Below are 50,774 nucleotides of genomic sequence, written 5' to 3'. Positions count from 1 at the left end.
ACTTTGAATGTGGCAAAAGAATTAACGGCTTGTACTCTGCCGTATAAAGGGATACCGTTGAATTTGCAGTCAGAAATGCGTATTGGAGGTGTTGAAGTGTTTTCCGAGTCGTTGTTTCGGATTGTATTTTGCGATTCATGGATATAAGGTCTGACTTCCCATGATTCTTCGCAATATACGGTTAGGTCTGGGTCTTTATCGACGAATTGGATTGAGAAATTGTAAAAGCCATAACTTTTATCGACAATTTTCCAACGTCCGCAGGAATAGGGGGTATCTCCGAAATATTTATATTTAGAAGTAGTTACGTATAGGTCATAGTTGTCCGATTTTCCGACAAGTTTAACTTTAAAGTCGGCGTCTTTTTCGACAATTCTGACACATCCGTAGAGGCTGATATCTTTATACCGGCAGATTTCGAATGAATTATCCTGTGCATATAGGAACGGTAGATTTTTATCCCATCCTTTTTGGGTACCTTGGGGTTCTTGGAACTGAACTTTATATTTGGTTTTTTTTTGCGTAAAATTAGCCTCTCTTTGTATGTTTACGAGTACGTTTTGGCCCTCTTTGACAAACTGTACGGTGGAGACGGGATTTTTATCAACGATGTTCCAGTATTTACTCAAAGCGGAGAGTATTTCTTTTTGGGTATAGGTGGAGTCTGGAGTATTGACTTTGACTTTGATTTCTCCGTCTTTCTCGACGATTTTAATGCGGGGAAATTTTCCTTTGTCGAAGGTGGTTTTGATGGGTTTACCGGCAGAACAGAATAGTAATATGGCGATCAGATAGAGAGTGGTTTTCATAGTAAAAGAATGAATAAAATGTGTTATGTTGTAAATATATAGAAAATGTTTCGATTAAATAGTCAGGTAATTATAGAAAAAGAGTATGGCGCCTGGTATATCTTTAACAGGATTGCCGGTTGTTGTCTGGAAACGGATACGTCTTCTCTTACAAGTACGTGTACGGTGAAGCTTCCCCGTAAGATCAAATGGGGAGGTGCCCGCATTCCTATTGCCTGGGGCGTTGAAAGGGATTAGTGATGATGATTATGTGCTTTATCGTGAGAAGTATTAATTTTCCCCTGGATTTGAATCGACAAATTTAATGGAGAAATCCTGGAAGTTATCGACGTATTCAATGGTAAAATCGACGGCACCTTCGTTTACGAATTGCCATTCACCGCAACTGTATGGCAGTTCCGATACCTGTTTGACTCTAAAGTCATAGAAATTATCACTGATACGAACTTTGAATGTGGCAAAAGAATTGACGACTTGTACTCTGCCGTATAAAGGGATACCGTTGAATTTACAGTCAGAAATGCGTATTGGAAGTGTTGATGTGTTTTCCGTGTCATTGTTTTGGAGGGTATTTTGCGATTCAGAGATATAAGGTCTGACTTCCCAAGACTCTTCGCAATATACGGTGAAATCGGGGTCTTTATCGACGAATTGAATTGAAAAGTTGTAACCACCATATGATTCATCGACAATTTTCCAACGTCCGCAGGAATAGGGGATATCTCCAAAGTATTTATATTGAGAGGTAGTAACGTATAGGTCATAATTGTCTGATTTTCCAACAAGTTTGACTTTAAAGTCAGCGTTTTTTTCCACAATTCTGACACATCCGTAGAGAGCGATATCTTTATACTGGCAGATTTCAAATGAATTATTTTGGGCGTATAAAAAAGATAGATTTTCTCCCCATCCGCTCTGGAGGCTTTGAGGTTCTTGGAATTGAACTTTATATTTGGGATTTTTAGGAGTAAAATCGTTTTCCCTTTGTATGTCGACTAATACGTTTTGATCTCTTTCGACAAATTGTACTGTGCTGGTAGGATTTTTATCAACGATGTTCCAGTATTTACCCAAAGCGTAGAGTATTTCCTTTTGTGTATAGGAGGAATCGGGAGTACTGACTTTGACTTTGATTTCTCCGTCTTTCTCGACGATTTTAATGCGGGGAAATTTTCCTTTGTCGAAGGTGGTTTTGATGGGTTTGCTGGCCGAGCAGAGCAGTAATATGGCGATCAGATACAGAGTGGTTTTCATAGCAAAAGAATGAATAAAATGTATTATGTTGTAAATATATAGAAAATGTTTCGATTAAATAGTCAGGTAATTATAGAAAAAGAGAAGGGCGCCCGGTATATCTTCAACGGGATTGCCGGTTGTCGTCTGGAAACGGATATGTCTTCTCTTACAAGTACGTGTACGGTAAAGCTTTCCCGTAAAGTCAAATGGGAAGGCGACCGCATTCCTATTGCCCGGGGCGACGATATAACCGTTCGTCTGGGATATGATGAAAATTTAACGGTCCGTTTTGTGGGTAAAGTAACAATAGTCGGCATACATGCTCCTTTGGAATTGGAGTGTGAGGATTGGATGTGTAAATTAAAAAAAGAACCGGTTAAGAATATTTCCGGTAAACAGATGTTGTTAAGCGATTTATTGGGCTTATTGCCGTTATCCGGTTTCGACATTCGTTGGGAAGTGTATAAAGACAAAGATTTGGAATATTTTCGTTGGAATGGAGAGAATGCCTCAATATCTGATTTGTTAGGCAAATTAAAAGATGAGCATCAGATAACCAGTTTTTTTCGTTTGGTGGATGATGTTCCGATATTGTATTGCGGAGAAGGACTATCGGATCCGTTGAATAAACAGACGTGGGAATTTAAATGGGGGCTAAACCTGATCAAGGATGAGACAAAACTGATAGTCGAGGATGGGAAGGAGTATTTTACGGGCAGCTTTATAACCTTCGGCATACCAGAGGTAACGGCCGGAGATTGGATTTTTTCCAGGTTGGAGAAGCTCCCGGAGCCTTTTATCGGGTGAAAAAGTCACGACCGATTTCACCGTGGCGGAAGAACACAACAGCGGCTACCGCCAAAAAATCGAACTGGGTGACAAACTTTAACCTTAAATTTACACACTGGGACGGACTCATTGTGTAATATTTGTATGTCAAGCTGTTTTCTTTCAGTTATTTATCATTATGAGGTTGTCTAACAGATCAAAATATTAGACAGCCTCTGTTTTTTGCTTTTTATATTTCTTTTGATGAATTTTTATCCCAGTCACACTGATAAATCACATTACCCATAAAGTAAGATACAGGTCTTGCCGAATTGTTATTGTAAATCAAAGAGTTTAGAGGTTGGTTGTGGATTTTTCTTTTGTATATAGGTGGAATTGGGATTACTAACCTTGACTTTGATTTCTCCGTTTTTATCGACGATTTTAATACGGGGAAATTTTCCTTTGTCGAAGGTGGTTTTGATGGGTTTACCGGCCGAAGGATTAACGGACGGGGACATTGTTATTTTAAAGGAAGCATAATTATGGAAGCTGTAGAAGTACCCGATATATTGATTTATAAAAACGGAGAGTTATACAGTTTGCGCGACCAGAAGATTGTAAAAGGCGGACAGTCTGAAACATTCGGAACGGGAAGTGGAATTGTAAAAAACGATAAGTTATATATTCTTCAGGCACCAGTAAAACCCGAGAACCGGATTGATCTGGTGTATGATGGGACGGTTGGAGTATTGCAATTTATTCCCCGATTACCTGTCTGGTCGAGTGTTGTGGTCGAGGCCGAATGGTTACCGGGAAATTTGCCGGTTCGTATAGAGTTGATGCCGAACGGAACAACTGTGACAATACCGGTAGGGGATAAAGTCGGTCATACGTTGAAAAATGTTCGTATTACTTCCGTAAACAGGATTATCGGAAATACGGAAGATTTGTTTTATCATTATTCGATAGACGGAAGTATCATTATTCCGAATGAAGAATACCCGGGTTTGTTATTTTATGCGCCTTTGGATCCGGTAAATGAAACCCGGAACCTGATCAATGAAACACCGACTCAAACGGTTAATAATGTGACTTTCTCTGAGGATGGTGCCTATTTTCATACAACCACATCCCCAACCAACTATAACTATATAGAATACGATTTTAGTTGGGACCTTCAGCGAGATTTTACTTTTTATTGCCGTATAAAGCCGATGACCAATAATGAAGATGACTATATTTCCAGAGGGGTGATGATATTGGGAGATCCGGGAGCATTTTTTATATTAGCCAGTGAGGATGATAATGCTTTTGCTAACGGCCGTCCGGTTTTCGGATACGGGCATTTCCGTTATTATAAGGGCTATGCAGTCGGTAATAGTATATTACAAAGAAATCAATGGTATGAATTGGTTGGAGTGCACGACTATACAAATAAAAAAGTGAGATTGTATATTGACAAAGTTCTGCAAACCTATCGGGAAGATGTAATTCCGGAGGAAGGTTTCGCCTATGATGCATCAAGAATGCGTTTATTGATCGGCGGCAATGGAGGCGGAATAAATAACGATAATTTTATCGGTTATGTCAAAGAGGTAAAGATTTTTGACAAGGCATTGAGTCAGGAAGAGATCAATGAGTTGTGACAGGGTGTGAAAACAAAACCGGCTCTCCAAAGCCGGTTTTGTTTTAAGAAATTATTTAAAATCTTCGGCTTTCAGGCCGGTGTTGATTTTGATGTCTTTGACTTTGACTTCGATCGGCATGCCTTGCATGCTTGTTTTGGATGCGTAGGGCTGTACAAGTCCGTATGCAGTCGGCCGGTAGTCTTCGAAAGTCACTTCGTTGGTCACACCGTTTTGGGTGCCTACGGATTTTACTTTCAAACCGTTTTCTACGTCGTAGAAGCTGTATGTAACGGCACTCCCCATATTTACTTTCAGTTTGTATGCATCACGTCCGTTTACCTGTTCGATACCTTCGAGGGTTGGGGTGATACCGAGGCGGGTATATTCGGCTTCGAGAACCGGATAGGCTTGTTCTTTTATCTCTGCTGTCTGGCTTCCCTCCAATGTCTGACTACCGCCGGGACCGCTGATCTGGGCCTTTTCTCCGTCGAAAAGAATTTTCTGCATCGTATTACCGCCCATGCTCATTTCCATCAGGAACATCGGTTTGTCGGCGTTTACAAGTTGTTTGTTGACGATATTGATCACCATACCCTGGATTGCGATTTCAGATTCTACGGTCATGTCTTTGATGCCTTTTACTTTGTCGTTTCCACCCAAAGCTTTCAGGTAAGCGGCAACGATTTTTTCCGGGGTGACATCGGCAGCTACTTTCGGACCTTCTTTTACCGGTTTACCTTCGCTGTCCAGTTCCAGGACTTCGCCGTTACTGGCCAATTTGGCTATTTGGGGTTTCATGCTTCTGTCGGTCACAACCAGGATATAAGCATTTTCCGGGTGGAAGTATTTTTTTGCAGCAGCAATGATTTCCTCTTTGGTTACTTTGTCCAGGCGTTGCAGGAAGGTGGTGAAATAGTCTTTCGGTAATTGGTAACGCTCAATCGAGTAGGCAAAGTCTGCAATGGTCTGGGGATTTTCCAGGCTTCTGGAGAATTGGCCGGCCCAGGTCTTTTTTACCCGGTAGATGTCTTCATCGCTAAAATCGGCGTTGTCCATGTTCTGCATTTCTTTTAATATCTCGACTACAGCGCTGTCTGCCGTATTGGTTTTTACTTCGGCATACGCCGTGAATGTTCCGGCTCCGGGAAGTTGGCTGGAACCTACGGATGAATAGGAGCCATAGGTATAGCCTTTGTCTTCACGTAAATTTTTCAATAATTTGGCCTGAAAATCACCGCCACCCAGAATCTGGTTGGCAATATTGAGGGCCAATTGATCCGGCATGCCGATTTTGTAATCGATCGGGTAAGTTACTTGTATACTGGCCTGTGTTGCGGCATCTTTATTTGAGAATACAACTTGCCGTCCTTGCGGTTGTTTCGGCGCAGTATATTGGTGTTTCGGGGCTTTATCGCCTTTCCATTTACCGAGATATTTTTCTGTCAGGGTTTTGGCATCTTTTAAAGTGATATCGCCTACGATAACCAGAATAGCATTGCTCGGGTGAATATAAGTTTGGTAGTAGTTTTTACAATCTTCAACCGTGATATTGTTTACGGTTTCTTCAGTGATAACGTCACCGTAAGGATGTTCCGGTCCCCAAAGGGTCACGCTTTTGATGTTTTGTATAATGCTGCCGGGATCGGCTTTGCTGGTCTGTAAACCGGATTTGGTTTGCAGGATGATTTTGTCGAATTCTTCCTGTGGGAAGGAGGGATTCATCGTCACATCGGCCAGGATTTCCATCAGTTGGTCTTTGAATTTTGACAATCCGCTGACACCGACATAACTGGAAGAGGTTCCCAGGTGTGCACCTAAGAAATCAACTTCTTCACTCAATTGCTTGGCATTTCTTTTTTGGGTCGCTTTTTTCCACAACTCACCGGCAATCTGGGTGTAACTGGATTTGTCGCCTTCTACCAGCGGATCGACAATAAAATTCAGACTGAAATTGATTTTTGGGATTTTATTGTTTTCCACGACCAGCACTTTCAGACCGTTTTTCAGTGTGAAACTCTGGTATTCCCCGATGTTTACTTTCGGAGCCGGTCCCGATGCGGGAGCTTTGCTTCTATCGATTTGGGAGAAGCCTACTGTTGTAAAGCATAAAGCTAACAGAAGTAAAAAATATCTTTTCATTGGTTCGAATTTTTACTGTTAAATTAAATTTTATTCAGTACGTATGCCTGATTTATTTTTTAGGTAAATAATATAATACCAATCTGTTATCTTTGGTAAAATATTTTTGGGCAGCTTTTTGCAGGTCTTCTTTGGTAATAGATCTGAACTTGGCCAGTTCTTCGTTTATTTCGTTGGTATTTTTGAAATATGTGTATGCTTGAGCCAGGTTGTATGCCCGGTCTTCGATGGTAGCATTGGAGCTGACCAGTTGGTTTTCGATTTGGTTTTGCAATTTCTGGAATTCCTTGTCGGAAATCGGTTCTTTTTGCAGTTTATCGATTTCCTTGTCAATTTCGTTTTCCAACTGACTTAATTCTACATTCATGTTCGGGAGGGCTAAAACGATAGACAATCCGGGTTGTTCCAGCGGAAGAGGCATGGCAGCCAGTTCCATCGCCATTTGCTTGTCGTTTACAATCGTCGAATACAAACGGGAACTTTGTCCCTGTGCCAATAAAGTGTTTAACATGTTTACAGCATACATATCGTTGGAAGTGATACCCGGGATATGATAAGCCATAATCAGGGCCGGCATCTGAATGTTATCGTAGGCTGTATCCCGGACTTCCGCTGTTTTTTTCGGTTCAACGATTGTCGGTTGTACAACCGGAGCTCCGCTGGGGATATCGTTGAAATAGTCATGTACGAGTTTTTTAGCTTCTGCCATGTTGAAATCGCCGACAATAGTCAATACCGCATTGTTGGGTACATAAAATGTATTGTGGAAGTCGATGAAATCCTGATCGGATGCATTACGGATGTGTTCTTCTTTTCCCAATACATCGTGATTGTAGGGATGAACGGTGTATGCTTTTTTCAGGGTTTCCGTCAATAAACGCCCGTAAGGACGATTGTCCCGGGATTGTCCCATTTCCTGGCAAACAACGTCTTTCTGGGTTTTGATGCCGATTGATTCGATGGTCGGGTGCAGCATCCGTTCGGATTCCAGCCATAATCCCAGGGCCAGTTCGTTGGAAGGCAACAGTTCGTAATAGTAGGTACGGTCGAAAAATGTGTTTGCATTCAGGTTACCGCCTACTTTGGTAACATATTTATCGAATTCATGACGTTTGATGTTTTTGGTTCCTTCAAACATCAGGTGTTCGAAAAAATGAGCAAATCCCGTCAGTTCCGGATTTTCATTTTTAGAACCGACATGGTACATAACCGATACAATGATGTTCGGGGTTGTATGGTCTTCCTGAAGGATGACATGCAAACCGTTATCCAGTTTGTATTCGACAAAGTCGATTTTGCCGGATTCTGCCCAAGCTAATACAGGCAGGCAGAAGGCAAGAGCAATTAATAATTTTTTCATAAGTTAAGTTATTAAAGTGAATTTGAAAATAATTAATTATCATTTATCCATGTTGGGGGATGTTTTATCTTCGTCCGGATGGTATTCGAGTATATCTCCGGGTTGGCACTCCAGAACACGACACACGGCTTCCAGGGTTGAAAAACGGATCGCTTTGGCTTTCCCGGTTTTCAGAATGGAAAGATTGGCCGGCGTAATGTCCACTTTCTCGGATAACTCGTTGAGTGACATTTTGCGACGAGCCATCATAACATCTATATTTACCACAATAGCCATAGTTATATCGTTAATTCTTGGTCTTCGGCAATATCGTGTCCAATGGAGAAAATTTCTGCAATGATCAAAACGATGACGCCCATAAATATATCCCGGAAACTGAAAATATTTTCGGATAACTGCCATTTGGTTCCTTTCAGAAGTTCCGTTAAAGTTTGGATTTCCAGGTAGCGCCCGAGATCGGATAACAAAGAGGCTACAATCAGGAGGATACCGATTGCCCGCATAAAACCGATGTTATCCCGGGTAAAAATATTGCCGGAACGAATACTTTTTCTCAATAAAATAAGCATAATCAGCACAATAATCAATATTGCCAGATAGCAGAGCATCCCGAAAATACTGATAAGCATACTGCTGATCGTAGGGCCCGCAAAGGCTTTCGCGCCGCTGATGCGGATGTCTACTGCGGTCGTTCGGGCATCCAGGCTGACACTGCTGTCTTGCCGGATAAACGTTTCGTATACCCCGATGTTTCTTTGTAACGGAACGTCCGAGATAAGATTATACCTTTGTTTGACCCGTGTACTTTCAATACCTTCTTTAAAACCTTCTTTGAAATCCTTGATAAAGGAACTGGAAAAAAAGGCAGCAATAATGACTCCGAAAAAAAGGAGATATAGGATGTTGACCCGTAATGTTATTTTTTGTTTTCTGGTCATTTATCTGTGTATTGTTTTATTTTGACAAGCAAATGTAGGATTAATTTTTAAAGAAACAATATATATTTATCGAAAATCGATAATTTTTTATTTTAAACCAAAAATTTCAATGAATTTATAGCTGATGTTTATGTTAAAATTCTGACCTGTATTATATCGGATTTGATTTTTGCTTTTAAATCGCAGACGTACGGACCGGCGTTTGAGAAGGTTTTTAATTTGCAATGGATTTATTTTTAATCGTACATCCTAAATCAAAAATAAATGTGGGGAAATCGGGAGAATACATTAACTTTGTAAGCCTGAATTTCAGGAACGCTTGTAACTTTATAATTTGGATGAAACGAATCCGGTTGCGGATCGGTTTCTCAAATTATTTGGAATTTATATGTTTGTTTATTTTTGATTTACGCTTTCTGATTTACGCTTTCTCTTTTGGGCGGAGCCGGATTGTGGGGGTAATCTGAAATCGTCAATCTGAAATCTGTAATTTTAAAAGACTTGTTTTGTGGTGGAAATATTAATGAAATAAGATATGAAAAGAGCATTATTAATGATTTTGGACGGTTGGGGCATCGGTAAGCATGATAAATCGGACGCTATTTTTTCGACCCCGACACCTTTTGTTGATGAATTAATGAAAGAATATCCTCATTCCCGTTTGTTTACGAGTGGGGAAAATGTGGGTTTGCCTGACGGACAGATGGGAAATTCGGAGGTCGGTCACCTGAATATCGGTGCCGGACGTGTCGTTATGCAGGATTTGGTGCGTATCAATAAGGCCTGTAAAGAGAATTCAATTTTGCAGAATCCGGAGATTGTAAAAGCTTTTACCTATGCCCGTGACAATAAGAAGCAGGTGCATTTTATGGGGTTGGTTTCAGACGGAGGGGTACACAGTTCGTTGGATCATTTGAAGAAATTGTGTGATATTTCGAAAGAATACGGCATCGAAAAGACTTTTGTGCATTGCTTTATGGATGGACGGGATACTGATCCGCGCAGCGGACTCGGATTTATCCGGGATTTAAAAGAGCATATGTCACATTCGGCCGGGCGCATTGCTTCCGTAATCGGACGCTATTATGCCATGGACCGTGATAATCGTTGGGAACGTGTGAAGGAAGCTTATGATATGCTGGTATATGGAACCGGTTTTGAGACGCAGCATGTAGAGACTGCCATTAAAAAATCGTATGACGAAGGTATTACGGATGAGTTTATCAAGCCGATTGTGCATGTAACCAGCGATGGAAGACCTGTAGGTTTAATTCAACCCGGAGATATGGTAATATTCTTTAATTATCGCAATGACCGGGCCAAAGAATTGACTATTGCTTTGACGCAAAGGGATATTCCGGAGTATCAGATGAGGACAATGCCGTTGTATTACTGTTGCATGACTCCTTATGATGCGACTTTCCAGGGACTTCATATTTTGTTTGATAAAGAGAATGTGGAGAATACTCTTGGAGAGGTGATCAGTAAAGCGGGTTTGAAACAATTGCGTATTGCGGAGACAGAAAAATACGCTCATGTGACATTCTTTTTCAATGGTGGACGTGAAGCCCAATTTGAAGGCGAAAGCCGGATATTGGTACCTTCGCCTAAGGTTGCAACTTATGATTTATTACCCGAAATGTCAGCTCCGGAGGTTGCCGATAAATTGGTGGAGCAATTGAATCTGAAATCTGCTGATTTTGTGTGTCTGAATTTTGCTAACGGAGATATGGTCGGACATACCGGTATATATGAAGCTATACAAAAGGCGGTGGAAACGGTTGATGCTTGTGTGAAAAAAGTGGTGACTGCCGCTAAGGCTAACGGTTATGACGTATTGATTATTGCGGATCACGGTAATGCTGATAATGCTGTGAATCCGGATGGAACTCCGAATACGGCTCATTCTTTGAATCCGGTTCCCTGTATTTGGGTCACCGATCAGAAAGACGGCGCATTGCGTGAAGGAGTTTTGGCGGATGTGGCTCCGACCATATTGCAAATTATGGGCGTTGCACAGCCTGCCGATATGACGGGGAAAAGCCTGATTAAATAAGCGTTTTTCGATTTTTGATTTCCGATTTTAGATTGAAATAAAAACGTTCGTAAAGCCGGATAGAAAGATAGGAACAAACTTTTAAGATACACAAGGCAGAGGGAAAGACAATTTTTGATTGACGATTAAAAATGAATCGTTTTTCCGAATAATTTGTAATTGGAATGTTCTGTAATTTGAGATTATGCTTCAGATTGGAGAGGTTATTGTGAGTTTCGATATACTCGAGAAAAAATTCTGTTGTGACCTGGCGGCTTGCAAAGGGGCTTGTTGTGTGGAGGGAGATGCCGGTGCGCCTTTGGAGAGCGGAGAAACCGAACGGATTGAGGAAAATTATGAGGCCGTTCGTGCTTATATGAAGCCGGAGGGAGTGGAAGCCGTTTTACAACAGGGATTTTCTGTGCTTGATCGGGAAGGTGACCGGGTGACGCCTCTGATTGACGGTCGGGAGTGTGCCTATGCAATTGAAGAAAACGGGTGTTGCTGGTGTGCAATCGAGAAAGCCTGGAGTGAAGGGAGAAGCACTTTCCGCAAACCCATATCCTGTCATCTGTATCCGATTCGTGTAGCCAGGTATGCCGGTTTTGAGGCCTTGAACTATCACAAATGGAAAATATGTACGGCAGCCCGGGTAAAGGGATATCAGGAAGGTATTCCGCTCTATCGTTTTCTGAAAGAGCCGTTGATCGTCCGCTATGGGGAAGAATGGTATGAGCAATTGGAATATGCTGCTAAAGAATATGAAGCCGGACGGCTGGTGGAGAGACCTTAGATTTTAAATCGGGATAAAAAACGTTCGTAAAGTCAGATAATAAGGTGGGATACAAATTTTTAAAATGCAGGGTTGAAGAGAACTTTTGACTTACGATTTTTGATTTACGCTTGAAATACAAAGTTGGTGAATTAAAATAATTCTTCTGAAAATTTGCAGAAAAGGAAATAGTCACTATCTTTGCAGCGCAAAAGCAAAACGGTGGATGTAGCTCAGTCGGTTAGAGCGTCGGATTGTGGTTCCGAAGGTCGTCGGTTCGAGCCCGATCTTCCACCCGCAAAGCAGTTGAGAAATCAACTGCTTTTTTATATAAAAACAGTCAGCATATCGATAATGCTGACTGTTTTTTTATCCTTTTCTTTGTTCGGTTAATTGTTGTTCGATGTGTTCCAGCTTGTCTTCATTCAGCGGATAAAAGAAGATAAAGCCGACCGATAAGAGGGTACCTACAGCCGGCAGTATGCTTAACATGAGTCGTAAGCCTGTGAGAACTTCCGGACTTTGTTCGACGTTGGCCTGGAAGCCGAATGCGGCCAAAAGCCACCCGGTCACAGCACCGCCTAATGTCCACCCGAATTTCTGAGACATGGAAGAAGACGAAAAGATAAGGCCGGTGGCCCGTCTGCCGGTGCGTAATTCTGAATAATCAGCGATATCGGCGTACATACTCCACAAAAGAGGAAAAATACTGCCGGCACACATACTGATCAGGATTTGTAAGGTCATGATCAGGATGATATCTCCTTTACCGACGAAATAAAATACGATACTGAATACGGTTGCCAATACCATGGCGTATAAATAGGTATTCTTTTTACCGATACGGTTAGAAATCGGAGTGACCAGCAATATGCCCAGAATGTTGGCTGCCTGACCCAATACGAAATAGAGGGTCGTTAACGATAACTGCCCCACTGTCGTGGTGGTATCCGAGCTGACATAGTATTTGAAATAATAGATTGCTCCTCCATCGCGGATGGAATTAAAGATTAAAGCACAGATGCCGGAGGCAAGCAATATCCACCAGGGTTTGTTGTGAAGTAAATCTTTAAAATCTTCTTTGAGGCTGTTTTTCTCTTCCCGGATGGGTTTTACCCTTTCCCGGGTCCATGAAAAGGTACACAGGAAAAAAAGTATCGCAATAACGGCGAATATACATACTGCGGCTGTCCAGCCGGATCGGATGTCGGGCAGAGAGGAGCTGTGGTGGCTGAAATAGCCGACTAAGGGTTCGATCAGGAGAAGAGCCAGAATGCTTCCGCCAAAGGCAAAGATCATCCGGTAGGAAGACAATTCTGTTCTGGTTTTGGGATCATTTGAAATAACTCCCAGTAATGAAGCATAAGGAACATTAATCAGGGAATAAATCATCATCATTGCCCCATAGGTGACGTAAGCATAAATTATTTTTCCCGTGGAACTGAAATCCGGCGTAAAAAAAGTCAGGATTCCAAGTACTCCGAAAGGAATAGCGGTCCATAAAATATAGGGACGGAATTTTCCGAATCGGCTTTTGGTACGGTCGGCCATGATACCGACCAAAGGATCAATAAGGGAATCCCAGATACGTGTGATCAGAAACATGGTGCCGACGACTGCTGCATTTAAGCCGAATATATCGGTATAAAAGAACAGCAGATACATGCCGAACAGTTTCCAGAACATGGAAGAGGCTGCATCGCCTAAACCATATCCTACTTTTTCCCGAAATGAGACTGTCGTGTTGTTGTGCATATTTGTGTTTATTTGAAATCGTTCCAACGATCGGTTCGGAATGGATAGGCCGGTAAGCCCATCGTATTGTATAAGTTTACTTGTATGACGTTTCTGAAACCATAGCGTACAGCTTGGGGAGCCGGGACTTTGGAAGAAAAAACTTTTACTTCGTAAGCACCGCATATACTGGCTTCGGCCGGATAAAAGATACGGTCTGCTCCGGCGACTTCGAATCCGCGAATGGATTGTGCCAGAGGGGTGAGTTCCGACTCTGACCGGAACCGGACGTAAACCGTATTTTTTTCAAATCTGGCCGTATCGAACATGGGACCACAGGCATCGTGCCCCCCTATTCCATAAGTGCGAGCCAGGGCTAACAGGGCCAGGCGCTGTCCGACCAGGTCTTTCCGGGGAGGATGAATCATACAGGAGTCGCCGATATCGGAGGTTCCCACCATACCGGAATACGGAATTAATTGCAGGGCTTGCAATTGGGCTTCTACAACCAAGGGACATAAGATCGGATTCGTATGATTTTCGAATTGATGTTCCGGAATGTCATAATCGAAGGGTGCAATTTGAACGTAGTAAAAAGGCATCCGGTCGTTTCCCCACAATTGTCTCCAGCTCGATACCATTTCGGCCATGTTAGCGGCGTATTTGTCGTGATGTCCTTTATTGGATTCGCCTTGATACCAGATAAAACCTTTGGCCGTAAAGCGGGTGATCGGAGCGATCATACCGTTGTAAAGTACGGAGGTTTTATCGAAATAAACGGCTGTCGAATCCGTTGCCAGTATATTTTTATCGATTTTTAGGGCAGAGCTCCGGGGCATCCAGGTCTCAATCCGGGTCCCTCCCCAATCGCTTTCAATCATACCGATAGGGATATCCAGTACATCCGACAGATTTTTGGCAAAGAAATAACCGACGGCACTGAAATCTGCCGCACTGGACATGGAAGAGGTTTGCCATTGACCTTTACAATCTGTTTGCGGGACATCGCTGGGCGTGCGCTCGACGGTGAATAAACGCAGCTTTGGGTAACGGCAAGCCTCTAATATGGTTTCCGTCGAACGATATACCGGTTGAGCCGGAAAACCTTTTAACGGCATTTGCATATTAGATTGTCCGGAGCATACCCATACGTCCCCGAGTAAAATATTATCCAGGCGCAGGCGGTCGCCGTCGTCGAAAATGATGTGGTAAGGACCTCCGGCTACGGTGGTCCGGACCTCGGCATGCCAATCGCCTTCGGTATTTGCTTTTACCGTGTAAACTGCGTTATTCCACGAAGTTGTGATCCTGACCTTTCGGCCAGGATCAGTTGACCCCCATAGATTGATAATCGTGTTCTGCTGTAGAACCATATGGTTCCCCAATATATCGGGAAGTTTAACTTTCGCCGATGTTTCTATGCATCCTAAGGCAAATGCGAATATCAGGAATAATCTTATTTTCATCGTGGTTTTAATTAATCGGTAACGTTCATCATAGCTGTACCGCCTTTCTTTTTCTTATGGGCTCTGTACAGCAAGGTGTATTCCGAGTTGTATTCCGGATAATTTTCGACTTCCAGGATGAGTTTGAAACGGTCGCCTGACATATGCGGAAGTTTATACCGGGCTGTCGGTCCGGCTAAATTCGTGTTGTTTTTAATGAGTCCGGTATGCCATTTCAGGATGACGATGCGTTCGTTGCCGGTGTCCAGGTGCACGATGACCTTCCGGTCGTCCATATCTTCGAATTTATCGTTCAGCATCCAAATCTCAGCAAAGAAGCACTCTTCTTCCTGCCATACCAGTTTACTTAGCCGGGCGCTACTGCAAACCGGACGGCAGGATTGTCCTACCGCATAATAGGCCGGTTTGGGGACGGCAGGATAAACAAGCAGGGAGTTGTTGGCTGCGGATGGCCAAGGCTCGTTGTAACACCAGTTGAGAGCCATTGCACAATAGGGTTTTTGACGGCGTGCTTCTTCGAAGATGGCTTTATAACCTTCGCATTGAAGCAATTGACTTTGTTCGATCAATTCGTCCAGGGATTTCGGTTTTCCGAAATATTTTTCCAGGATGTCCTCGCATAGCCAGGTTTGTCCGTGCCAGGCTCCGTATGCGTGATGTTCTTCCCAGGCACTGTTGGGACGTGGTGGCCATAACTCGTCGGCCGGAATAATTTCTTCCAGTACCTGGCGTGATGAGATTCCCGGTATGCCGAATTCCGTATAAGCTGTGTTATGACTTTGGTTCATAGTTTGGAATACTTCTTTTCCTTCATCGTAGAAGACATAATGCCCGTGAGCCATTCCCATTACCGGGGAGGTCGGATTAAACGGCACCAATGGATCGTATTCCAGACACAAACTGTTCAATAACCGGAGTGGAAGAGACTGGTCCGTCATGCCTGACCAATTGTTGAAAAGTTCGTTCCCTCCGCACCATAAGCAGATGGAAGCATGTTTGCGAAGTCGCTTCAGTATGGAAGTCGCTTCCTGTTTCAAAACACTTAAATAGTGCGGGTCATCGGGGTAATTGTTGCAGGCCAGCGGAAATTCCTGCCATACCATGATTCCTTTTTCGTCACACAATTCATAAAAAGCTTCTTTGTTGATAATACCTCCGCCCCATATCCGGAAGATATTGAAGTTGGCTTCTACCGCTTTATCGATGAGGTGGGCGTAACGTTCCATCGTGATTGTTCCCGGAAATATTTCCGGATTAACCCAGTTGGAACCTTTCGCGAAGATTCGTCGCCCGTTGATTTCGAATTGAGCGGGGGATACACTCCGGCTTTTGGGAAATTCTTTCGGTTCGCTCCAACTGCCTTCATTCATGACTAATTGAATACGCCGGAATCCGATTTTCTGTGTAATCCGTTGTTGTAGCTTGCCTTCCGGACCGATAAGTTCGAAAACGGATTGATATAAATAAGGTTCTCCGTGATCGTGCGGCCACCATAATGCCGGATTTTCCAATGTCATTTCGGGCAAAGACAGGGTCGGTGTTAATTTACCTGCCGATTCCAGGCAAGTTTGTTCATTTTGATCTACCAGATGCCATTTGTAAAAATAACCGGTTACATTTTTCCCTTCGATCTCGGGGGTGATATATACTTTTGTCAGGTCTTCCGAAAGCCGGTAGTTCAGGTTTATATCGCGAATATAGTTACAAGGCCTTATTTCCAGATACGTGTCGTCCCAGATGCCCAGCGGTATGAGGCGCGGGTGCCAGTCCCACAGGTAGCTGACAGCCGGTTTTACAACATGGGAGGCCTGTGTCCGGTCTGCAGGAGCCCGGTGTTTTTTAGGGGCTGGGAAAACGATGATTTTTAATTCGTTATCCGGTTCCAGATAGGGGGTCAGGTCAATATCCGTGGGCGAGAACATACCTTCCTGAGCATGAATTAAATAATCATTCAGGTAAATCTCAAACTGGTAATCGATGCCTTTGGATATAAAATAAAGTTTTTCTCCGGTAGATAAAGCCGGTTTTGCGAATTCGGTTTTATAGGTATAATACAGGTCTTCTGTCCAATTCAGTTTTTTGTAGTTGTCTGCGAAATAAAGCGCCGGGTAATTTTCAGCCCGGGCAATATCCAGTTGAACGGCACCTGGCACTGTAGCCGGAATGTATTTATCCGGCGTTCCGTCCTTTTGCTCCATATACCCAACGGTCCAGGTGAGCGATATCATTTTCTCCATCACATTCAGTTTTTTACATTGATTATTTTTGACCTGCGATTTAAATTCAATTATTCCGGGTTACAGGTGCATGTTTCAGTTTAAAGTCAGAATCGCTCTGTAACTGTTTGTGTATTTAAATCAAAATCTGTCATTAATAGGTCATTTATTTTTGATTTACGCTTTTCGATTTACGCTTTCTCTTTTCTTGTAGCGAAGGATTGGGGTATAATCTAAAATCGTCAATCTAAAATCTGCAATTAAAACGTTCAATTATTCTTTTCCGGATATTCCGTACACAACAGATATTCAGCCGGGCAATCCTCTTCGATGGCCGGGAAGCGGCCTATGGGCTCAAAAAAACGGTTGTCATTGGCGTCGTCGTTGACGGTAGATACTTCGCCTACCATACAGTCGCCGCCTTCGGCCCAGAATGTATGATACATATAAGGTTCGAAGCAAATACTCTGGCCATTTTCCAGACAAACCGTTCCACCGCCCGGAACCCTTGTTTTTACTCCGTCGATTTTGACAAAGCAGTCTTCATTTGTCCTTTCTTCCTGAAGGTCGGCTTTCCATAAACGGATGCAGAGTTTTCCGCCGCCTCTGTTGATGATATCTTCCATTTTTTTCCAATGGAAATGGATAGGTGTGATTTGTTTTTCCCGGACCAGCATGATTTTCTCACAGTAGGGTTTGTTGTCGTATTTGAGATTACCGTTCCGGATGGTCACCAGGGTAAGGCCTTCTTCCGCAAAACGACCTTTGCCGAAATCAGTAATGTCCCATCCCAGGCCGTTTTGACGGATTTCATCACATTCTTCACCTTTACTTTGCCATTCTGCCGTGGACCAGCGTGCCCATACGGGTAAATAGAAATGATTGGATTCGAAAAATTGAATGGCTTCACGGATATATCGGTTTATTTCACTTCTTTTCATGATTTGTATAATTTAAATGTATAAAATGTTCTAATTCGCTTAAACAGGGGGCTCCGCCGGTACTGGTTGCGCTTCTGAGATTAAACCGGGCGGAGGTATTGGCGAAAATCACGGCATCCCGTAAGGATTGGTTTTCGTGTAATGCGTATAGCATACCCGCACAAAAAGCATCTCCTGCGCCAACCGGGGATATGATGTCTTTTTTGTCTACCGGAATAGAAGGAATATAACAGGTTTCCCCTTGTTTACGAGCTGCATATCCGCCTTCCGGGAAATGGACGGCACATACCTTGTTTACCCCCAGTGCAAGGAGTTGGCCGACCGTCGATTTTACCGATTCCAATGAGATTTTACCTTTCTCGTCTCTCAATTGGGTATGGCAACAGGCTCCGGCTTCCACTTCATTGATTATCAGATAATCGATATAAGGAAGACAGGGAAGCATAATTTCACGGAATCGGTCGCTTTCTTCGGACACCACATCTACAGAGGTTTCGTATCCCTTTTTCTGTAATTCGTGTAATACCCGGGCGGCTTTGATACCGTATTCACTGTCTTTTTTATCCAATTCGTCGAGCAGTAGTAAATATCCCAGATGAAATATACGTGCCGGTACATTTATCGGAGAGAGATGCTCCCGGCCGAGACAGGCATTGGCCCCCCGGAAATGGAAAAAAGTGCGGCTTGCATTACCTCCTGTTTCCGACATGACATCTGTATAAGAAGTCGGTACGTGTTCCAGACGATACATGTATCTGGAATCGATTCCGTAACGTGTAATCTCATTCATTACAAAATCTCCGTTCGCATCTGTTCCGATACAGCCTCCGGCATACAGAGGCATATCGGTGGATAGACGGGCTAAATCGACCAGTACGTTATGAGCACATCCGCCGAGGCCGATTTCGATTTTATCGATTGTGACCAGATTGCCGCTCACCGGATACTTGTCAATAAATTTTACGGTATCGACCAGCCAGGAACCGGCAGAAATGATCCCTTTTCTCGAATGTTCAGGCTTTTCCATTGCTTTCGAATAATAACATGTGTTCAATAACAGCTTCTTTGGAGGCTTCCACCATCTGATATTTCATATCGATATAGTTGGGATTGGAGACTGTTTTAAAATATTTCTCCAACTTATTGGTGACAGCGATCTGGATAGCTGTGGCTACATTAATTTTACAAATTCCGTTGTGTATGCAGGATTTAAAATCTTCGAAACTGGTACCGCTACCTCCGTGTAATACCAAAGGTAGTCTGTTGCGATTGTTGATTTCCTGCAGGCGTTCTATGTTTAGCTGCGGGGTAGCTACATATTTTCCGTGAAGGTTGCCGATAGCAATGGCTAAAGCATCTACGGCGGTTTCTTTAATAAAGTATGCCGATTCGTCGACATCCGTAAAAATATCCGATACGTTGTCTTGCTCGCTGTTCGCATTGCCTACCTTTCCGAGTTCCGCTTCGATATCTACGTTTAAAGCCCGGGCTATACGTACAATTTCTTTGGTATTCCGGATGTTTTCTTCCAGAGGAAGGTTGGCGCCGTCATACATAATGGATTGAAATCCCAATTTCATGGCCCGCACACAGGTTTCCAAACTCTGTCCGTGATCCAGATGTACACATACGGGTACACTTGCTTTTTCAGCGCTTTCTATAAATACAGGGGCCATTTTTTCCATAGGGGAGTAGGGAAATTGTACTTCTGCCAACTGAATGATGATCGGCGAGCGTAGTTCTTCTGCGGCCTGAATGGCTCCCATCGCATTTTCAAGGCTTAGACAGTTGAAGGCTCCGACTGCGTATTTGTTTGAATAAGCATCTTTTAATATCTCTTTAAAAGGTACAAACATGATTTTATTTATTAAAAGTTACGCATTGCTTTCTTTCGACATGTCAAAATTAGGATGAAAGTTGATACATGGATAGTATAATTTTGACGAAGATTGATAGGATATATACCGATAAGTTTAAATCTGAAATATGAATTTATCAGTAGGCGCCGATTTTAACATATTGAATGTTATAATTTGTATATCAATTTATTATATGGAAATCATCTTAACAATGTTAATGTATAAAAATGAACATGATTGGTAAAAATAGTATAAGTATGGTGTTCTGATGTCGATTACATTTGTACGTGCACTAATTCATTTTTGAAGCTTATTGCAATTTTGATATTTTACATTGTTTTCTTCGACGGAAACGTTTTAAAAATGAAGGTGTTGTATAATTACTAACAGATTTAATATTTAAATATGATGAAACAGAAATTATTCTTTTGGGTGATTTCACTATTTATCGGGATATCAGCTTTGCAGGCACAGGATATTTCGGTCAGTGGTGTCGTTAAAAGCAAAGGAGACGGCCAGCCTTTACCCGGTGTTGCCATTATGGTAAAGGGAGCTACTACAGGAGTAACTACAGACATAGACGGAAGTTATGCAATAAAAGCCAATGCACAGAGCATTCTGGTTTTTCGCTTTATCGGTTATGCTCCGCAGGAAATAAAGGTAGCCGGACGTACCAGGATAGATGTTACTATGGAAGAAGAAGCCCAGCTTTTGGAAGATGTTGTTGTGGTCGGATACGGTACGATGAAAAAATCGGATCTGACAGGTAGTGTGGCATCGGTAAAAGCAGCAGAAGTTACGAAAACGTCTTCGGGATCTGTTGAGAAATTGCTGCAAGGACGGGTTGCCGGTTTGCAGATTATCAATAATTCGGAAGACAATCCTCAGGGAGGAGCCACTGTACGTATCCGCGGAGCGAGCTCCATTAACGGCTCGAATGCCCCGCTGGTAGTTGTGGACGGAGTACCTATGGGAGATGCCGGAAATCTCAATTCCATCAATCCGAATATCATATCTTCTATTGAAGTGCTGAAAGATGCTTCTGCAACGGCCATATACGGTTCGAGAGGAGCTAATGGTGTGATTATGATTACGACAAAGAACGGAAAGGGGGATAAGGCCAACGTTTGGTTCAGCGGTAAAGTCGGAGCCAGTATTTTCAGTAAGAAACTGGATTATTGGAGAAATCCTTTGCAGATGGCGATGTTGGAAAACGAAGCGTATGAAAATGCCGGATTGGAAGCTTTGTACGTAGGGAAAAAGGATGTGAACGGAGCGTATTATCCTTCTATTGCAGAAATACGGGACGGTGAATGGCCCTATTATACCGATTGGTCGGATTACATTTTCCGGACCGCTATTACGCAGGATTACAATATGGGCGTTGAAGGAAGTACCGAAAGAAGTCGTTATTATATCAGTTTGGGATATTATAGTGCGGAAGGTATGCAAATCGGAGATGACTATGATAAATTGTCTTTTGATATGTCTTACGATAACGATGTAACCAATAATCTGTCGATCAAAACCAAAGCCGGTATTTTTAAAGGTAAGAGAAATTACAATTACGGTATGGATTATTCCCGTAATCCTTTATTCCCGGTTTACAATGGTGACGGCAGCTATTTTAAGGCTTTTGACAAAGATTACGGGAATCCGGTGATGATGACCGAGCAACGTAAAAATGTCGCCGACAATGTAGATGCTTATGCTTCGCTGAAGATCGATTGGGATATTTTGTCCGGACTGAATTTTGCCGTCCAGGGGAATGTGAGGGCCGGTACCAGTAATACCTCTTTCTATAATCCGCCGAAATATACGGATGCCGGTGACCGTTTTGACGGAGAAGGCGGTATGACGAACGGAAATTACCTGAATTATATTGTAGATGCTTATCTGACCTATAATAAATTATTCGGGAAAGATCACAGTTTTTCTGCCATGGGTGGAGTAAGTTATGAAGATAATGTAAATAAGGGATCCAGTATCACGGGACGAGGTTTTCAGAATCATGTGTTACAGGATGAGAATTTAGCCGGTGCTGAAAATCGGTATGTCGGCAATTACCGGAGCGAGACGGAATTGGCATCTGCTTTTACCCGTATCAATTACACGTATAAAAACCGGTATATGTTTACTTTTACCGGGCGTGTCGACGGTTCGTCGAAATTCGGAGAAAATAACAAATGGGGATTCTTCCCGTCGGGTGCTGTCAGTTGGAGATTATCTGAAGAAGAGTTTATAAAAAATCTGGGTATATTCGATAATTTAAAACTTCGCGCCAGTTACGGTATTTCCGGTAATCAGGGGATATCTCCTTATCAGACTTTTGAACAATTCGGAAGCAACTATTACTATGTGGATGGAAAAGAATACATCATTTACGGTGTCGGTAAAGAGGTCGGCCGGGAAGGTATCGGAGATCGCTATGTATTGTGGGGTGGTATGCCGAACGATGAGTTAGGCTGGGAAAAGACATCACAGGTGGATATCGGTGTCGATTTTTCATTATTCAACAACCGTTTGGATGTGACATTCGACTATTACCGGAAAGTAACGACCGATTTGTTGCGTGAAAAATTACTGACACCCAGTAGTGCGTATGATAAAGTGTGGGTAAATGACGGAGAGATACAGAACAAGGGATTTGAATTTGCCATCAATGGCCGTATCATTACCCAGGGGGCTTTCCGTTTGAATGCCGGTTTGATATTCAGTGCCAATAAAAATAAAGTTGTAAATATCGGTACAAAAGAAGATTCCGGATATATTGAGGATGTTAACGGTGTCCGCTATCAACCTTATGGCGGAAGTGTCTTCAACGATGCTTATCTGAATATCCTGGCTATCGGCCAGCCTATAAATGTGTTTTACGGTTATAAGGTAGACGGCATTATCCAGAATATGCCTGCTAATCCGACAAAGATGACCCGTCCGGGAGAATTCAATTATGCCGGTTTGCGTGAAGACGGTTCTTTGGACCCGGATGCCCGCCGCATTATCGGCGACCCGAATCCGAAGTTTACTTCCAGTTTGAATATACAACTGACTCATAAATCCGGGCTGGATTTGTCGGTTATGTTCTACGGTGTGTACGGAAACGATATTTTTTCTCCGAGGAAATTGGATGCTCCTTCTTTGAGGGCCGGACGCTGGACACCCGAAACTCCGAACAATAATCGTCCCAGCCTGCGTGCAGACCGCTCCTATTTTGCTTCCTCCTGGTTTGTGGAAGACGGTTCTTTTTTACGCATACAGAATATTACGTTGGGGTATACATTACCGGAACATTATCTGAAATGTATAAAAAATCTGAGGGTTTATTTGAATGTCAGCAATCCGGTTACATTCTCAAATGTGAGTGAATACGATCCGGAAGTGGGAGAAAACGGGCGAGGACCGGTGGCCTTCCCGCGTACATGTACTTTTACAACGGGTCTGGAGTTGAAATTCTGATGAAGCTTTAATCTGGATTGAGCCGAAATAATGAATGACACATTTAAAATATGAAATGAGTCAATGGACTTAAAAATTAGTATAGCGATGAAAAAAATATATCTTTATATAACTCTGTTCTGTGTGGGACTCTCTTCCTGCTCGAACTTTCTGGAAGAAGATCCTTACGGAGTATATTCCAATAAAAATTACTACAATACGGAAGCGGATGCTTTGTCGGCATTGTTGTATGCTTATTCTCCCATCAATTATATTGAATACGGAGCGCGCTTTTTGTTCTATCTGACGGATGTGACGACCAATCAATATAAGAATTACGGACGGGTGAACGAGACGAACCTCTATATCTGGGATTGCAATCCCAATACAGATGAGTTTCTGTACTTTTTCAAGTATGCGTATATCAGTATAAACCGCACGAACTCCGTACTTGAGAATGTGGTAAAGATGAATAATATCGATCAGAAGAATAAAAATCAGATCTTAGGAGAGGCTTATTTTTTGAGGGCTTTTAATTACTTTATGCTGGTGAGAACATATGGGGAAGTGCCTTTGCGTAAAAAATCGGTTCAGGGTACGAGTGGAACGAATGCCCCTTACGGTTCGATTCAGGAGATTTATCAGCTTATTATTGAAGACCTCGAACATGCTATTGATTTGTGCGGTATATCCAAGCATCAGGGACGTGCCGATAAGGTCGGAGCCCAGGCTTTGCTGGCAAAAGTTTATGTGACGCTGGCTTCTTCCAAAATGACCGGTGCTCCCGGATATGATTGGGTGGAAGACTATGAAGCGATGTATGCCAAAGCTGCCGGATATGCCGACGAGGTGTTGAATAAGCAGACAACGTATGCCTTGGACCCCGATTTGTTGCGGGTGTATGATGTCAATCATTTCAGCGACGGGACAGAGCATATCTTTATGACTTCGATGAATCGGGAAGCCAGCGGTATGGAGGGTACTTATTCACAGTTACCTCAAATGTTCGGAATAGGTCTGCCTGTTATATGGATTTCCTCTTCCATTACCGGAGGTGCCGGAGTACAAAAAGTGATAGACGGCAATCAGACCTGTTGGAGTGTGTTCCGGGTAGACGGTGATTTCTACAATACTTTCGATGATCTGGATTTACGTAAAAAATTGATGGTGACAACGATTTATAATGAAAATGGAACCGTTCTGGCTACCTGGAGTCCGGATAACATCAATAGCTCGAATCCGACGGAGAACGCATTTTATCAGCCTTTCTGCCGGAAATATACCGATCCGAATTCATTGGCAAACAGAACCAGTGCCAATATTTATCTGATACGGTTTGCCGAAGTTGCGTTGAGCTATGCCGAAGCTGCGGGTCCGACGACAGAAGGCTATCGTTGGGTAAATGCTGTCCGGGAAAGAGCCGGACTGGGAGACTTGACACCGGGATTGGATAAAGAGTCTTTCCGGAAAGCCATATGGGAAGAGTTGACGTTTGAATTGGCTTTTGAAGGGCATGGATTGTTTGAGTTGAGACGGACGAACCGGGTCATGCAGGAAATTACCAATAAAGAAGTAAAGGAAGCTTATGCTTATTTCTTCCCGATACCGCAGCGTGAACAGGATTTGAATAAACAATAATCAGACTTTAATCAGATACTTATGATACAGTTAAAACAAAATTTGATAGGATTGGGCTTATTGTTGTTGGCCGTGTTTGCCGGTGCTTGCGACGACGATAAGTTGGAACTGGAAAGGGGAAAAGATTATATCTTGTCTTCTCAGGCAGACGTGAATGCTTTTAAAGTGACACAGGATATCCGTACTTTGACGATAGAGGGGGAAGATATTACGGATTTATCTGCCTTGCAATTTCAGAACGCGAAATCTTTGATTATCCGGAATACAGGGATAACAGAATTGGCGTTGCCTCGTTTGAGTGCTATTACGATAGGACTTACTATAAGTGAGAATGAGAATTTGAAGGCTATCGACGGATTGGAGCAGTTTAAATTTATGAACGGTAGCTTGATCATAGAAGATAATCCGGCTTTGGAGAGTATTGCCGGTTTATTGCATTTGAAAATATTCCGGGGTAGTCTGACGATAAGCGATAATATGATTTTCGGAGAGGACAAAGCCGGTGCTCCGGATAGTTACGGGCTTATGCCGGTGAAATATTTACTGGATAACAGCATCATGGAAGGTACGATTACGCTGGCGAATAACCATCCGAAGGCGGCTACGGATCCTTCCCGTATAGGTCAGATGGGGGCTGGAGATATTTTGAGTTATGTCATCGGTTCGAGAGCGGATGCAGACAAGTTTATGCCGGCCAATGAAACCGTAATGAATCTGACTGTGCGCGGATCGGATATCAATGATGCGGTACTGGCTGGTATTGCAAGTAAGATTAAAGTGATACAAGGTAAAATGTTGCTTGAAAATACCGGGACAACGACTACGGAAGGATTTTTCGATAAAGTGGATTGTCAGGGAAGTATTGTGTTGAAAGATAATCCGGCTTTGATGAATTGTAACGGTTTCAAAGGTTATACGGTTATCGGCGGTGATCTTGTTATTGAAAATTGCCCGGAAATGACCTTCTGGTCCGGAGCCGGTTTTAGCTTCATTACGGAGGTAAAAGGTAACTTTAAAGTCGATCCGGCTTCTACAATGACCGAAGGGGGTGCCGGTTTTGTCGGTTTGTCACGTGTCGGCGGTAATTTTGAGTTGAACGGCGATAAAGCCAATAATAAGGGGGATCTCTGGAATTGTGATACCTGGCTGGCAAGAGGCGGTGGATTAAAGTATGTCGGTGGTGATTTTATCCTGAAAAACCATTTGAAAATAAACGGTTTGGGCGGCTTCCAGAATATACAATATATCGGTGGAGATGTTACGATTGTGAATAACGGTGGCGGAGAAGGTGTCGGCGATATACCGTCGAATTCAACGAGTAACCAGGTCGGATATTGTCTGATCAAGGGCTTTCTGGATTTCGGTATTGTAAAACCGACTGCTGTGATTACTTTGGTAAATGCTTCCGGAGAAGTTATCGATGTTAATTCGTTGACCGCTTGTGGTATTTCTTTTTCTGATTATGAATTGAACGGACTCGAGGAGGTGAATAATTTTACTCCTTCTTCGCAGATTATCGGTAATTTGACGATACGGGGTGCAGATGTGACCGATCATGCAGTTTCTTTTATTAAGACGAAAATCACGACTGTAATGGGAACCGTGACAATTGAAAATACCGCTTTGACGACGACGGAAAATTTCTTCGAATCGATTGATTGCCGGGGAGGAATTGTGTTGCGCAACAATCCGGAGCTGTTCAATTGCAACGGTTTTAAAGGATATACAGAGATCGGCGGAGATCTGATTATTGAAAATTGCCCGAAAATGGCTTATTGGGCTGATATGAGTAACGGTGCCGGTTTTTGTAAGATTGCCCGTGTAGAGGGTAATTTTAAAGTCGATCCGGCAACGGCACTCAATGACGGCGGAATCGGTTTTGCTTCGTTGTCTTGGGTAGGTGGCGATTTTGAACTGAACGGCGATCCTTCTGCCGGTGAGATTTGGAACTGGGATAGCTGGATGGTTACCGGCGGTGGATTGAAGCATGTAGGCGGTAATTTTACGGTTAAGAATCACTATAAGGTGAATGGTTTGGGAGGATTCCAATCGATAGAGTATATCGGCGGAGATGTGACGATCATGGATAATGGAGGTCCGGATGGTTTTATTCCTTTGCAAAATACGGATAATCAAATCGGGTTCTGTTTGATTAAGGACTTTTTGGATAACGGAGTACTGAAAAAGCCGCAACCGACAATTCTGTTGAGACAATCCGCAGAATCGGAATGGATTGATGTTAATTCTTTACAATCTTGTAATTGAGCAAGCTGTAATTCGTAAGATTATATACATGAAATATAACGTTTTTATTAAATGAGTCAGCAGACTTCGTAACCGGAAAGGGAATCAAAACGGCAGGAATGGTTCTGACGTTGAAGGATAGTTTTGATTCCCTTTCAATAACAGATAGGATATGAAAAAATTAGGAATAATATTAATGGTGATATGGGCATTGTGCTCATGTTCGGATGATGATAACCTAAAAAATCCGGGAAGGACGATCGATAGAAATTATACCTTCTCCGGGGGTAAAATTGCACAGAATGTATTGGAAAGTTATTTGTCCAGGGCAATTACACAGTCCGAATTTTTATCCAGTGACGGTTTTTTTAATGACGGGGTATATCCCAATCCGGAAGACGATGAACGGATGCTTTTAAATATCGGTGCTAAATTTATCGGCCGGGCGATTTATTCCTGGGGTTTTGAAAATCATTTCAATCAACCGCAATGGCTGGCGAATGCAAAGGCAAAGATCGAGCGTATGCATGCAGAGGACCCGGATATCATTTTTCAGGCCGGTATTTTTGAAATCGTGACCGATAAAGTGAATCAGATTGAGATTCCCGATTGGGTATTTACGGCCTTCGGTAAAACACCCGAGACCCGTAATTTCGATTACAATGCGATGAAAAACCTGGCGGGAAACGGGGTTAATCAGTGGGGAAACGGGAGTGTACCTGATATTACCCGGGAGGAAACCCGTATGTTTTTCTATTATATGGCAGTACGTTATATGGAGATCGGGATTGAGGCCATCCATTTCGGTCAGGTCGAATTGATTGCCATGGGCGACAAGGATAATCAATATGCCGGATGGAATGATTTATTGACGAAGGTCAGAGAAGCAGCTAAAACGAAAGCACGGCGGGGAACGATATTGTGTGACGGACATATGCCGGGTTACGGAATTTTGGCAGATGGAAAATTGTTGTTCGATTTTGTTTCTTTCCCCATGCGGATAAAAGAAATATCCGGAGATCCGGAGAAAGCAGAATTGAAAAAATTCTATCTTGATGCCATCTATGGACGTACTCAGGGAGGAATCACTCCGTCCGGCTGGAGCTGTACCCGCTGTCCGTATCTGGTAGAGTTCGATAATTTCGGTATCAGCAGCCATCCGGGAACTGCTAATATGGCAGATCATTTTACATGGGGATATGATGAAATCAGTTGGTTTTACCGCCAGCCGGAAGCGTATCGGAATGAATTCTTGGTTTATGCCGATAGCTATCTCGAAAGGGTAGACCCGGTAGGTTTTCTGGAAATGCCCGGTAGCCGTGTTGTTACTTTACCGGAAGGCAATACCCGTTATCGGGCTAATACGGCCGGAGATGCCTGTCCTGAAGGACAATCCCAGGAAGAGACGATTAAGAGTTTGTGGACGAAATAAATTGTTGGCTTATTAACCCTTTATATAAATTGTAGATTTTAGATTGACGATTTTAGATGAAAAGAATTTGATGACGAATCGGGTTGCCGGGCAATTTAAAATTTACAATCTGAAATCTGCAATTAACTTTTGGGTTTTGCTTGTAATTTACCTTGAATAAAGGTTGTTATATAAAAGAAATACATCATTTATTATTTAATGACGGATATGAATCGGAAAAGAATGATACAAGTTATTTTGGGATTTGTTCTGATGGGTGGAGCGCTGACTGCCTGTGAAGATAGAAACTGGGATTTTGACGGTGGAATCAGCCGTCCGGTACTCGAGAATTACCTGAGCCGGTCGGCAACGATGTCTGAGTTTTTGACTGTAGATCCTTTTTGCAACGACGGGCATTATGCCGATAAGGAGAAAGATATCGAACTGATAAAGAACATCGGTGCTAAATTTATCGGCCGTTCGATTTACCGCTGGGGAGGCGAACGGGTATTGAGTGATCCCGGATTTTGGAACGGAGCACGCGGGTTGATTGAGAAAGTACATGCTTTTGACAAACGTGTTATTTTTCAGGCTGCCACTTTTGAAGCTGTAACCCGGGAAGTCAATACCCTGAAGATTCCTGCCTGGACATTCGAAGCGTTGGGCTTACCTGTGGAAGAGCGGAATTTTTCTTACGAAATGATGCTGAATCCGGAAGGAAAATATGTGGATTTATGGGGAGCCGGAAGCAGTGTACCGGATATAACACAGGTAGAAACCCAGCTTTGGTTTATGTACCTGATCGGGTCGTATGTGCAGATCGGATGTGAGGCCGTTCATTTGGGCCAGATTGCATTAATCGGGATGAATGACCCGCATTTTGAAACCTGGCAGAGTTTTTTGGTGAAGATCAGGAATTATGCCCGGGAGAATGCCCGCCGGCATTGGATATTACTGGATGCTCATACGCCGGCAGGCGGAATGATTGTGAATGGGATCAGCTTATTGGATTTTAATTCTTTTCCTTTACGCATCAAAGAAGTGCCTGAAAAACCGATGGAGGGTGTATTGGAAAAAGGACATCTGGATGCAATTTACGGACGTAGTCTGGGATGTATTACCCCTAGCGGCTGGGAATGCCAGGCTTTGCCTTATCTGGTTGAATTCGATAATTTCGGTGTAAGCGATCATCCCGGTGTAGCCAATGTCAACGATCATTATACCTGGGGATACGATGAAATTACCTGGTTTTATTTGCAGAAACCCGAATACCGGGAAGCTTGGTTAAAGTATGCTTATGATTGGTTGCAAAAGAATGATCCTAACGGACATTTGGAAATGCCGCTGGCCCGGGTGATTTCAACCGGAAATCCCGGAGATCCGAAAACCTGCCGGGGAATAGCTCCCAGTGAATCCTGTCCACAGGGGATGAATTTGGAGGCTGCGATCAAAGCGTTGTGGAAGTAAGGTGTGAAGTTTGATTTCAAGTTATGGGCTACAGAAACATTCCGGAAGGAAGTGAGATTGTAGCCTGTAACTTGAAATTTTGATTACGCTCTGTTTAACGGAACGGTTGAATCCTGGATTTTTTTGCGGTATTCACTGGGGGTATATTGCATCTTTTCTTTGAACACCCGGTTGAAGTTGGAAATGTTGTTGAAACCGCATTCGTAACATATTTCCGATACGGAATGGTTTGTTTCCATCAGTATCTTGGTGGCTTTTTTTACCCGGAAATTATTCAGGTAATCCCAAAACCGGTGCCGGGTACGTTGTTTGAAAAAACGGCTCACAGAAGAAGGCGACATGCCGATCAGCTCCCCGATTTGTTCCAGCGTTATCTTTTGCTGGTAGTTTTTCTCTACGAATTGAATAATTTTATTGATCCGGCGGCTTTGTTGTATGTTGATTTCGCCGCAATCCTCTAAAGTCGGCGGTATCAGAATACGTTGGTCTTCCGATAATGCCAATTCGTTGAGAATCTCGAAAAAAAGTGTAACGGCGCTAAAATCCTGAAGATTTACCAGACGGTATAGCTTTTCTCTGACTTTAGCCGTCGTTTCGGCTGAAAATTGAATACCGACAGCCGCTTTTTCGAGCATCGCTTTTATGTCCCTGAACTGATATGTGTTTAGAATTTCCGTATGTATCAGATTCTTTCCGAATTGAATAATAATGCCCTCGCAAACGGTGTCCTTATAATCTTCCCCTCTTTTATAACAGTGGAGTACGTCCGGGCCGATCAGGGCTAAATCCGATTTACCGAAATCTTCGACTAAATTACCGACCGTCCGTTTGCCGCAGATGTGTTCCATCAGGCATAATTCGTATTCATCATGATAATGTAACGGAAAATTTAACCGGTGATTGGGATGATACCGGATCCAGAATAAACTGTTTTTTTCAAGAGGTGTTATTTCTTTTAATACGTATTTCATAGGTGTAAAATAATCGTTCAATATGAATAATGGATTTGAATTTTGAGTAGCCTATTTTTGTGTATATTACAAATATACGAAATAGTATGATAGGCTTACTTTTTTACAAATATAATACGCCGCTGAGGCAAGGACAACTGTTTTAACAAAATTTCTATTTCAATATTTCATAAGTTTCTGTCATTATTGTATTAGTCTGCTTTGAAAATATGTACTATTATTGCCCTGTATGTATAATATGTGTAATTTGATGAAAAATGAGAAATAAGCATTTTTATAGATTATTGACAGGTGGCATGTTCCTTTTATGCTTGAATGCTTGTCGGGAAAATGTGGAGGTCGGAAAATATGTCGATCCGAACATCGGAGGGGTAGCTCCTTTGTTGACGACTGTCACGCCACAGGTACATCGTCCTCATGCAATGGTAAGGATATATCCGTTGACGGAGCCGCGCTTAAACGATCGTTATCTTTCCGATCATTTGTATGGGATCACGATCAATATGCCCCGTTATCGCTTGGGAGAGACGGCATCGGTAATGCCCACGACTGGCGAATTGAGAACCGGCTTCCGGGAAGCCCGTTCCTGGTATGATCACGGCCGGGAAGAATTGCATCCCTGGGGACATCGGGTTATTCTGGAAGATTACGATATCGATGCCGAATGGACGACGACAGAGCGCTGTTGCCTGTTCCGGTTTGTTTATCCGGAAAAGGAAAGGGCAAATCTGCTTTTTCGCATCAAAGGAGAGGGGGAATTGAAGATTGAAGACAACCGGATTATTAAGGGATGGGAAAAAGTGGAGTATGCCCGGCAATATTTTTATATCGAACTGGATAAACCTTTTGAGCAGGCGGGAATCTGGGAAGGTGACCGTACCGGTGATGCTCCGGAAATAAAAGGTAGTAATATCGGAGGTTGGCTGAGTGCCGATAGAGTGACGGAAGTCGAAGCCCGTGTCGGTATTTCTTTTATCAGCGTGGAACAGGCACGACAAAACCTGGAAAAAGAAACCGGGAATAAAACATTTGCTGCAATTCGGGAGGATTCCCGGCAGATATGGGAAAAAGCCTTGGGACGTATACGGGTAGAAGGTGGTACGGAGCGGGAGAAGAGAATATTTTATACCAGTTTGTACCGTACTTATGAACGAATGGTGAATTTTTCCGAAGACGGTAAATATTACAGTGGTTTCGACCGGCAAATACATGCTGATAACGGTCGTCATTTCTATAACGACGATTGGATATGGGATACCTATCGGAATCTGCATGCCTTGGGTATGATATTGGAGCCGGACCGAAAAGCGGATATGTTACAGTCGTATGTGGAGATGTATAAACAGTGGGGGTGGATGCCGAATTTTCCCGAACTGACGGAATGGGGCGGAGATTGGGTTGGTTCCTGGAGTGCTGTGTGGAAAGGTGAGCCGATGATCGGTAATCATACGGCCAGTTTATTTGCGGAGGCGTATGAGAAAGGTGTTCGGAATTTCGATCTGGAAAAGGCGTATGAGGGGATAAGGAAAAATGCATTGGAAGGGACGATGGTGCCCTGGCGGTCGGGACCGGCCAGTGAACTGGATAAATTTTATGCACAACACGGCTACTTCCCGGCATTGGCACCGGGAGAGGATGAGCCCTATGATTATGTCGATCATAAATGGGAAAAAAGACAAGCCGTGTCCGTGACATTGGAACAGAGCTATGACGATTGGTGTTTGGCTCAGTTTGCAAAAGCCCTGGGAAAGGATGAAGATTATGATTTGTTGATGAAACGTTCCAGAAATTACCTCAATTTATGGAATCCGGAAATCGGGTATTTCGCCCCTAAAAATGAGAAAGGTGAGTGGATCCCGGATTTTGACCCTCAATTGTGTGACGGTTTCGGGGCCAGGAGTTATTTTGCAGAGGTGAATGCTTGTGTGCATGTTTTTCATATACAACACGATATTCCCGGGTTAATCGGGTTAATGGGGGGAAATAAGAAATTTATTCAGCGCCTGGATGATGTATTTAACGAGCCCTCTCATATCGACAAATGGAAATTTATGGGACTTATGCCGGATGCAACGGGATTACACGGTATGATTCCTGTTGGGAATGAACCGGCCTTCCATATTCCCTATCTTTATAATTATGCCGGAGCAGCCTGGAAAACACAATTCCGGACCCGTCAATTGGCTGATTTATGGTTTGACGACCGGCCTACAGGTTTATCCGGAGATGAAGACGGGGGAGCGCTTTGTGCCTGGTATGTATTTACGGCTTTGGGATTCTATCCGGTAAATCCGGCTTCGGGTGAATATGCTATTACCAGTCCGGTATTCTCTCGTTCCGAGATACAGTTGCCGGAAGGAAAAAGTTTTGTCGTACAGGCTAAGGGAAACTCTCTTAAAAACAAATATATCCAATCGGCCCGTCTGAACGGAAAACCGTATGACCGGGCGTTTATCAGTCATGCCGATATTATGAAAGGTGGGATACTGGAATTGGAAATGGGAGAAGCACCTAATAAATCATGGGGAAAAGCAGAATAAAGATAAAAGGATGTGCATTTGATGCATTTTGATTCATAATTGATGTGGGTGACTTAAAATGTGACCGGGCCCGTCTGACTTTTGTATTGTCGGACGGGCTCTTTTACAATTTTACAGATCGACTAATGAGTTAATTTGTAAGATATGAACCAAAGAATCCGTATTCGCTGTAATGCAAATGTAATTTTCATATTTTCCGTTTTTCAAATGAGTATTGTAAACGAACTTCAACAAACAGGTGTCTCCGGCAGAAAGTTCTTTTTTGGTTACGGAAACATCCGTACATGAACAATCGGGATCGACTGCTTGTATTTTTAAGACTCCTTTTCCTGCATTTTTTATGATTACAGCCCCTTTGTAAATGTGATTCGTTTCCAATATACCGAAATCGTAGATACTGGTAGATAATACCAAATCCGGTTTAGGAGCCGTGCATGAATATCCGAGGATACATAAAAGCGATAGAATAATTTTGTACATGTTTTAACAAAAGCGGTGTTATTTATTTCAATAATTTTTCAACGGTTTCCCGTAACTCTTCGCCCCGTAATTTCCGGGCAACGATTGTGCCTGACGAGTCTATCAGTATGGTATACGGAATAGCTTTTACATGATACAGCTCACTGATATCTTCATTTACCGGTTCTTTGGTAGTGATCAATTGTATCCATTTCATCTGATTTTTTTCAATGGCTTTTGTCCAGGCTTCTTTATTCAGGTCTAAAGAAATGCCGACAACTTCCAGTCCCTTGTCTTTATAGTCTTTGTATATCTGAATGATATTCGGCATTTCTTTCATGCAGGGATTGCACCAGGAGGCCCAAAAGTCGAGTAAAACGAGGCGTTTGCCTTTCCGGATTTCAGAAAGCCGCAGTGTACTTCCATCCGAACTCTCGGCTTTGAAATCCGTATAGGGTTTCCCGGTCCGAACGGCTTCGGGAGTGTTCTTTTCCTCTTCCAGTTTTTGTTTTTCCTGTACCTTTTTTAATCGTTTATCCCATTCGAGTTTTTCCCGTTCCAGTTTCTCTTTTATTTCTTGGGATAATTTGGGATAAATGGTGTCCATACATTCATGCTGCAAATTCGGAATTTTCAGAAAACGGAATACAAATGTCCGGATAACCGGCTGTTCGATATATTTATTAATAAAATAAACGACATTATCTCCGAAATGGTCGGATGATTCGACATATTTTACAAAATCTTCCTGTATAGGTCCTCCGGATACATCTATATTGGTTCGTGAAAAATTTACTTTTATTGTTCCTGGTTCTATAATAAGGATTGTCCCTTTGGGATTTGTCCCTTTTATACCTAGCCGATATAGATCCGGGTGGTCTATTTTTCCCTTAAATACAAATTTTCCGTTTTTTATTTTTACACTATCGATACGAGGCCACCCCTCTGTTATTGCCAATCCCATTTGTTCAAGATAGACCGTTACATCTTCATTGATAGGATCAGATACCGTTCCGCGAATAATGTAGGGCTTCTTTTCTTGTCCGAACAGTGATAAGGATAGTAATAATAATACAGGTAAAATCTTTATACTCATAAATGGTGATTTATAAAGTAACAGAAAATTTATTTGTAAAATATATTTGAAGATGTATCATTTACCACAATCACTTAGGCAATTATTAAATCTATTTATTGCCATCATAGAACAGATTATATGATCTTCAGCAGGCGTTAAAGGATAGGTTATCGTGAGAACGAAAGTAAGGCTTATTTGAAATATTAACGGCTACTTGTTACGATTGTTGCCTGTATTGTTTTCATATTTTGGAGATTAAAATATTTTAGCCGTTCCGGCTTGTTTTGTTTTCTCACTTTCTTTGCCGCTACAATAATTATAGTTAATTTTACCGAGGTAATTTTTTAAAACGTTTTCAGTAAATATAAATACAGGATAACATGGCGACAGATAAATTTTTATGGAGGCATATCGGGCCTCGGCCGGAAGACATTGAAGAGATGTTGAAGGTAGTAGGAGTAAAGTCATTGGATGAATTAATCGGACAGACCGTACCGGAGTCGATCCGTTTAAAAAGTATTTTGGATTTGCCGGAACCGCTTACGGAATCTGAGTTTTTTCAACGAATCCGGGAAGTGGCTGCTAAGAATAAGATATATCGTTCTTTTATCGGGCAGGGATATTACGATACAATATCTCCGGCGGTAATCGTCCGGAATATTCTGGAAAATCCGGCCTGGTATACTTCTTATACGCCGTATCAGGCAGAGGTATCCCAGGGACGTCTGGAAGCTCTCTTGAATTTTCAGACGGTTATATTGGAGTTGACAGGTATGGAAATTACCAACTGCTCTTTGCTGGATGAGGCTACTGCTGCTGCTGAGGCGATGCAGATGATGTATGCTTTGCGGAATAAGGAACTGAAAAAGTCCGGAGCCAACAAATTGTTTGTAGACAATCAGTTGTTCCCGCAAACAAAAGATGTATTGGTTACCCGTTCGGCTCCTTTCGGAATAGAATTGGTATACGGGGATTACGATACGTTTGAATTTACACCGGATGTGTTCGGAGCTATCGTACAGTATCCGGCTGCTAACGGTCAGGTACGCGATTATAAAGCTTTTGCGGAAAAAGTGCATGCCCACGGTGGCTTGATCAGCGTTGCCGCCGATATTATGAGTCTGGTGCTTTTGACTCCTCCGGGAGAATGGGGAGCGGATATTGTTGTCGGCTCTACCCAGCGTTTCGGTATTCCGATGGGATACGGCGGACCGAGTGCTGCTTATATGGCCACCCGTGAAGAATACAAGCGCAATATTCCGGGACGTATTATCGGTGTGACAATTGATGCACAGGGAAATAAAGCTTTGCGTTTGGCTTTGCAGACCCGGGAACAACACATTAAACGGGAAAAAGCGTCTTCCAATATTTGTACGGCTAAGGCTTTGGATGCAACAATGGCCGGTTTCTATGCCGTTTACCACGGTAAGGAAGGTTTGGAGAGAATAGCGAAACACATCCATTCGGCTGCCGTTATTTTAGCAGAAGAAATTCAGAAATACGGTTATAAGCTCAAATACGGAAAATTCTTCGATACCATTCGTTTCGAATTACCGGAAGGGATAAAACTGGAAAGTATCCGGGATCTGGCTTTGGAGAAGAAAATCAATTTATTCTATTGTGAATGTTGTTGTTGTGCTCCCACTGTCGGTTTATCGACTGATGAAAAGATCAATGAGGAAGAGATCAATACAGTGATCGGCATTTTTGCGGAAGCGGCGGCGAAAAAAGCTGAATATGCCCGTTTTCTCGACGATCGTACGGTATTGGATCCGGAAATGGTGCGTGATGACGAATTCCTCGACGAGCCCGTATTTAAATTATACCATTCGGAAACGGCTTTGATGCGCTATATGAAAAATCTTGAAAGACGGGATATTTCATTGGCGACCTCAATGATTTCTCTGGGATCGTGTACAATGAAGCTGAACGCTGCTATTGAAATGCTGCCGCTTTCCTGGCCTGAATTTGGGGCTATTCATCCTTTTGTACCGTTTTCACAGGCAGAAGGCTATCAGCAGATGATCCGGGAAACGGAAGAAATGTTGGCCAAAGTAACCGGTTTTGCGGGGTGTAGTTTGCAGCCGAATTCAGGTGCAGCCGGAGAGTATGCTTCGTTGATGGTTATTCGCCAATATCATATCTCACGTGGAGATGCTCACCGGGATATTATCCTGATTCCTGCTTCGGCTCATGGTACGAATCCTGCTTCCTGTACGATGGCCGGTTTCAAGCCGGTTATCATTGCCAGTACGGCAGAAGGTAATATCGATGTAGACGATTTTCGGGCAAAAGCTGAAGCAAACCGGGATAATCTGGCCGGAGCCATGATTACCTATCCGTCTACTCACGGTATTTTCGAAGAATCGATTAAAGAATTGGTAAAAATCGTACACGAAAACGGAGGTCAGCTGTTTATGGACGGTGCCAATATGAACGGACAATGCGGTTTGACCAGTCCGGGAACCATTGGGGCCGATATTTGTCATTTAAATCTGCACAAAACTTTTGCTATGCCTCACGGTGGAGGTGGACCCGGAGTCGGACCGATTTGTGCAGCATCGCATTTGGTAGAATTCCTGCCGACACACGCTGTTGTGAAAACGGGCGGAGACAAAGGGATACATGCTGTTGCTGCAGCGCCCTACGGTTCCGTCAGCCTGATCCCGATTACTTACGGTTATTTGCTGATGTTAGGCGGTGAAGGCTTGAAGATGGTTACCGAAATGGCGATATTGAATGCAAACTATCTGGCTTCCTCATTTGAAAAGTTAGGCTTTAAGATTTTATATACAGGTACCAAAGGCCGGGTAGGACATGAGATGATCTGGGATTGTACCGGTTTCAACAAAGAGTACGGTATTTCGGATCTGGATATTGCCAAGCGGTTGATGGACTTCGGTTTCCATGCTCCTACATTGTCGTTCCCGGTTCATGGAACATTGATGGTAGAACCGACAGAGAGTGAGCCGAAGGAAGAACTCGATCGTTTTATCGAAGCTTTGAAAACGATTCGGGATGAAATTCTGGAAATCGGAGAAGGAAAAGCCGATAAAGCGGATAATGTATTGAAAAATGCACCTCATACCCATAAGGTATTGACGGCAGATACCTGGACTCATGCCTATCCGCGGAGTAAGGCTGCTTATCCGTTGACCTGGGTGGCTGAAAATAAATTCTGGCCACAGGTGGGACGTGTGGACGATGGTTATGGAGACCGGAATCTGGTTTGTTCCTGCCAGGTGCTTTACGAGGAAAACTAAACTCAACTTTTTATAAAGAGACCGCCCGGAATTTTTCGGGCGGTTTTTTATTTAAAACTAATTATAAGCTTTGATTGCGATTGTAAATTTCAGGTTGTTTGATAAACTGATTTGTTATCAGTTCGGTTTAAGCTGAAATTTGCAATTAGGATTTTGTTTTCCGGAAGATAGAGAAATTTACACTTCCGTATTCCCGGTGTTCTGCGAAATAGGGGAGGTCGGAATAGTCGATCGTTCCCGGATGTTCGATAACGGCTATACCTTCTTCTGCCAGCAGGTCGTTATCGAAAATAGCAGCCGGGACCTCTTTGATCCTCGGAAGGTTGTATGGGGGATCGGCGAATATGAGGTTAAATTGCTGCCCCCGGAGTTTCTTACAAGCTGCAAATGTGTCGTTTTTGTATACCCGTATGCTTTTAAAGCCTAATTCGCAGATCGTCCGTTTGATAAAAGTGTAATGATTGTAGTTTAATTCTACTGCTACGATTTCAGTTGCTCCCCGGGAAGCCAGCTCATAGCTGATACTCCCGGTACCAGAGAACAGATCCAGGGCTTTTAGGCCCTCAAAATCCATATAGTTACCGAGTACGTTGAATAAATTTTCTTTGGCAAAATCGGTTGTCGGACGGGCAGTAAAATTCTTATCCGGAAAAATTTGCCGGCCTCTGTGGGTACCACTGATTATTCGCATTTATGTAGACTTAACAAATGAACAAATCCCGAAGTATTCAGCCTGTCATTTTTTAATATTTGACTGAGATTGGTATCGTTTAATACAGATATGGTAGGAATATAGGTACTCAACGTCGCGTAAAGATGGGGATCGTTGGCTAAAGTTCCTGAAATCGTGGTTTGTAAATTGCTTTTATTGATATTCGTATTTTTCAGGCAATTCAGCATGTAGTACACCATGTCTGTTACAGAATTGTACGAGAAACTGTTGAATAACAGTACTTCGTTATTGCGGGTTAGCAGAATGTCGAAATAACGGTCCTGTATATCGACAAACAGATGCTCCCGGTTGATAAGAGTCGATGATAAAGAGTTAATGATAAAAGAATAAGCACTGTTAACAATACATATCGATTGGTAACGTGTGGTTAGAAAAGTAGTAAAACTACGGGGTAGCGACTCTACCAGATAAGCTTCCATGGGGCGTACTTTCCGGTAAAGCAGGATATCGTTTTTTTCTGTATGATGGCAGAGGCGGTAAAGATCCGACAAGTAATTCTTGTTAAAGATATGGGCCGGAATCAGCGTCTTTTCTTTTTTACAAGGGACGATGTATACCTTGCGGTAACGTAAATTCAACAGTTCTTCCTCTACAATTGCTTTTTTTACTTTGGCAATGACTTCGGTTTGTGAATCCAGACTGTAAGGCTGGTAGTAAAAAGCCAGTAATTTATCGAAATTATCGTGCACGCAAAATGAAAGTCCATCCGTTGAAAAACGGATGGACAAAATATATTGAATAGAGTTCTCTTTTACAAAATTGTTATCTAAATAAAAGATATTTTGCATGTAGCCAGCTTGTTATTATTCCCAGTTACCGACATTGTTATTTGCTTCCTGCAAATCACCTACTTTTAATCCCGGATATTTTTTCAAACGCAATCTTTCTCCGTTTTCTTCCAGAATCTGATCGTGGTATTCTTCATCCAAATCTTCAAAGATTTGAGTATTGGATATGCGGGCTTCGAATACAGGTACTTCTACTCCGGAGTCCGTTTTAATTTTAGAGGCTCCCATTTTGAATTGATATTTCCGGTTGGTAAACGGTACATAACGTAAATTATCGACCGGATAATTCGCACCGAAAGTATTGGCAAGCGCATTTACTTTGATTTCTTCACGGATAATCAATCCTTTTTTGATAGCTTCTGCTTCTGTCATGCCGGCTTCCAATTGTTCGTCAGTCAGCGTACCGATTGAACGGACAATTTTTACAGAATCATTTTTCAAAAAGTTGATCAGGGTATCGAAGCTGGAGGTGTAGCGGTTGTATACACTCCGGTAAGCATCCTGTGCCGTACGAATGTCTTTGAGACGCTGTATAATTCTGTCGTATCTCTGTTCTTTAATGGCCTTAAACCGTTGGGGGACCATGATACTCTCATAACATTTGTAACCGAGGAAAATGATCAGAGCTGCTAAAACAATCTGAATAATTAGCTTTTTCATATTAAGTTATTTTGTATAATTAATTACGTTAAACATTGCGCATATTCGCTGCACTATAAGCTATAAATAGTATCTTTACATTAGATTTCAAACGATATAAACGCCGCTGCAAAATCTTGATTCATGCTCGCAAATTTAGGAAAAAAATTAAATTAAAGGCTATATTCTATTAGAAATTTACGGATGATAGGAAAACATTTCGGAGAAATTGTATTGAAAAATTTCGGTTATGAATTTTCTCCGGCACAAAAAAATGCCGTCGGACTTTTTTCACAGTTTTTTTTCGGACAGAAAGAAGATAGTTTGTTTGTACTCAAAGGTTATGCCGGGACGGGGAAGACTTCCTTGGTGGCGGCAATCGTCAATACTCTTCTGTCTTTCGAATATAAAGTCGTTTTGTTGGCTCCGACAGGAAGGGCTGCCAAAGTATTTTCAGCCTATGCCGGTCATTCGGCATTTACCATTCATAAAAAGATTTATCGTCAGAAATCGGCAACGGATGGGGAAGGAGAGTTCGATTTGGGATTTAACGGCGGGACTGATACGCTTTTTTTTGTCGATGAAGCATCTATGATTTCCAATTCCGGGGAGGAGAGTAATTTTGGTTCCGGACATTTGTTAGACGATTTGATGGAATATGTTTATAATGGAAGAAATAATCGTCTGGTATTGATCGGGGATATGGCACAGTTGCCTCCGGTCGGCTTGGATGTAAGTCCGGCTTTGGACCCGGAAGCGCTTCGCTTTTTGTATAATATGGAAATTTGCGAAGCTGTATTGACGGATGTCATGAGGCAGGCAGAACAATCGGGAATTTTATTCAATGCGACGGCTGTTCGGCATTTGCTCGGTAGTGGAAAAACCACTCCTGAATTGAAAATTGCCGGTTTCCCGGATGTCTGCCGTATCGGTGGAGCCGAACTGCTGGAAGAAATCGACAGTTGTTACGGAAAGTACGGGGTAGACGAAACGATGATTGTCTGTCGTTCGAATAAAAGAGCCAATCGTTTTAATGAAGGAGTCCGAAGGATGATTTTATATCGGGAAGAAGACTTCAGTTGCGGAGATAAAATCATGATTGTCAAAAATAATTATTTCTGGGCTAAAGATTATGAACGTATTGATTTTATCGCGAACGGGGATATTGCTACGGTTTTGAAAATAGAAAAACGGGCGGAACTCTATGGACGGCATTTTGCCCGGACCCGGTTGATGCTGGCCGGTTATGAAGAGGAGATAACGGCCTGGGTGATGCTCGATACCCTGACTTCGGATGCGCCGGCTTTAACGTATGAAGAAAACCGCGATTTATACCGTTCGGTTGAAGCGGATTATACAGACTTGGCTTCTCGTAAAAAACGATTTGAGAAAATACGTGAAAATGAGTTTTTTAATGCCTTACAGATAAAATTCGCTTATGCGGTTACTTGTCATAAGGCCCAGGGAGGACAATGGGATGCCGTTTTTATCGATCAGGGTTGGGTGGCGGACGGGATGCTGACAGACGAATACTGGAGATGGTTGTATACTGCTGTCACCCGGGCCAGAAAGCGGTTGTATTTTGTGAATTTCAAACCGGAATTTTTCGACCGGAAAGAAGGGTAGAATTTTAGATTTACGATTTTAGGTTATGAATTAACCTAAAATCGTAAATCATCGGTTCGATGTATTATTCAAGCCCTAAGTCTTTTACAATAGCATCGATTTTTTGATTGGCTTCTGCCTGTGCTTTATCGAAGTCGTCGACAGATTTCATTTGTGCCCGGGCCTCAAAATAAAATTTTATTTTCGGTTCGGTTCCGGACGGACGGACGGAAATTTTACAACCGTCAGCCAGGAAAAACTGCAATACATCACTGGTTGTGGGGAAATCCATCTTTAGGGTTTTTCCTGTCATCAGGTCTGTTTCAGTCAGATCGGCATAATCTTTTTTGATAACAACCGGACTGCCGTTGATTGCCGTAGGGGTGTTGTGGCGGAAGTTCTCCATTTTATTTTTGATTTCCTGGGCTCCGCTCAGGCCTTTACGGACGATGTAAATCATTTTTTCTTGCGAGAATCCGTATTGGGCATAGATTTCTTTCAGGATAATGAAAAGCGTTTTTCCCTGATCTTTTGCCCAGGCTGCAATTTCAGCCATGAGGGAGGTTGAAGACACGGCATCTTTGTCCCGGGTAAAAGAACCGGGCATGAAACCGAATGATTCTTCACCTGCACCGATATAACCGTCGGCTCCTTTTTTCCGGATCATATCGGCTATCCATTTAAAGCCGGTGTAAACGTCATAGCAAGGAATGTTATTTTTTTCAGCAATCTCTTTCAGCAATTCAGACGTAACGATTGTTTTGATGGTGTATTCATTGCCCTTCATCAAACCAAGTTCCTGCCGGCGTCTGATGATGTAGTAGGTAAAAATAATATTGGTCTGGTTACCGTTGAGCAGTATCCATTCTCCTTTGTCATTTTTTACGGCGATGCCGATACGGTCTCCATCCGGATCACAGGCCATTGCTAAGTCTGCATCGATTTCCCGGGCTTTATCCAGAGCCATTTTGAACGCTGCCGGTTCTTCCGGATTGGCAGAAGCGACAGTCGGGAAGTTGCCGTCCGGTATCATTTGTGCCGCTACCGTATGGATATTCGTAAATCCCCAGTTGCGTAAAGAAGCCGGCACCAATTCATAGGTTGTACCGTGTAAAGGGGTAAAAACGATTTTCAGGTCGTGTTGGTGTTGGATGGCCTCCGGTGAAAGACTTAAGGTCTTAACTTTGTCTAAGAATTTTTTGTCGAAATCTTTGCCCAGAATGATGATTTTTTCCGGTACTTTCGTAAACTTTATGTCTGTTACCTTCACTTTTTTTACTTCCTCGATGACATTTTTGTCATGGGGAGGTATCAGTTGGGAACCGTCTTCCCAATAAGCTTTATAACCGTTGTATTCTTTCGGGTTGTGGGAAGCCGTGATAATGACACCTCCTTTGCATCCCAGTTCCCGGATAGCAAAAGACATTTCAGGAGTCGGCCGCAGGTCTTCGAATAAATAGGTCGTGATACCGTTGGCTGTAAAGATGGCCGCCGCCGTTTCCGCAAAATAGCGGGAATTATTCCGGCAGTCGTGTCCGATACAAACCGATTTGTTTTTATCGTCCGGAAACATCTTGTTGATGTAGTTGGAAAAACCCTGGGTGGCAGCACCGACGGTATAAATATTCATCCGGTTTGTTCCTGCTCCCATAATACCCCGTAATCCGCCGGTACCGAATTCCAGATCGTTGTAAAAAGAATCAATCAATTCAGTAGGATCGGATGCTTCTATCATTTGACGTACAGCTTCCCGGGTCTGACTATCGTAAGCGTCACTCAGCCATTTTTCGGCTTTAGCTCTGGCTACTTTAATAATTTCCGTGTTTTCCATAATTATTTATTTTATCGATTTTCGACTTTTAAAAACCTGCATATAAATTATAAATGTTAGATTGTAAATTTTAAATTACCTGACAATCTGATTCGTTATCAAATTCTTTTAATCTAAAATCGTCCCTCTGAATCTATAATTTTAAACGTTGACTTATTGAATAAGTATCGGCATTATTGCTTTAGAGTTATATTAAAAGTCGTTTAATTCTTGTTGATGTTTTTGTTTGTTCTTTTGTTTATAGAAGCATTACAAAACATACAAATTTAAAAAAATAAAAAAAGCCCTGCAATGCAGAGCTTTTATTTTTAAAGAAAAAAGATCAGGATCTCTTTTCTTTGATTTTAGCTTTTTTACCGGTCAATTCACGGAAGTAATAAATTCTTGCTCTTCTTACTTTTCCGACTTTATTGATTTCGATTTCTTTAATGAACGGAGAATTCAACGGGAAAATTCTTTCTACTCCGACATTGCCTGACATTTTCCGAACCGTAAAGGTTTTGTTATCGCCATGACCTTTGATCTGAATGACAATACCACGGAAAATCTGGATTCTCTCTTTGTTTCCTTCAATGATTCTGTAATGAACACTCACGGTGTCTCCAGGGCCGAAAGAAGGATGCTCAACTTTGTTTTCGCTTGCAAATGCTTGTTCTGCAATTTTAATTAAGTCCATTTCTTTAATTTTTTAATGATTTACCGAACGCAATATTACTACCTGAGCTTTTTGTAAGAGATTACGTACGTTGTAATTATAATATTCAGCCGGGTCTCCAGGAACCCTCATATTATTCTAACGGGCAGCAAAGATAGAAAAAATAATTTTTGACTGCAAAATTTTCATACACATAAATTGTGAATCTGAAATTGTTCGATAAACGGATTCGGTGTCAGGTTCTTTTAATCTGAAATCGTCAATCTACAATTCTTTGGGGTTGATTTGTGTGTATAATCTAAAATCATCAATCTGAAATCTACAATTAAAATGTTGTTTTATTCCGATACTTCCTGTTGCTTATCCCCCATATAGTTCACAATCGTCCGTAAATACCATTCCGGTAGTTTCGGGTTTTCAACTTTGGGATTCTGCTGTCCCGGTATGGCGGTTTTTACGTTACCGTCCATATAACGGGCGAATAAATAACCGTAAAAATCGCGCCAGGTATCTACCAATTGATTACCTGTGTTACAGGAAAAATCAGTCAGGTATTCAATTGTCATTCGGGGATTTTGTTCTATTGTTTGCAGTGCTCCTGCATCCACCATTTCTACGAATGCTTTGTATTGCGACTCCAGGGCTTTCTGTTTTTCACGGATGTCCGGATGAATGATATTGTAACGGGTATAGGCGAAATTGGTAACCTGGTTGAATACCCAAAAGGCCGCTTTATTGGTAAATTCCATCATACTCCCGTTTCCGACGGCGTAAGCATGGGGTACCCGGACGGATGAAGTGTACATCGGGAAGTAAACCGTACTGGCAGCATCGTCGACGCCGAACCACAGAATACCGCCTATTTCATTCGGTAACCAGCTACGGCTTTGGCTTACGAAGGTAAAGCCGGTTTGCTGTGTAGCCGTTGCGCGTTCGTTTACGTAGGTTTTCCCGTCTAACTGATAACTCATCGGACGCCAGCGGTAAGGACATTCGTATGGACCGGCTCCCGGATCTTTACGCATATCCAGTTCCGTGCCTTCCAGATGATTGCGCATAAAGTCCATGATTTCCAGTACGTCGACTTTACGGGCAGGTTTGATCCACAGAGGCATACGATTGGTAACGTAGCCTTTGTCATCTTTCCGGAGATCGGTGCCTTTGGCGTATTCCCAATATTGGGCCATATCCGGATTTACTTCGTTGAAAAATGCCCATACCCGGATTTCACAAGCCCGTGCTCCGCCGAAATCAACCGGAGCATAAGTGTCGGAAAAGCTGAAGTCCGTGTTTTTGGCTGCTTGGGGGTAAAATCCTTTTTGTTTGGCAAAAGAAATGACGTCTTTCGAATAAACGGTCGTCACTTCTTTGTTGTAAATATTTTTTAGTTTGTCCGAAGAAATCGAACTCCTGCCGTCAAGAGGAAATGTTGTGATACGGGCTTGATTGGCATGTGCACATACATAACCGTCCGGAATCATCCGGGCTACCCATACGGCCCCTTTTTCACCGTTTCCTTTACCGATCATTTCCATGATCCATACTTCATTCGGATCACTGATTGAGAATGATTCCCCGGAACTGGCATAACCGTATTCCTCAACCAATCCGGTCATTACGACGATGGCTTCCCGGGCATTTTTAGCCCGTTGTAAGGTAAGATATATCAAACTACCGTAATCGATAATAGCACCTTCCTGGCTTTCCAATTCTTTGCGTCCGCCGAAAGTCGTTTCTCCGATGGCCAATTGGAATTCGTTCATATTTCCGATCACATTGTATGTATGACGGACTTGTGGAATCTTACCCATAAATTTGCCGGTGTCCCATTCGTAAACATCGACAAGAGCTCCTTCCGGCCAGTCAGTTGCCGGCCAATGATATAATTCGCCGTAAAGTACGTGGGAATCCGCCGAATAGGTAACGGAGGTCGAACCGTCTTTAGTTGCCGATTTGGTAAATAAGAAATTGGTACATGCCGTTACTTCTGCAACGCTACCTGTTAAAAGTAGAAGTAGTAGAATCTTAAATGTGTTCATAATGTATCAGTTGAGTTGGTGATTTTTATCGGATTCTGTCGTATGATTTTAATAAAGCGATGTCTTTTACAATACCGCGGAGTGCCAGCCAGGTGAGGATAATACCGATAATCGGGAAGGCAAAAGCCAGATTGAGGTGCCATTCGCCATCGGGCTTGGTGATATTGTATGCCTGTACACTCACCAGTATGATGATTCCGAGCATCAGAATAATGTTTACCAGGCAGAGACGTAATTGCAGAAAACGTTTTTTATATAAAAATATCGACAGAAAAGCCAGTCCGGTGATCAGTATATTCAGCACCATTGAAAACCAATTGAACTCAATAAATACTGGAGGAGTACCAGCCTGTATATATTTCGTCGTGTAAAATTGAAAAATATCGGTTTGTTCCGGTGTCGCTCCGGGCATATTTAAAGTAATTACCGGCATATAGAATAAAAGACCGGTGACGATAACTGTCAGCAATAAAAATACGGTTTGTATCCTTTGTATCATAATGTTTATTTATTTTTAATTTACGATTTATGATGTCCGATTCCTCTTTTTACGGGAGAGGCTTGTGGGGTAATCTAAAATCAAAATGTTCGTTTTTAAAAAGACCTATCGTGTCAGTTGGGTTAAGGTATATTCGATTAATTTTTTCATATACCCATGATAGTCGGCCGAAGCATCCCCTGTCATCCGGTTGGCGATAATCAGGCAGATTGTAGCGGCATGGTGGCCCAGCAGATTGCACAATCCTGTAATGGCGGCACTTTCCATTTCGTAATTCGTCACTTTGTAATTTTGGTAACGGAATGCTGTAATCCGGTCGTTGATACCGGGCATCGCCAATGGCAAGCGTAAGATACGGCCTTGGGGACCGTAAAATCCTACGGCAGTCAGAGTAACACCTTTGATGGTTTGGCCTGCTGTGTGCAAACGCTCTACCAAAGATGCCGAAGCGTTTACGACATAGGGACGGGCGGCGTCCGCAGCCCATTGGCAGTGGCGGATAAAAGCTTCTTCAAAATCCCGGTCGCATACGCTTTGGTTGTCACCGTAAAAACGAATAACCCCATCACATCCGATACTTTTCTCTGAAATGACGAATGAGTCGACAGGTATATCGGCTTGAACGGAGCCGGAAGTGCCGATACGTACAATGTTGAGACTGTGTTTATCAGGTTTGATCTCCTTGGTCTTGAGGTCGATATTGACCAAGGCATCCAATTCATTGATGACAATGTCGATGTTGTCCGGACCGATTCCGGTGGAGACAACCGATAACCGGCGATTGTTGTAACGGCCGGTAACGGTATAAAATTCCCGGTTACTTTTTTTAAGTTCGATCGTATCGAAATAAGCGGAAATTGTTTCTACTCTGCCGGGATCTCCGACTAATATGACTGTATCAGCCAAATCTTCGGGTAACAGATGAAGGTGAAAGATGCTCCCGTCATCGTTGGTGATCAATTCAGATGATTTTATTGTTGACATGATTTTTATTTTTTATCCGCAATAAATCAGCGGTATATTGAATGTTTTAATAATCTGTTTTTAAGTAAAGTCTCAAAGATAATAAATAAGTCAATAGACCTGAATTTAAGGTTCCAAAAATAAACAGGATTCACCGATAAACAAAAAAAATCCGTCTATTTCGCAATATTCCTCTTCGTTTCCCGAAAATAGCTCTTTGATTACATCCTATGTATTATACGTGATGTAAGAATACAATAAGTGTAAAGATTCGAAATGTACTTTCTTTTGTTTGTATGTCTTATCCGGTTTGTATCTGTTTGGTTATAAGTTATATATTGTGGCTTTTGCTTGTTTGTATTTTGTTTGTTAAGTATATTTTGATAAATAATAATAAAAATAATTAATTTGAATATTTGTAGTAATTAATTTTGTGACTATGCTATATTTTATATATAATTGTAAAAATTCATTTTTAAAATATATTTTGCAATAATAAAATTGTTTAAAATATGATATCATATAAGGCATTCTGTTTATAATTTTATTAAATGATTTATTCCGGAATAGATAGAAGTGGACACTGAAAAGCTTTGACAGAGTAGGTAATACTTAAACTTTATGAGTTATGAAAAAGAGAATGATAGCTTTCGTAAATGCGTGTTTTTTGACGTTAGCTGTTGTGGCAGTTCCGATATATTTTCAATTAAGTTGTGGTAAGATCATTTATAGTGATAATTCTTATTACGATACGACAGCGGAAATGGTGGAATTAGTGAAAGCTTTGGAGGCTTTGAATTGTTAATTATAGATAGGGAAGAGCTTTTCGGAGTTTCTTCCCTTTGAAAATGAATTATTATGAGATGTATTTGTTTGTTTGCATTTTTCTTTTTCTTGTATTTTTCTTTATGTGCTCAGAAAGTGGTATTTTTAGGTGGAGAACAGGATGCTCCTCGTAAAATGGATCCTTGTGATACCTTGGATTACACTTATCTGAATGTGCATTACCGACAATTGGTACGAAAAGATAAACTTGATCCTGATAATTTGACGAGATCGAATATGGTATTGCAAATCGGGAAACAAATATCAAGGTATTCCAATTATACTTATTTGGTTAATGATTCCATTATGACGGAAGAAATGAAACGGCCGGAATTAAGTACGATGAAAATTGTGAATAATGCTTTGGTACGGACTAAAAAAGCAGGAGATAGAAGTATTGTAATAAAAAATTATCCAAAAGGGCAGTATTGGGTTCAAATCCCGGTTTTATTGAATCGATATATTTATACAGAACCGGAGCCGGAGTTTGACTGGAACTTTTCGCCGGATACACTGACAGTGTTAGGGTATTTGTGTAAAAAAGCCACCTGTTTGTTCCGGGGGCGTTATTATACAGCCTGGTATGCTCCGGATATACCGTTATCAAACGGTCCCTGGAAGTTTAACGGCTTGCCGGGGCTGATCCTGAAAGTAGAGGATGCGGACCGGGATTATTCTTTTGAATGTACGGCTCTATACCGGGTTGATTGGAAAAGTCCCATCTATTTAAGTAAAAGGAAAAAAGATATTGAAACGACCCGTGAAAAATTCCGACAGGCAGAAAAAGCAGCGATGAATAATCCGAATGCCGTTATCGGTAATTCCGGTCTTGTGACGGTACCGAAAGGCGAGAAAATAGTAACGAAAATACTTCCCTATAATCCGATAGAGTTGGAATAGAGAGAAATATTTACGATTTACGATTTAGAGGAGTTTTATAAGAATTTTAAATTTTAGATTACCACACAGGCAGCCCTAGAAAAAGAGCGGTTGTTGATTTATGATCTTTCAAAACAGCTTCTTAAACTTTATGAGTTATGAAAAAGATGTTAGTTTTATTATTGTTTGTGTTAGGAATGGTGTTAAGTGCATCGGCTTATACTGTCGCTATTTCATTACCCTGTGGAAAAACTGTTATGACAGATTATGATGCTGTTAAGGATCCTAAAGATATGACAGATTTTATCAAAGTAATGACAGAAATTCATTGTAAATAAGTGCTTTTACTCATTAGAGTGTTGTGTGGAAAGTTTGTATGACGGTTAATTGTCGAGTATAAGCTTTCTACACTATAATAAACTTTTAGATGTAATCTACAACAGGATGAAAAATATAATCAAATCTCTTTTTTTTCTTTTTTGTTTGCTGAATAATTTTTGCTTGATTGGACAATATGTTATACAAGGGGGAGAACGTTTGGAAAAGGAAATGTCCCGTAACAGTTGGCCTCGGGATACGTTGGAGTATGCTCGGCTGTGTGTTCATTACCGTCAATTGGTTCGAAAAGATACACTGATTCCGGATGAGTATGAGACGTCGGAAATGATCCTTCAAATCGGAAGACAGATATCCAATTATACTAACTGGATTGAATTACATAATGATTCAATTGTGGCTTATGAGTTAAAAAATACGGATGAAAGTGTACTTGCCATAGTGAATCGGTCAGTAAGCCGGACTTATAAAAGCGGAGATTATCAGACGATTTTAAAAAATCATCCGGAAGGAAGGACTCAGGTACAGTCGCGTGTTTTTTTCGACCGCTATCTTTATGAGGAAGACAGTCC

Annotated in this window: 40 protein-coding genes and 1 tRNA gene; 18 read left to right on the top strand and 23 right to left on the bottom strand. The window is 42.2% G+C overall.

Translation table 11 applies throughout. The annotated features are described in order from the left end of the window. Positions 1-809, bottom strand: an 809-nt coding sequence (locus tag DD657_RS00840; RefSeq protein WP_287048038.1) for a 7(1) septoil knot domain-containing protein, incomplete at its 3' end; no start/stop codon positions are given. Positions 810-854: 45 nt separating this feature from the next. Here DD657_RS00840 and DD657_RS00835 point away from each other — a divergent pair. Next, complete coding sequence (locus DD657_RS00835; protein WP_287048037.1) at positions 855-1,046, top strand: hypothetical protein; 192 nt, start codon at positions 855-857, stop codon at positions 1,044-1,046. A 33-nt stretch (positions 1,047-1,079) separates the two neighbouring features. Here the strand turns inward: DD657_RS00835 and DD657_RS00830 are convergent, their stop codons facing one another. After that, positions 1,080-2,063 (bottom strand): 7(1) septoil knot domain-containing protein, encoded by a 984-nt coding sequence (locus DD657_RS00830; RefSeq protein WP_287048036.1) that lies wholly within the window; start codon positions 2,061-2,063, stop codon positions 1,080-1,082. A 45-nt stretch (positions 2,064-2,108) separates the two neighbouring features. Between DD657_RS00830 and DD657_RS00825 the strand changes: the two genes are divergently transcribed. Both DD657_RS00825 and DD657_RS00820 read left to right on the top strand, forming a co-directional pair. Beyond that, on the top strand, positions 2,109-2,852 hold the full coding sequence (locus DD657_RS00825) for a hypothetical protein (RefSeq protein WP_287048035.1): 744 nt from the start codon (positions 2,109-2,111) through the stop codon (positions 2,850-2,852). Between the two features lie 506 nt (positions 2,853-3,358). Further along, entirely contained in the window at positions 3,359-4,462 is a 1,104-nt protein-coding gene (locus DD657_RS00820) for a LamG-like jellyroll fold domain-containing protein (RefSeq protein WP_287048033.1), read from the top strand. Positions 4,463-4,513: 51 nt separating this feature from the next. Here the strand turns inward: DD657_RS00820 and DD657_RS00815 are convergent, their stop codons facing one another. Genes DD657_RS00815 through DD657_RS00800 form a run of 4 tightly spaced genes read right to left on the bottom strand, consistent with a single transcriptional unit; the run spans position 4,514 to position 8,881 of the window. Further along, positions 4,514-6,583 carry a M16 family metallopeptidase gene (locus DD657_RS00815; RefSeq protein WP_021988786.1) on the bottom strand — a complete coding sequence of 690 codons (2,070 nt, stop codon included), beginning with the start codon at positions 6,581-6,583 and terminating at the stop codon, positions 4,514-4,516. A 52-nt stretch (positions 6,584-6,635) separates the two neighbouring features. Continuing rightward, positions 6,636-7,943 carry a M16 family metallopeptidase gene (locus tag DD657_RS00810; protein ID WP_021988787.1) on the bottom strand — a complete coding sequence of 436 codons (1,308 nt, stop codon included), beginning with the start codon at positions 7,941-7,943 and terminating at the stop codon, positions 6,636-6,638. Positions 7,944-7,982: 39 nt separating this feature from the next. Further along, on the bottom strand, positions 7,983-8,219 hold the full coding sequence (locus DD657_RS00805) for a helix-turn-helix domain-containing protein (RefSeq protein ID WP_021988788.1): 237 nt from the start codon (positions 8,217-8,219) through the stop codon (positions 7,983-7,985). A gap of 2 nt (positions 8,220-8,221) precedes the next feature. Next, positions 8,222-8,881 (bottom strand): DUF2975 domain-containing protein, encoded by a 660-nt coding sequence (locus DD657_RS00800; protein ID WP_021988789.1) that lies wholly within the window; start codon positions 8,879-8,881, stop codon positions 8,222-8,224. A 535-nt stretch (positions 8,882-9,416) separates the two neighbouring features. On the opposite strand from DD657_RS00800, the gene gpmI reads away from it, so the two are divergent. The 3 genes from gpmI (at position 9,417) to DD657_RS00785 (ending at position 11,985) form a co-directional block, all read left to right on the top strand. Beyond that, positions 9,417-10,937 carry a 2,3-bisphosphoglycerate-independent phosphoglycerate mutase gene (gpmI, locus tag DD657_RS00795; RefSeq protein WP_021988790.1) on the top strand — a complete coding sequence of 507 codons (1,521 nt, stop codon included), beginning with the start codon at positions 9,417-9,419 and terminating at the stop codon, positions 10,935-10,937. A gap of 184 nt (positions 10,938-11,121) precedes the next feature. Further along, positions 11,122-11,709 carry a DUF3109 family protein gene (locus DD657_RS00790; RefSeq protein ID WP_287048029.1) on the top strand — a complete coding sequence of 196 codons (588 nt, stop codon included), beginning with the start codon at positions 11,122-11,124 and terminating at the stop codon, positions 11,707-11,709. Between the two features lie 200 nt (positions 11,710-11,909). Continuing rightward, a tRNA-His gene (locus DD657_RS00785) sits at positions 11,910-11,985 on the top strand. A gap of 72 nt (positions 11,986-12,057) precedes the next feature. On the opposite strand, the gene DD657_RS00780 is transcribed toward DD657_RS00785, so the two are convergent. The 6 genes from DD657_RS00780 to DD657_RS00755 form a co-directional block, all read right to left on the bottom strand. Beyond that, complete coding sequence (locus DD657_RS00780; RefSeq protein ID WP_021988792.1) at positions 12,058-13,443, bottom strand: MFS transporter; 1,386 nt, start codon at positions 13,441-13,443, stop codon at positions 12,058-12,060. Positions 13,444-13,451: 8 nt separating this feature from the next. Next, on the bottom strand, positions 13,452-14,888 hold the full coding sequence (locus DD657_RS00775) for a sialate O-acetylesterase (RefSeq protein ID WP_021988793.1): 1,437 nt from the start codon (positions 14,886-14,888) through the stop codon (positions 13,452-13,454). A gap of 11 nt (positions 14,889-14,899) precedes the next feature. Further along, complete coding sequence (locus DD657_RS00770; RefSeq protein WP_287048027.1) at positions 14,900-17,125, bottom strand: glycoside hydrolase family 2 protein; 2,226 nt, start codon at positions 17,123-17,125, stop codon at positions 14,900-14,902. A gap of 248 nt (positions 17,126-17,373) precedes the next feature. Further along, the gene (locus DD657_RS00765) at positions 17,374-18,045 is read right to left on the bottom strand and encodes a D-lyxose/D-mannose family sugar isomerase (RefSeq protein WP_287048026.1); all 672 of its coding nucleotides are present in this window, start codon (positions 18,043-18,045) and stop codon (positions 17,374-17,376) included. Continuing rightward, complete coding sequence (locus DD657_RS00760) at positions 18,032-19,072, bottom strand: carbohydrate kinase family protein (protein ID WP_287048024.1); 1,041 nt, start codon at positions 19,070-19,072, stop codon at positions 18,032-18,034. Before DD657_RS00760 ends, DD657_RS00765 begins: the two co-directional genes overlap by 14 nt. Then, entirely contained in the window at positions 19,059-19,901 is an 843-nt protein-coding gene (locus DD657_RS00755; protein ID WP_021988797.1) for a class II fructose-bisphosphate aldolase, read from the bottom strand. Before DD657_RS00755 ends, DD657_RS00760 begins: the two co-directional genes overlap by 14 nt. 408 nt (positions 19,902-20,309) lie before the next feature. On the opposite strand from DD657_RS00755, the gene DD657_RS00750 reads away from it, so the two are divergent. The 5 genes from DD657_RS00750 to DD657_RS00730 all read left to right on the top strand — a co-directional run bounded on the left by DD657_RS00750 (position 20,310) and on the right by DD657_RS00730 (position 30,099). Then, positions 20,310-23,360: a SusC/RagA family TonB-linked outer membrane protein gene (locus DD657_RS00750; RefSeq protein WP_287048023.1), complete on the top strand. Its 3,051-nt coding sequence runs from the start codon at positions 20,310-20,312 to the stop codon at positions 23,358-23,360. A gap of 87 nt (positions 23,361-23,447) precedes the next feature. Then, on the top strand, positions 23,448-24,977 hold the full coding sequence (locus DD657_RS00745) for a RagB/SusD family nutrient uptake outer membrane protein (protein WP_068691978.1): 1,530 nt from the start codon (positions 23,448-23,450) through the stop codon (positions 24,975-24,977). A 21-nt stretch (positions 24,978-24,998) separates the two neighbouring features. Next, the gene (locus DD657_RS00740) at positions 24,999-27,242 is read left to right on the top strand and encodes a hypothetical protein (protein ID WP_287048020.1); all 2,244 of its coding nucleotides are present in this window, start codon (positions 24,999-25,001) and stop codon (positions 27,240-27,242) included. Positions 27,243-27,393: 151 nt separating this feature from the next. Continuing rightward, positions 27,394-28,653: a hypothetical protein gene (locus DD657_RS00735; protein WP_068691981.1), complete on the top strand. Its 1,260-nt coding sequence runs from the start codon at positions 27,394-27,396 to the stop codon at positions 28,651-28,653. A 222-nt stretch (positions 28,654-28,875) separates the two neighbouring features. Further along, positions 28,876-30,099 (top strand): hypothetical protein, encoded by a 1,224-nt coding sequence (locus tag DD657_RS00730; RefSeq protein ID WP_287048018.1) that lies wholly within the window; start codon positions 28,876-28,878, stop codon positions 30,097-30,099. An 83-nt stretch (positions 30,100-30,182) separates the two neighbouring features. Here the strand turns inward: DD657_RS00730 and DD657_RS00725 are convergent, their stop codons facing one another. Further along, entirely contained in the window at positions 30,183-31,070 is an 888-nt protein-coding gene (locus DD657_RS00725) for an AraC family transcriptional regulator (protein WP_021988804.1), read from the bottom strand. Between the two features lie 257 nt (positions 31,071-31,327). Here DD657_RS00725 and DD657_RS00720 point away from each other — a divergent pair, with 257 nt between their 5' ends. Continuing rightward, positions 31,328-33,610, top strand: a complete 2,283-nt coding sequence (locus tag DD657_RS00720) for a GH92 family glycosyl hydrolase (RefSeq protein ID WP_287048015.1) — start codon at positions 31,328-31,330, stop codon at positions 33,608-33,610. Between the two features lie 111 nt (positions 33,611-33,721). Here DD657_RS00720 and DD657_RS00715 read toward each other — a convergent pair whose 3' ends face one another. Together DD657_RS00715 and DD657_RS00710 are read right to left on the bottom strand one after the other, a co-directional pair. Next, a complete protein-coding gene (locus DD657_RS00715; protein ID WP_287048013.1) occupies positions 33,722-34,090 on the bottom strand; it encodes a DUF1573 domain-containing protein in 369 nt (122 codons plus the stop codon). Between the two features lie 22 nt (positions 34,091-34,112). Then, a complete protein-coding gene (locus tag DD657_RS00710; RefSeq protein WP_287048012.1) occupies positions 34,113-35,165 on the bottom strand; it encodes a TlpA disulfide reductase family protein in 1,053 nt (350 codons plus the stop codon). Between the two features lie 362 nt (positions 35,166-35,527). Here DD657_RS00710 and gcvP point away from each other — a divergent pair, with 362 nt between their 5' ends. Continuing rightward, entirely contained in the window at positions 35,528-38,410 is a 2,883-nt protein-coding gene (gene gcvP, locus DD657_RS00705) for an aminomethyl-transferring glycine dehydrogenase (protein ID WP_021988808.1), read from the top strand. A gap of 145 nt (positions 38,411-38,555) precedes the next feature. Here gcvP and DD657_RS00700 read toward each other — a convergent pair whose 3' ends face one another. From DD657_RS00700 to DD657_RS00690, 3 genes are read right to left on the bottom strand one after another with little or no spacing between them, the layout of a single operon-like run. Then, positions 38,556-39,101, bottom strand: coding sequence for an RsmD family RNA methyltransferase (locus DD657_RS00700; RefSeq protein WP_021988809.1), 546 nt, complete (start codon positions 39,099-39,101; stop codon positions 38,556-38,558). Next, on the bottom strand, positions 39,092-39,931 hold the full coding sequence (locus DD657_RS00695) for a DUF3822 family protein (RefSeq protein WP_021988810.1): 840 nt from the start codon (positions 39,929-39,931) through the stop codon (positions 39,092-39,094). The genes DD657_RS00700 and DD657_RS00695 overlap by 10 nt, the downstream gene beginning before the upstream one ends. A 15-nt stretch (positions 39,932-39,946) precedes the next feature. Further along, positions 39,947-40,591, bottom strand: coding sequence for a hypothetical protein (locus DD657_RS00690; RefSeq protein WP_021988811.1), 645 nt, complete (start codon positions 40,589-40,591; stop codon positions 39,947-39,949). A gap of 183 nt (positions 40,592-40,774) precedes the next feature. Here DD657_RS00690 and DD657_RS00685 point away from each other — a divergent pair, with 183 nt between their 5' ends. Next, positions 40,775-42,196 (top strand): ATP-dependent DNA helicase, encoded by a 1,422-nt coding sequence (locus tag DD657_RS00685; RefSeq protein WP_118774734.1) that lies wholly within the window; start codon positions 40,775-40,777, stop codon positions 42,194-42,196. A gap of 64 nt (positions 42,197-42,260) precedes the next feature. Here the strand turns inward: DD657_RS00685 and DD657_RS00680 are convergent, their stop codons facing one another. The 5 genes from DD657_RS00680 to DD657_RS00660 all read right to left on the bottom strand — a co-directional run bounded on the left by DD657_RS00680 (position 42,261) and on the right by DD657_RS00660 (position 48,183). Continuing rightward, entirely contained in the window at positions 42,261-44,006 is a 1,746-nt protein-coding gene (locus DD657_RS00680) for a phospho-sugar mutase (RefSeq protein ID WP_021988813.1), read from the bottom strand. Positions 44,007-44,328: 322 nt separating this feature from the next. Continuing rightward, complete coding sequence (rplS, locus tag DD657_RS00675; RefSeq protein WP_021988814.1) at positions 44,329-44,682, bottom strand: 50S ribosomal protein L19; 354 nt, start codon at positions 44,680-44,682, stop codon at positions 44,329-44,331. 317 nt (positions 44,683-44,999) lie between these two features. Continuing rightward, the gene (locus DD657_RS00670; RefSeq protein WP_021988815.1) at positions 45,000-46,700 is read right to left on the bottom strand and encodes a C69 family dipeptidase; all 1,701 of its coding nucleotides are present in this window, start codon (positions 46,698-46,700) and stop codon (positions 45,000-45,002) included. 25 nt (positions 46,701-46,725) lie between these two features. Beyond that, on the bottom strand, positions 46,726-47,199 hold the full coding sequence (locus tag DD657_RS00665; RefSeq protein WP_021988816.1) for a DUF4293 domain-containing protein: 474 nt from the start codon (positions 47,197-47,199) through the stop codon (positions 46,726-46,728). 105 nt (positions 47,200-47,304) lie between these two features. Next, the gene (locus DD657_RS00660) at positions 47,305-48,183 is read right to left on the bottom strand and encodes a nucleoside phosphorylase (RefSeq protein WP_118774788.1); all 879 of its coding nucleotides are present in this window, start codon (positions 48,181-48,183) and stop codon (positions 47,305-47,307) included. A 607-nt stretch (positions 48,184-48,790) separates the two neighbouring features. Here DD657_RS00660 and DD657_RS00655 point away from each other — a divergent pair. The 4 genes from DD657_RS00655 to DD657_RS00640 all read left to right on the top strand — a co-directional run. Then, positions 48,791-48,967 carry a hypothetical protein gene (locus DD657_RS00655; protein WP_287048001.1) on the top strand — a complete coding sequence of 59 codons (177 nt, stop codon included), beginning with the start codon at positions 48,791-48,793 and terminating at the stop codon, positions 48,965-48,967. 53 nt (positions 48,968-49,020) lie between these two features. After that, positions 49,021-49,887, top strand: coding sequence for a GLPGLI family protein (locus DD657_RS00650; protein WP_287048000.1), 867 nt, complete (start codon positions 49,021-49,023; stop codon positions 49,885-49,887). 137 nt (positions 49,888-50,024) lie between these two features. Then, positions 50,025-50,204, top strand: coding sequence for a hypothetical protein (locus DD657_RS00645; protein WP_021987535.1), 180 nt, complete (start codon positions 50,025-50,027; stop codon positions 50,202-50,204). A gap of 163 nt (positions 50,205-50,367) precedes the next feature. After that, on the top strand, positions 50,368-50,774 hold a 407-nt coding region (locus DD657_RS00640), incomplete at its 3' end, for a hypothetical protein (RefSeq protein WP_287047998.1).

Source organism: Culturomica sp., from assembly GCF_003524185.1.
Taxonomy (GTDB): domain Bacteria; phylum Bacteroidota; class Bacteroidia; order Bacteroidales; family Marinifilaceae; genus Culturomica; species Culturomica massiliensis.
The sequence above is the reverse complement of the archived record's forward strand: the minus strand, read 5'-3'. Positions and strand labels throughout refer to the sequence as shown.

Excerpts from the sequence above, each read along its gene's own strand:
- DD657_RS00775 (WP_021988793.1), bottom strand. The coding sequence starts at position 14,888 with ATGAAAATAAGATTATTCCTGATATTCGCATTTGCCTTAGGATGCATA.
- DD657_RS00740 (WP_287048020.1), top strand. The coding sequence starts at position 24,999 with ATGATACAGTTAAAACAAAATTTGATAGGATTGGGCTTATTGTTGTTG.
- DD657_RS00710 (WP_287048012.1), bottom strand. The coding sequence starts at position 35,165 with ATGAGTATAAAGATTTTACCTGTATTATTATTACTATCCTTATCACTG.
- DD657_RS00790 (WP_287048029.1), top strand. The coding sequence starts at position 11,122 with ATGCTTCAGATTGGAGAGGTTATTGTGAGTTTCGATATACTCGAGAAA.
- DD657_RS00730 (WP_287048018.1), top strand. The coding sequence starts at position 28,876 with ATGATACAAGTTATTTTGGGATTTGTTCTGATGGGTGGAGCGCTGACT.
- gpmI (WP_021988790.1), top strand. The coding sequence starts at position 9,417 with ATGAAAAGAGCATTATTAATGATTTTGGACGGTTGGGGCATCGGTAAG.
- DD657_RS00765 (WP_287048026.1), bottom strand. The coding sequence starts at position 18,045 with ATGAAAAGAAGTGAAATAAACCGATATATCCGTGAAGCCATTCAATTT.
- DD657_RS00685 (WP_118774734.1), top strand. The coding sequence starts at position 40,775 with ATGATAGGAAAACATTTCGGAGAAATTGTATTGAAAAATTTCGGTTAT.
- DD657_RS00755 (WP_021988797.1), bottom strand. The coding sequence starts at position 19,901 with ATGTTTGTACCTTTTAAAGAGATATTAAAAGATGCTTATTCAAACAAA.
- DD657_RS00650 (WP_287048000.1), top strand. The coding sequence starts at position 49,021 with ATGAGATGTATTTGTTTGTTTGCATTTTTCTTTTTCTTGTATTTTTCT.
- DD657_RS00690 (WP_021988811.1), bottom strand. The coding sequence starts at position 40,591 with ATGAAAAAGCTAATTATTCAGATTGTTTTAGCAGCTCTGATCATTTTC.
- DD657_RS00780 (WP_021988792.1), bottom strand. The coding sequence starts at position 13,443 with ATGCACAACAACACGACAGTCTCATTTCGGGAAAAAGTAGGATATGGT.
- DD657_RS00670 (WP_021988815.1), bottom strand. The coding sequence starts at position 46,700 with ATGAACACATTTAAGATTCTACTACTTCTACTTTTAACAGGTAGCGTT.
- DD657_RS00655 (WP_287048001.1), top strand. The coding sequence starts at position 48,791 with ATGAAAAAGAGAATGATAGCTTTCGTAAATGCGTGTTTTTTGACGTTA.
- DD657_RS00760 (WP_287048024.1), bottom strand. The coding sequence starts at position 19,072 with ATGGAAAAGCCTGAACATTCGAGAAAAGGGATCATTTCTGCCGGTTCC.
- DD657_RS00830 (WP_287048036.1), bottom strand. The coding sequence starts at position 2,063 with ATGAAAACCACTCTGTATCTGATCGCCATATTACTGCTCTGCTCGGCC.
- rplS (WP_021988814.1), bottom strand. The coding sequence starts at position 44,682 with ATGGACTTAATTAAAATTGCAGAACAAGCATTTGCAAGCGAAAACAAA.
- DD657_RS00770 (WP_287048027.1), bottom strand. The coding sequence starts at position 17,125 with ATGGAGAAAATGATATCGCTCACCTGGACCGTTGGGTATATGGAGCAA.
- DD657_RS00715 (WP_287048013.1), bottom strand. The coding sequence starts at position 34,090 with ATGTACAAAATTATTCTATCGCTTTTATGTATCCTCGGATATTCATGC.
- DD657_RS00835 (WP_287048037.1), top strand. The coding sequence starts at position 855 with ATGTTTCGATTAAATAGTCAGGTAATTATAGAAAAAGAGTATGGCGCC.
- DD657_RS00745 (WP_068691978.1), top strand. The coding sequence starts at position 23,448 with ATGAAAAAAATATATCTTTATATAACTCTGTTCTGTGTGGGACTCTCT.
- DD657_RS00725 (WP_021988804.1), bottom strand. The coding sequence starts at position 31,070 with ATGAAATACGTATTAAAAGAAATAACACCTCTTGAAAAAAACAGTTTA.
- DD657_RS00700 (WP_021988809.1), bottom strand. The coding sequence starts at position 39,101 with ATGCGAATAATCAGTGGTACCCACAGAGGCCGGCAAATTTTTCCGGAT.
- DD657_RS00815 (WP_021988786.1), bottom strand. The coding sequence starts at position 6,583 with ATGAAAAGATATTTTTTACTTCTGTTAGCTTTATGCTTTACAACAGTA.
- DD657_RS00720 (WP_287048015.1), top strand. The coding sequence starts at position 31,328 with ATGAGAAATAAGCATTTTTATAGATTATTGACAGGTGGCATGTTCCTT.
- DD657_RS00805 (WP_021988788.1), bottom strand. The coding sequence starts at position 8,219 with ATGGCTATTGTGGTAAATATAGATGTTATGATGGCTCGTCGCAAAATG.
- gcvP (WP_021988808.1), top strand. The coding sequence starts at position 35,528 with ATGGCGACAGATAAATTTTTATGGAGGCATATCGGGCCTCGGCCGGAA.
- DD657_RS00660 (WP_118774788.1), bottom strand. The coding sequence starts at position 48,183 with ATGTCAACAATAAAATCATCTGAATTGATCACCAACGATGACGGGAGC.
- DD657_RS00750 (WP_287048023.1), top strand. The coding sequence starts at position 20,310 with ATGATGAAACAGAAATTATTCTTTTGGGTGATTTCACTATTTATCGGG.
- DD657_RS00820 (WP_287048033.1), top strand. The coding sequence starts at position 3,359 with ATGGAAGCTGTAGAAGTACCCGATATATTGATTTATAAAAACGGAGAG.
- DD657_RS00810 (WP_021988787.1), bottom strand. The coding sequence starts at position 7,943 with ATGAAAAAATTATTAATTGCTCTTGCCTTCTGCCTGCCTGTATTAGCT.
- DD657_RS00800 (WP_021988789.1), bottom strand. The coding sequence starts at position 8,881 with ATGACCAGAAAACAAAAAATAACATTACGGGTCAACATCCTATATCTC.
- DD657_RS00665 (WP_021988816.1), bottom strand. The coding sequence starts at position 47,199 with ATGATACAAAGGATACAAACCGTATTTTTATTGCTGACAGTTATCGTC.
- DD657_RS00735 (WP_068691981.1), top strand. The coding sequence starts at position 27,394 with ATGAAAAAATTAGGAATAATATTAATGGTGATATGGGCATTGTGCTCA.
- DD657_RS00695 (WP_021988810.1), bottom strand. The coding sequence starts at position 39,931 with ATGCAAAATATCTTTTATTTAGATAACAATTTTGTAAAAGAGAACTCT.
- DD657_RS00645 (WP_021987535.1), top strand. The coding sequence starts at position 50,025 with ATGAAAAAGATGTTAGTTTTATTATTGTTTGTGTTAGGAATGGTGTTA.
- DD657_RS00825 (WP_287048035.1), top strand. The coding sequence starts at position 2,109 with ATGTTTCGATTAAATAGTCAGGTAATTATAGAAAAAGAGAAGGGCGCC.
- DD657_RS00680 (WP_021988813.1), bottom strand. The coding sequence starts at position 44,006 with ATGGAAAACACGGAAATTATTAAAGTAGCCAGAGCTAAAGCCGAAAAA.